Raw genomic sequence first — 57,671 nt, 5'->3', positions numbered from 1 at the left:
AACTATTGTCAGAACCTGGGAACTTTATCAACTTCAGAGCTTATCACTTCTGTAGACAAAACATTAAAGATATACCCGAATCCGGTGTATGACAACCTTTTTGTAAATGGGGAAACTGAAAAGATAAAAACAGCTCAGATCATCGATCTTTCAGGGAAAGTAATCTATACAGAGAAAGAACCGTTCAGAAATAAGAAAAATATTTCTGTACAGGGGATTCCTACAGGAATTTATATTCTAAGACTGGATGATCAGGTGCAGCAGTTTATTAAGAAATAGTAACTAATATTTTAATCATACCCAACCTAATAGGTTTTTGAAACCTGTTAGGTTTTATTTTTTTGAGATTGTAGTCTTAACCTTGCCAGGTTAATTAGCCCTGATAGCAGCGGTTACCCCACAGCAGGCAGCAGGAAAAGACAGGGGCGAGGAGTATGAACGGATAGCAGGAAACAGCTTCTTAAATAAAAAAGGAGTAGAAAATTTGAGTTAATATTCAATTCTACATGAATTTATTTCATTTTACTTTGTCTTTTTATTATTTTTTAGTTTTATCTAAAGCCTTAAAAACCTTATGTTTACTACATAATCGATATAAGCAGATTCACTAATAATCAATATCTATAAGTGTTTCGGCTTATATTTTTTATTTATAAGTAATTATGCTTATATTTGCAGTATGATAGCGGTCATTACCGGTGATATTATAAATTCACAACATGCAGACACTGAAGTTTGGATTACCAAGCTTAAAAATCTTCTCGAAACCTGGGGAAGCGCTCCTGGCACATGGGAGATCTACAGAGGGGATGAGTTTCAGTTCAAATGCAGTATTGACTCTGTTTTCTGGCATTTTCTAGCCATAAAATCACTTATTAAGAGTCAGGAAAATCTGGATGTAAGAATGGCCATAGGGATTGGAGAAGAAAGCTTTTCTTCTGAAAAGATCACCGAATCCAACGGTACTGCTTATGTGAATTCCGGACGACTTCTGAATGACTTGAAGAATGATGGGCATACGGTGGCTATAAAAACATCAAACGATTCTGTAGACAGGGATCTCAATATTTTATTGAAATGGTCATCCAAGGATTTTGACAACTGGACTATGGCCACCTCTGAAATCATTCATGAAATGATTATGAATCAGGATATTACCCAGGAAGATCTTGCTAAAAGATTTGCTATTTCACAGTCCTCTATCAGCCAGAGACTGAAACGAGCCAACTATGAGCTCATCGTGGAAACCAATCAGTATTTCAGAAAGAAAATATCAGAACTATAGGCATGATCTTTATCAAACTCATATTGGCACATCTACTCGGAGATTTTATACTTCAGCCAAATGCATGGGTTGCTGATAAGGAGAACTATAAACTAAAAAGTAAGTATTTATACTTTCATGTTCTGATTCACATTGTTTTAAGCCTCATTCTTCTTTGGGATCTGCAGCTTTGGTGGGTGGCAGTTTTAGTGGGAGTTACTCACTTCATCATTGATGCTGCTAAACTTAGTTTCCAAACTATAAAAACAAAAAAAAGATGGTTTTTCATCGATCAGATGCTTCATGTCTTAGTGATTGCGGGAGTGTCATTCTATTTCGTTGAATATAATTTCACCTTTTTACAAAATCAGGAATTTTTAAAGATACTCATGGCAGCTTTGTTTCTGACAACACCAGCGTCTATTTTTATCAAAATCCTGCTATCATCCTGGACACCTGCTCCGGATGGCCCCAACACGATCCAAACCGAATCTTTATCAAGTGCCGGAAAATATATCGGAATTTTAGAACGTCTGCTGGTATTTACCTTTATTATGGTGAATCACTGGGAAGGCGTAGGTTTCATGGTGGCTGCCAAATCTGTTTTCAGATTCAGCGACCTTGCACAGGCAAAACAGAGAAAACTTACGGAATATGTATTAATTGGTACATTGTTAAGTTTTGGACTGGCTGTCTTAACAGGAATAATAATAAAGTAAATCAATAAATCTAACTACAATTTAGAAAGTAAAATTATGAGTCAAAAGAAAGAAATGTTGTACGAGGGGAAAGCAAAACAGGTATTTGCTACCGATAATCCTGATGAAGTAGTAGTACGTTTCAAAGACGATGCTACAGCATTTAATGCTCAAAAGAAAGGCCAGGTTGACCTTAAAGGAGAGATGAATAACGCTATCACAACCCTTATTTTTGAATATTTAAATGAAAAAGGAATCAAAACTCATTTCATTAAACAATTAGACGAAAGAGAGCAGTTGGTAAGAAAAGTATCTATCATTCCTTTGGAAATGGTGGTAAGAAACTACTCTGCAGGAAGTATGGCACAAAGATTAGGAGTAGAGGAAGGAATTAAATCGCCGGTAACCATCTTCGATATCTGCTATAAAAAAGACGAATTGGGAGATCCGCTTATTAACGATCACCACGCCGTATTTTTAGGGGCTGCTACTTACGAGGAACTTGACGAAATGTATGAATTAACGTCAGACATTAATGAAATCCTTATCGACCTGTTTGACAAAATCAATATCATCCTGGTAGATTTCAAAATCGAATTAGGGAAAACTTCTGACGGTGAAATCATCTTGGCTGACGAAATTTCTCCTGATACTTGCAGACTTTGGGATAAAGATACCATGAAGAAACTGGACAAAGACAGATTCAGAAGAGATTTAGGAGAAGTAACAGAGGCATATGTTGAGATCTACAACCGTCTTAAAAATCTTTTAAAGAAATAAGATTTCAGATACCAGATTTCAGATGTTGGTACTGAAAATACTTTGTTAGTTAAAACAAAATTAAAATTTGAAGTTAGCTTTTGGTCTGAGATCTGAAATCTGACTTCTAAGATCTATAATTAGAAAAAATAGAAATGAAAAGTTTAGACATTCATAAAAGTGAATATTTAAAACAGTTTGAAAACCAGGTCTATGGGAGAAATCTCTTCAGAACTCAGGAAGAGGAAAGATTAGATGCTCCTAATGAAGAATGTGGAATCTTCGGACTTTATTCAGATGAAGATCTGGATACGTTTTCTCTTTCACAATTCGGACTTTTTGCATTACAGCACAGAGGTCAGGAAGCTTGTGGTATTTCCGTTTTAAAAGATGGAAGAATTACCAACATGAAAGATGAAGGATTGGTTTTAGACGTTTATAAAGACATTCAGGAACCTGAAACTTTTATGGGAAATTCTGCAATTGGCCATACCCGTTATACCACTGCAGGAGATAAAAAGAAATATAACTTCCAGCCATTTTTCGCCAAAAACGAATATGACCAGATTATACTTTCTATAGCACACAACGGTAACCTTACCAATGCGAAAGAATTAAAAAAGGAATTAGAAGCTGAAGGTGTCGTTTTCAGAGCAACTTCCGATTCTGAGGTGATCTTAAGATTAATTCAGAAAAACCTTGATCTTGGACTTCGTGGAGCCATTAAAGCTACTATGGAGAAAATTGAAGGTGCCTATTCCGTAGTAGGAATGACGAGAAATAAATTTTTTGCTTTCAGGGATTTTAATGGTATTCGTCCATTAGTTTTAGGAGCGATTAATGAAAATTCTTATGTAGTGGCTTCTGAATCTGTAGCATTAGATGCTGTAGGAGCTCAGTATGTACGCGATATTCTTCCTGGAGAAATCATTTACACTAACGAAAATGAACCTGGAAAACTTCATTCTTATATGATGGATGAAGCCAAAGGAAAACAGAGAATCTGTTCTTTTGAATACATTTATTTCGCCAGACCTGACTCTACCTTAGAAAACATCAATGTTTATGAGATCAGAGAAAAATCCGGTGAAAAGATCTGGGACCAGGCTCCTGTAGAAGCTGATTTGGTAATTGGAGTTCCGGATTCCGGAGTTCCTGCAGCTATTGGGTTCTCAAAAGCCTCAGGAATACCTTTCCGTCCAGTTTTGATTAAAAACAGATATATTGGAAGAAGTTTCATTGTTCCTACACAGGAAATGAGAGAAAGGGTAGTAAATCTTAAGCTAAACCCTATTATTTCAGAAATGAAAGATAAGAGGGTCGTTATTATTGATGACTCTATTGTTCGTGGAACAACATCTAAGAGGTTAGTTAAAATTTTAAAAGATGCAGGCGTAAAAGAGATTCACTTCAGAAGTGTTTCTCCACCTATTATTGCTCCATGTTATCTGGGAATTGATACTCCGTCAAAAGATGATCTGATCTCAGCAAATATGTCTACAGAAGAACTTAGAAACTATTTAGGAGTAGATTCTTTAGAGTTTTTGAGCATAGACAACCTAAAAGATATTTTAGGATCTTCTAATCACTGCTTTGGATGCTTTACAGAAGAATATCCAGTAGGAAAAGGAGAGGAGGTAGAACTATTTAATTAAAATATTTCTTACATATAATAGAGAGCCAGGTATTTACTATCTGGCTCTTTTTGTTGTATTATGTCATTCCGGGGAAATCGTGTCTCATTATATTTGCCTCCATTCGGTCTGCTTTTTTTACTCCAAAACGCCATAAAATGTAGCATAACCTTAATGTTCCGGTATTATAAAATACACCAGTAAGTTTTAATTTTATCAGATTAAAATTTCAGGAATATGAAGAACGCATTTTTATCAGGTATATTTATTATTGCCACTCAACTGTATTCAGCACAGTCTTTCGATAACCAGGCACATCGTGGCGGAAAATCTTTATATCCGGAGAATACAATCCCGGCGATGAAAAATGCCTTACAAATGAATGTTACAACCCTTGAAATGGATCTGGCAATTACAAAAGATAAAAAAGTGATCCTTTCCCATGATTCATTTCTATCACCGGAGTTAATTACCAAACCAGATGGAACCTATATTCCGAAAGACTCAGGTTTTTACTATAAGATTTACGAAATGCCCTACGCAAAGATTCAGACATTTGATGTAGGATTGAAGAAACTCGAAAATTATCCTGATCAAAAGAAAGTGAAAGTTCAGAAACCTCTTTTTTCTGAGGTAATAGATGCTGTGGAAAGTTATTCCCGTGAGTTGAAAAGGCCACTACCATATTATAATATTGAAACAAAAACACGTCCTTTCTCGGATCATATTTTTCATCCTGAGCCAAAAGAATTTGTGAATCTGATGATGAAGATTATTATAGAAAAAGGAATTCAGGATAGAGTAATTATTCAGTCATTTGATCCCAGAACCCTTGAGATCATCCATAAAGAATATCCTAAAATGATGACCGCTTTACTTGTAGAAGAAGTGAATGATAGAAAATTAGCACAACAACGGGCGAATTTCAAAAATATTCCGGTTGAAAAATTTAAATTATATCCGGATCATCTGAATGGAGTAGCAGGTGATATGAAGTTTTTAAGCTTTACCCCAACTATTTATAGTCCGGATCATAGACTGGTTACCTCTAAACTCGTACAAGAATGTCATGCATTAGGCATGAAAGTGATCCCGTGGACCGTGAATACTAAAGAAAGATTAAACGAGTTAAAAAGTATGGGAATTGATGGTGTGATCAGTGATGACCCAAGAATATTTGAATAAGGGTTCTCAAAAGGGTTGAAAGAGATTCTTCATTTCACTCAGAATGACACTACACATAAAATTATACATCAATATTGCAATAGCTATTTCATCAAAATATAAATAGCCGGAAGAAATTCTTCCGGCTATTTTATGCGATGCAGAAATCTGCATCTGAAGTTAAAAAATTGGTTTATTTTTTATTAGAACTTATAGTTCAGACCTAATTGGAAAACTCTGTTGTTGTTTTCAGCAGCTGGTCTGCTCTTATCGATCTTTGTTAAACTGTTAACATATCTTGCGCTGATCCCAATGTTATTGGTGATATCATATCCTAAACCAAGACCTAAACCGAAGTTGAATTTGTTGATATCATCTTTATTAAGATCATCAGACTGAGATTGTGTTGTAGTTGTAGTTATTCCTCCTGTGGTAGATGCTACAGTAGCTTCTCCTTTAGTTTTACCGTTGATAAAGTAACTGAATTCAGGACCTGCTTCAACATAGAATTTATCCATAGGTCTCATCTGAACCATTAAAGGAACTGAAATATAGTTCATTGTTACTTTACTTTCTCCTTTAGTTTTTACAGTAGTTGCTCCTGTAGTTACTTCTGTTGAATAGGCTACATCTCTTGCTCCCATTTGGTTGTATAATACCTCTGGCTGGAAGCTGAATTGTTTAGAGATAGGAATGTTTACAAAAGCTCCGGCGTGGAAACCTAATTTCTGGCTGTTCATTCCGAATTTTTGCTCACTGAAATACGCTGAGTTACCTCCGGCTTTAATACCAAATCTTACAGGTTGAGCATCTTTTTTAAGAGGTGATGTATTTACAGTTGTTGATTCCTGAGCAAAGGCTAAAGTTCCAGCAGTTAATGCCAGTCCTAAAAATAACTTCTTCATAATTTTTATTTTTTAATTTTTACTACTTGATGGTCTTTCAACCATTCGCGGTTTATTTTGCAAAATGCTTGCCAAACTCAAAAAACATAGATATACAGGCTGTTTCAACGGGTTTTTCCAATTAAATAAAGAATCATTATATCCTGTTTTATATAAAATATTTCAATATATAAGGAGTATTTATGATAAATTTTATGTTAAATTTATTCTATTTGGATAATATATCTTAATTGGCAATAATTTTATTTCTTTAATGCTGAGAATTTTTAATTTCCAGATCTCTACATCAAAAACAAAAAACCAGGTATTAAAAAATACCTGGCCTACATCGAAAAATAATAAATATCTATTTGAATTTATAAGCTACACCTACTTGAAAAGCATTGTTTCTTATTTTGTAATCCCCTTCAGTATCCTTTAAAATATTGGTAAGTCCTGCAGTAAATCTTGCTGTTACTCCAAAGTTTTGAGTAAAATAATATCCTGCACCAATCCCTAATCCAAATTGGAATCTGTTATAAAGATCAGTGTCTAATTTTTCAGAAATGCTCTCTTTAGTGATAACTGTTGAGCTCCCTGCCGACTTTCTGATTGTAGTTACATCATCACCTTTAAATCTTCCGCCCATCAAATATCCAAACTCAGGACCTGCCTCAACATAAAGCTGTGGAAGAATATTATATTGAACCATCACCGGAAGAACAAGGTAATTAAAGTTTGCTTTATAATCCGAATCCCTTTTATAGCTGTAATCAGCTACAAGGTACCTTTCTCTCTCTTCTATTTTTGCCCCTAATTGGCTGAAAAGAAGCTCTGGTTGAATACTGAATTTTTCTGCCACTGGAATATTAACAAAGACTCCAGCATGAAAACCAGCTTTTATTTTATTTTCATCATCATGATACTCACTATATTTATTGTTTTCAGAAACAGTAGAGAGATTTAATCCTCCTTTCACTCCAAAAGTAATAGGGGAAGGAGAGGATGATTTGGTTTTTTCCTGCGCATTAATAAAAAGGCTTCCTGCAAATGCCAATCCTATGAATATTTTTTTCATGGTTATAAAATTTAAATTTTCTCTCAGGCTGCATCAAAAGTCCCGCCAAAGAGACAGAAATGATAAAAATCATATAAAAGCGAAAAAGTCAGATTTAACAAGTAAACCTGACTTTTTCTATTGAAATCAAAATGTATTCTATTTATTGCGAAAATATAAATGTATACTTTCATTATCTGTTTTTTAGCTTTAAATCAATATGTGATAAAATATTTTAATTTATTTTTAAATTATCTTCTTATTTTAAAATCATAAAGTAAAAAAATAGAGTTTAAATAAACTTTCAAAACAGATACAATTAATACTCTATACGCAAATTCCTTGCCAAAAAAATAAATTTTAGACTGAGATATAAAAAAACCGGATTAAATACATAATCCGGTTATAAGTTTGTTATTAAAGCTAAGTGATAAAGCTTAGAATTTATAAGCTAAACCAACTTGGAATGCTCCGTTTTTAGCAGAATCACCACCGATTCTGTCTTTAACGATATCAGTTAATCCAGCAACATATCTTACGTTAACTCCGATGTTAGGAGTGAAGTAATATCCTGCACCAAGACCAAGTCCGAAATCAAAAGTCTTCAATCCGTCTTTAATATCTAAAGAACCGTTATTATCTTTTGCTTTAGCGCTTACTAGGAATCCAAATTGAGGACCAGCTTCTAAATATAGATTAGGTAGTGCGTTATATTGGAACATTACCGGTACTGCGATATAATCTAGATTAATTTTATCGCTGCTATCATATTTAGATTTAGCACCCATACCACTATATAATACTTCCGGTTGTACAGAGAAATCCTGAGCTACTGGAATAGTAGCGAATAAACCTCCATAAAATCCAGCTTTTGAATTAGCATTATAGTTAGAAACAGTTGAAACGTTAAGACCAGCTTTAATCCCGAATCTAACTGGAGAAGATGAAGCTGTATTGCTTGAAGTTTTTTGTGCGAAAGAGAAAGTACCTGCTACTAATGCAAGACCAAAAAGAATCTTTTTCATAAGTTTTTATTTAATAGTTTTTAAGTTTTGTTTAACAATTTCTTTATCTTCAAATTGCGTGCCAAAAATACAAATTCCCTTTATTTGTCTTTATAATAGAGTATTGGCCATTAAATTGTAAAGAATTACACTAATAAAAAAACTATATTTCATTAACACAATTTAAGATTGTAATAAAAAAAGACCAGATTAAAATTTAATCTGATCTTTTATTGAATATAAAATTTGTTACTGAATGTTTAAGAAGCTTATTTAAATTTATAAGCTAATCCTACCTGGAATACATTATTTCTTGTTGCATCAGATCCACTAGGTCTGTTTTTAGCAATATCTGTTAAACCTGCAACATATCTTGCAGTGATTCCCAGATTAGGAGTGAAATAATATCCTGCACCTAAGCCAATACCAAAGTTGAATGTATTAAAATTATCTTTGTAGTTGTCTGATGTAGAGGAGTTCCCGTTAGATTCGTTCTTGAATTTGTTTTTAGCGCTTACCATGAAACCAAATTCTGGTCCTGCTTCTAAATAAAGGTTAGGGAGTGCATTATACTGGAACATTACCGGTACTGTAATATAATCTAGCTTTCTTGAAGATGAATATTTTGTACCTGCTAAAGTATAGTCGATTTTATCACCATACTGCGAGTATAATACCTCTGGTTGTACGCTGAATGAGCTTGCTACCGGAATGTTGGCAAATACACCAGCATTGAATCCGATTTTAGATTTTTGGTCATCTAACCCATTGTCTTTTGAAAGTGAAGAAACGTTCATTCCTCCTTTTACCCCAAATGTTACCGGATTAGAAGAAGTTGTTTGTTGAGCGAACGCTAATGTTCCTGCAGTTACTGCTAATCCTAAAATTAACTTTTTCATAACTTTAAATTTTTAATTTTACTCTTTCTTAATTTTAAATTTTACTACTTGTTCACATTTCTGTTGAACGCTGGAGATCTTTCAAATTGCTTGCCAAAAAATATTTTCACTGGTTAAAATCAATAAAAAAACAGTTGTTTTCTATATTTTGTTTTGATTTAAATAATTGATTAATAATACTTTAGATATTTAATTAAACATTTGTTTAGAATGAGGCTAAATTAAAAACCTTACCAAAAAAAGAGTTGAAAAATTGACTTAAGGAGCAAAATTCTTTGGTGAATCATATGAATTTTTACAAGAATTAATAGATTCAAGGATGTCTTTTGGATCTTACCAGCTGTTTTTTGATTCCCTATTTTGTTAAGCATTAGCATCATTTGATAAAATGAGACTTTCTTTCAAATTACAATCTTATTGGAAGACAGTTATATAAACCCAAATTTCTGCAAAAGAGCATTACCAAACCATTTTGCTTTACTAATTTTGTATTTCTTTTACAATGATAACCTGATACTCTTACAAAACATCTCATAGAATTTTGTAAGAACTCATTAACCTTTACAACATGAAAAAATGCACATTGCTGCTGTTACTTCTTTTTTTTGAAAATAACTTACAAGCTCAGATTGGGATCAATACGGTAACACCTAATCCATCCTCTGTATTAGATGCCGTGGGTTCTAATAAAGGAATATTAATTCCAAGGATCGCATTAACTGGAAACTCAGATACTACTACAATACCATCACCTGCCAATTCTTTAATGATTTATAATACAGCTGCTGTAAACGGTGTTCTTCCAGGATATTATTATTGGAGTGCCAGTGCTGGACGATGGACGAAAGTGTTGGATGACTTAACTCCCATTGTGATGACAGGATGGAGCCTGACGGGGAACTCGGGTATGGTAAACGGAATTAATTTTATAGGGACTTCTGATAATGTAGATGTTATTTTTAAAAGAAATAATATTGTATCCGGGGTCTTAAATACCACGAATACCATCTTTGGAGTTAATAGCCTGACAGCTAATACAGCAGGACTTAACAATACTGCGGTAGGTGTGAATAATTTAATTTCAAATACCACAGGCAGCATGAATACTGCCATAGGATCAGATGTATTGAGTAGTAACAAATCGGGGATACAAAATACCGGGTATGGATACCGAGCTTTATATTCGAATCTGGATGGAAATAATAATGTTGCCAACGGCTATTTTTCACTCTTTTCTGCTAAAAGTACGATAGGCAATGTTGGTATTGGAGCTAGTTCTCTTCGTGAGCTTATTTCAGGAGACGATAATATAGGAATTGGAGGAGACTCTTTCCGAATGATGCCTGGTGGAAGAGGAAATACAGCGATTGGTGGATCAGCTGGATATAATTTAAATTCTGTAAATAATTATAATACTTTTATTGGCTTCCGGGCGGCAGCCGGACTTGTTTCCGGAAAATCAAATACCATTATCGGAGCTAATGTCAGCGGGTTACCGGCTTCACTTTCGAATAACATCATCATTGCAGATGGTGACGGCAACAGAAGAATCAATATTGACCAGAATGGGAATATCGGCATTGGAACAAATACTCCAAAATTTCCATTGGACATTAGGTTAAAAACTACTGTATGGCCTTTGGCGGCATCAAGCCTTACTTATTATGGAATAAGTCCGGATTCAGGCTCTTTCGACGGAACGTTAACTACTTATTCTAATTACACCAATGATATAGGTACTTTCAATTCCAACACTTCTATTTATGCGGATGGAAACATTATATCGGTAGGAAAATTGAGTGTAGCACAAACCTCTCTTTTTTCAGATAAAAGAATTAAAAATATCATCGGAAAGTCAGAGGGTGCAGAGGATTTGGAACTCTTAAAAAAGCTTAGTATTACCAATTATTTCATGAAAGATGAATTGGTCTATGGTAAACAGAAGTTTAAAAAGGTGATTGCTCAGGAGGTAGAGAATGTATATCCGCAAGCAGTCAGCAGAAGTGGCTTAAAAACTTTTATTCCTAATATTTATCAGTTGGCAAAACAAAATGGCGGAGTTTTTATTTTTGAAAGGCCTATTGTTATTGATAAAGAGGACAAATTTCTTAAAATATATGATGAAACCGGAGAAATTATTTTAGAAATACAGGACAGTACTCCTAATAGTATCACAGTGAAGTTAGCAGATAAAAACCTTAAAGGAAAACTATTTGTTTACGGAACTGAAGTATCTGATGTGAGAACTGTAGACTATGATGCTTTGTCTATGTTGAATATCTCTGCAACTCAGGAACTCGCAAAAAAGATTGAAACATTAGAAAATGAAAATGAAGCATTGAGAAATTCGAATATAGAAATGCAGCATAAACAGTCTGTTTTTGAAGAGCGTTTAAAACATCTGGAATCTTCCTTGTTGAAATAAATCATCCTGACCATCATTAATAAAAAAAGCCTGACCATTTACAATCAGGCTCTTTGTGTTTTAAGGTCTATTATCCATCATTATTCGTTAAACCAAAGAAAGGATGATTTAAAGATCATTCAATTTTCTGTAAAAATGAATAGCTTTCAGGATATTTTTTTGACTGCACTGGTGATCATAATTACATGATCCGATTCCTGTAAGCAGAGAAAAATTAATTTTACTGTCCACGTTCTTTTTATCATTTAATAATAAAGCTGTAATATCTTCATCTTTAAAATCACTGATATCTAAATAAGGATAGTAACGCTGGATGTTTTCAATGATCATTGTTGAATCTTCTTCTGAAATAAGGTTTTCAAGAAATGCCAGGTGAGCTTCACTAATCATTCCCATGGCAACAGCCTCTCCATGAAGAATAGGATTTCCTTGTTGTAAACAAAGGCTTTCTACAGCATGCCCTATTGTATGTCCGAAATTCAACGTTTTTCTGATATTACTTTCATGGAAATCTTTTTCTACAACATCCTGTTTGATATCCATAGAATTCTGTATATAAGGAGAAACGGCCTCTACATCAAGTTTGTTAATCTGGATCAGCTGATTCCAATGAGCTTTGTCTGCAATCAGACCGTGTTTAAGCATTTCTGCAAATCCACTTCTTAATTCTTTAAAAGGTAATGTTTCCAAAAATTTAGGATAAATAAAAATTTGCTCCGGGAAAGCAAATGTTCCCACCATATTTTTATAATGCATCAGATCAATTCCTGTTTTCCCACCAATAGAGGCATCACACATAGATAAAAGGGTAGTGGGGATATTAATGAACTGGATTCCTCTTTTATAGGTAGATGCTACAAAACCTCCCATATCTGTTATAACACCGCCACCCAAATTAATAACTAATGCTTTTCGGTCTGCCTGCATTTCTGTAAGAATTTCCCAAAGCTGATTGGCCGTCTGGATATTCTTCATTTCTTCTCCAGCTTCAATCTCCAGAATTTCAAACCCAAGATCTGTTTCCATATTACCTAACAGAACGGGAAGGCAGTATTCATGAGTATTTTCATCCACCAAAATAAAAATTTTACTGAATGTTTTCTCATGAAGAAAATCGTTGAGTTGAGAAAAATTATCGTTTAATATTGTTATCATCTTCGAAAATATGTATGGTTAAAATGTAAACTATTCTGCAAAGTTATGATTCTTAATTTTTAACTCGTAACTAAATTACTATCTTTGCAGAAATTTTTAGAATGAGCAGAGATAATAATAATTCAGACAGACCAAAGAGACCAAGAATTTCAACCAAGAAAAGTTCTGATGATTCTCGTGCTTCCAGATCTGGAAATTCTTCAGGATCAAAACCTTTTAAAAAACCTTTCTCTAAAGACGGAGGAAGAAAAGGTCCCGAACATTCAGGATCCAACTCAAGATTTGAAAAGAAACCGTTTAAGAAAAATACTGAGAGATTTAATAGCTCAAGTGATGATTCTGAATCAAAATCTGAAAGTAGAGCTTATATCACGAATAAAAGTGAAAGCTACGAAAAGAAATCTTTTGGAAGACCTAAAAGAGGGGGTAAAAGCTTTGACACAAGAGATAAGTATGAAAGAGGAAGCCTGAAATATGGTAGAAGACCTTCTGCTAATGGAGAGGATAGAAATGATGATAAAACAAGATCTTTTGTACAGAAAAGAAGGCTGAACAAGATTGATAAAGACATTCATAAAGACAGCATCCGTCTTAATAAGTATATTGCTAATTCCGGAATATGCAGCAGAAGAGAAGCTGATGAGCTTATCACTCAAGGGCTTGTAGAGGTAAACGGAAAAGTAGTAACTGAAATGGGATATCAGGTACAGAAAACTGACAGAGTAGTTTTTGACGGACAAAGTATTACACCGGAAAAACCAGTATATGTACTTCTGAACAAACCAAAAGGGTATATTTCTACCACTAAGGACGATAAAGCAAGAAAAACAGTAATGGATCTTGTAGCGAATGCTTCTCCTTACAGACTTTTCCCAGTGGGAAGATTAGACCGTTCTACTACAGGAGTTATCTTATTGACTAATGACGGACACATGACTAAGAAACTGACGCATCCATCTTTTGATGCTAAGAAAATCTATCATGTAACGTTGGATAAGAAACTGACTGGTGAAGATTTACGTCTTATCGCAGAAGGAATTCGTCTTGATGAAGGAGTAGCAGTAGTAGATCAGATTTCGTACATTGATGGTAAGCCTAAAAATGAAATCGGTATTGAGATCCACATTGGATGGAACCGTGTTATCAGAAGAATTTTCCAAAGATTAGGATACGAGGTAGAATCTTTAGACAGAGTAATGTTTGCCGGATTAACGAAGAAAAACATTAAGAGAGGACACTGGAGAATTCTTTCAGATCTGGAAGTAAACAATCTTAAAATGCTTTAAAATAATTTTAAGGTATTGTAAATAAAAAGCGTAGAGATTTATCTCTGCGCTTTTTTGTCTTATTAATCGAATAAAATGCTCCACTTGTTTGAACTTTTTTCTTATTTAAAATAAAATGTCTCATTTTTGAGACATTTGTCGTAATTTTGGGTCAATAAAGAATTTATGAATACTCAGCAGAAAATTATTGAAGCAGCGATATCAGTTTTAAACGATGATTTTTCGGCAACATTGGAGGATATAGCAATACATTGCGGTTTTAATAGAAGAACACTTCACCGATATTTTAAAAGCCGAAATGAATTACTGGAAGCATGCAATAAAAATATGATGGAGGCATGGGAGTTGGCAGCTATTAAAGCTTGTAACAGCTCTGAAGATCCCTTAGTACAACTTGAACATCTATTATATGCCGGAATTGACAGCGGAACAAAGTATGCTTTTCTCATTAAACTGAATGATAATGATACATCCTCTTCAACACGATACGAAAGTGAGCAAAGTGCAGCTTATTTTAAAAGAAGAGATCAGTTGTTTGATGCTATTCAGAAATTACAAAAACAGAAGGTGATAGATGACCGGTTTCCTTTACCCTGGATAAGAATTCTTTTTACCAGTGTGATCACGGCAACGATTATGGCGTTCAGATCTGGAGATATTGCTCAAAATGAAGTAAAAAAACTGGCCTGGTATTCATTCAGCAGAAGTATTGGTATACAAATAAATAAAAAATGATACATTCCTTTTTAATGATAGGTCAGTCGAATATGGCTGGTCGTGGGTATTTTAAAGAAGTCCCGTCTATTTATGATGAGCATATTAAAATGCAAAGAAACGGATTATGGCAAATCATGTCCGAACCTATTAATTTTGACCGTCCCAGTTCCGGTGTGGGACTTGCCGCTTCATTTGCTGCATCCTGGAGGCTCGATAACCCGGAAGATGAGATAGGATTGATTCCATGCGCTGATGGTGGAACCAGCCTTGATGACTGGGTTGTAGGGAGTGCTTTATTTGAAAATGCGATATCACAGGCTAAACTTGCACAACGAACAAGTCGGCTTTCCGGAATCTTATGGCATCAGGGTGAAAATGATTGCTCTCCGGAAAAAGCTGAGATATATAGTGAAAAATTTGCTGTAATAATTAAAACATTACGTCAGGAATTAAATGTTCCAGAAATTCCTCTTATGATAGGTGGTTTAGGAGACTTTCTACCTAATGGGATCTTTGGGAAATATTTTGCTTCATACGCTTTAATTAATCACGAATTGGAAGACTTTGCAAAAGCACATGCCAACAGTTATTTTGTTACGGCAAAAGGACTTACGGCCAATGCTGACAATATTCATTTTAATGCTTTGTCACAAAGAATATTGGGGGTCAGATATTACAGCGCTTTTCGTGATTTAAAACATGTTCTTGAGCTTCATAATGATGAAGAAAACAGATTAACAACAATCTATAACCGTCCTTATACCCAAACCGAAAAAATCAAACTATTGGAGCATGAATTTGCAGTTGGAAATATTGAATCTAAAGATTTTCTGTCAGAATTAGCTATCCTGAATGGGAAGTAATATATTTATATCAAAAAAAAACAGCACCATCATTAGTGCTGTTTTTTTGATCCTTTTCAGGATATCATTATTATTTTATCCAAGTACGGTTACTCCTTTTTCAATCATTTCATAGATTGCATCTCTGCCATTATCAGGCTTTACATTGACAGCTTTGGTTCCATTAAAATGAAGACAAGTGATATATCCATTGGCTACAGCATCCTGAGCTGTGAATTTTACACAATAATCCATCGCCAGTCCTGCAATTTCCACTAACTGAATATCATGGTATTTCAAGAAATCATCCAATCCGGTTTTCATGAAATGATTGTTGTCCTGAAAGCCACTATAGCTATCAATTTCAAGGTTTTTTCCTTTTTGTATGATATGGGTAACCTTGCTTTGGTTTAAGTCTTTATGGAATTCAGCACCGAAAGTTCCCTGTACACAATGATCCGGCCACATAAATTGGGGTACACCATTTAGAATAATACTTTCTCCTACTTTACGTCCGTTACTGCTTGCAAAGCTTTTATGTCCTACGGGATGCCAGTCTTGAGTTAAAATAATCTGGTCATATTCATTTTCATCCATCAGAAGGTTGATATAAGGAATAATCTCATTGGCTCCCGGTACTGCTAATGCTCCGCCTTCACAAAAATCATTCTGTACATCGACTATTATTAATGCTTTTTTCATATTTTGATTTCTCGAATTTTTGATAAATTTACAAAACTAATTGGCAAAAATTTGTCCAAAACCAAATTATCGGACAAATCGGCAATAAAAAAGTTAAAAGGAGAGAAGCTGGAAGTTACTTTTTGTTTTGCAATTACTAACTGTTCCTTTAATAAGGAGTATTATTGTTTTTTATATCATCATTACTTCCTTTTTCCATCACCCAGCTTCCAGCCTTTTAGCGTATCTTTGCAGCAAATAAATAGTTTTTATGTCATTTGAATCGTTAGGATTATCACACAATATTATTCGTTCCGTTAAAAAACTTGGGTATTTAAAACCTTTCCCAATCCAGGAACAAGCCGTACCTGTTATTTTACAAGGGAAAGATCTGATGGGAATTGCACAGACAGGTTCCGGAAAAACAGCTTGTTTTGTGATGCCGATTTTAGAAAAATTACAAAATACAGAAGCTAAAAAAGGACGAAATATTCAGGTGTTAATATTGGTGCCTACCCGTGAATTAGCCATTCAGATTGATGAGGTTTTCAGGGCATTTACGGAAAATCTGAAACGTGAAATCCGTACTATGGCTGTTTATGGAGGAGTTTCTATCAATCCTCAGATGAAAGGAATGTTTGGGGTTGAAGTTCTTATCGCAACTCCCGGACGTTTACTGGATTTGATTGACCATAATGCATTGAGTATTTCAGAAATTCAGCATTTAGTCATTGATGAAGCGGATAAGATGTTTCAGTTAGGCTTTGGCGAAGAAATGAATAAGCTTTTTGCTTTAATGCCTGTAGTGAAACAAACTACTTTATTCTCAGCGACTTTAAATGATAAAGTTTCTGAAATGAAAGAACGTTTATCTATTCACCCTACGATTATTGAAATTAAAAAAGAAGAAGTTGAAATTGACAATATCGAGCAATTTGCTTATCATGTTTCTCCGGAAAACAAGGGTCCTTTTTTAAGGTATTTAATTAAAGAAAAGAAAGTTGAAAAAGCCTTGATATTTGTTTCGTCCACGAGATCTGCGGATAATTTAGTGGAAAAACTTAAAAAGAATAAAATTAAAGCGGTTGCTATTCACAGCCAGAAATCTCAGGGTGCCCGAAAAAATAATTTAGAAGAATTTAAATCCAATGGAGCACAAATATTGGTGGCTACAGATTTAATAGGTCGTGGAATCCATATCGATTATTTACCTTGTGTTATCAATTATGAACTGCCACGCTCACCTTTGGATTACATTCACCGTATTGGTAGAACAGGTCGTGCCAATGAAAAGGGTGTTGCTATTAATATTTTGACGGATGATGAATTGCAGCATTTCAGGGTCATTCAAAAGAAAATGGGTAAAAAAGTAACCTTAGAGAGAACAGAGGGAATTGATTTACATGGTTACTAAAATATAAATTAAAATAAAAGCTCCAATTGTATATAATTGGAGCTTTTTTGTATTTCATATATAATCATTACAATTAACATTTTTTTCATATTCAAATTTCTTGAATTTTAATAAATTTACAGAATCAGATAAAGGTTTGCCTTAAATTGAAGGAATAGACCAATCGATACTAATTAAAAATTAAAACCTGAGCAATGAGTGATCTCTCAAACAAAAAATTTCCTATAGGACAGTTTGAAGCCCCTGAAAATATCTGTGATACCACTTTAGATATTTATATTAAAGCAATTAAAGACTTTCCCGGAAAACTTAAGAATCTCATTGAACATTTTACAGATGAACAACTTGATACGCCTTACAGAGAAGGGGGATGGACCGTAAGACAGCTTGTTAATCATATTGCTGACAGCCATACGAACAGCTTTATCCGCTTTAAGCTAGCTCTTACTGAAGATAACCCAACGATTAAACCTTATGATGAAGCCAAGTGGGCTGAACTTCAGGATAGTATTGAGATGCCCATAAAACCGGCTATGAGAATGATAAAGGGAACGCACCAACGATGGACTGTGCTTCTTAAAAGTCTTACCAATAAACAGTTTGAAAGAACTTTTCATCATCCTGAACACAACAGAAATTACAATTTAAGGGATAATCTTGCATTATATGTCTGGCATTGTGACCATCATTTCGCCCATATTGAAAATCTGAAGAAAGAAAAAGGTTGGTAAAAAAATATTTAGCTCATCCCATATACTTTAAGGAAATTACAGACAGAATTTCCAGATTATCTACAGACAGCCAAAGAAAATGGGGGAAAATGGATGTTTGTCAAATGCTAATGCACTGTGATCTAGTTCTTCAGGTGGCTCTGAAGAAAATTGAACTTCCACGCATTAATCTTCTGTTTGAGACAATAGGAATCGTTACAAAAATAGAAATGTATGTTTTCAATAACGGAATTCCCAGAAACATGCCTACTTTTCAAAAACTAATCGTTAATTTTGAGTGTGATTTTGATGAATCAAAAACCAATCTGCTGAAGACGCTGGAAGAATTCCGGGAAGCCTGTGAAAACAAAAAACTTCCGGACAGCCACAGATTATTCGGTAACATGACTGAAAAAGACTGGGAATTTTTAGAATATAAACATCTTGATCATCACTTAAAACAATTTAATGTATGAGTTTTTTTGATAAAATATTCGGTGGAAATAATCAACCCTCTGATCAAAAATCTTTCTGGAAGAATATAACGTCTGAAGAAGACCTGACAAAAGCCATTGAGAGTTCTTATCAGCATAAAATAGCTATATTTAAACATTCAACTAGCTGTTTTATCAGCAAGACTGTATTGAGAAACTTTGAAAAGGAGATTGAAAATTCAGAAGATAAGATAGAAGTATATTACCTTGATCTATTGGCTTACCGCCCTCTTTCAAATAAAATTGCTGAGGATTTTGGGATAAGACATGAAAGTCCGCAGCTGATTGTTATCGAAAACGGAAAGCCCGTTAACAGCGCTTCGCACCAGGACATTTCTTTAAGCCAAATCATATAATGAAGAATATTAATAATTATTTAGCCAAAGTTTTAAACGTTCCCCTTCAAAGTGTGAATACCTGCAGCCTGCATTATGAAGTAAAAAAGATTCCTAAAAATCAATTTCTTCTTCAGTACGGCGAAATATGCAGGCATATATTCTTTGTAGAAAAAGGTCTTTTGAAAATGTACTCCATTGATAAGAATGGAAAGGAGCATATTATACAGTTTGCTCCTGAAAGCTGGCTGATTTCTGACCGAAGCAGTCTTTATTTTAATGAAAAATCCAATTACTATATAGAAGCGGTAGAAGATTCGGAAGTTTTGTTTTTACATCCTGATTTCTTCAATAAACTGGTAGAACAATTCCCTAACAGCATTGAACGTAGTGATTTTCTGCTTCAGAAACATATCAGAAGTCTTCAGAATAGGATTAATTCCTTGCTGGGAGAGACTGCAGAGGAAAGGTATATGAAGTTTATTAAAATGTACCCGGATCTGCTTCTTAGAGTTCCTCAATGGATGATTGCTTCTTATCTTGGTATTACTCCTGAAAGCTTAAGCCGTGTAAGGAAAGAACTGGCAAGAAAGAATTTCGTACCTGACAATAAATAAAAAAAGGCTGGAGGCAGGAAGTTCTATTGAGAACAAAATAACTTTAACTGCATTGTTAAATTATTCTTCATCATTGCAATGTCAATAAGACTGACTTAAGATATTCTTAAAACTTCAATTTCTGTGTTTCTTATCTTAAATAAATCCTTTTGGCCAGTTGTCCGACCTGTTTTAGTTTTGCCTGCGTATCTTCTGACCATGGAAGCCCGATACAAAGTCTTAAACAATTTTCAAATTGCTCCTGGAAAGTAAACATTCTTCCGGGTGCAATACTGATATTCTGTTTGATGGCAAGATCATAAAGTTCTGTGGTTCGGATTTTCTTATCAAATTCTACCCATAAAGATAATCCTCCCTGTGGACGGCTGGTTTTGGTGCCTTCGGGAAAATATTCAGCGATGGTTTGTACATAATTCTGATAATTACTCTGTAACGTTTTTCTAAGCTGCTGAAGATGCTTTTCGTACCTTCCGGATTTCATGAAATTGGCTACCGCTTCATTCACAATCGAAATGGAGGAGGTAGAATGTAAAAGCTTAAGTTTTAATATTTTATCTTTATATTTTCCAGGAGCAATCCAACCTACACGGTATCCTGGAGCCAATGTTTTTGAAATGGAGCTGCAATACAGTACATTTCCATCCTTATCAAAAGATTTACAGCATTTCGGACGGCTGGAGCCAAAATATAGATCTCCATACACATCATCCTCAATTAATGGAATATTATTTTCTGACAGAATTTTTACAATCTCTTTCTTATTTCCGTCAGGCATACAACTTCCCAAGGGAGAATTAAAATTGGGAATTAAAAGACACAAATCAATTTTTGGAATTAATTTCTTTAGAGCATCAATTTCTATCCCTGTAGTAGGATGAGTAGGAAGTTCAAGTACTTTTAATCCTAATCCATTTGCCAATTGTAAAATTCCCGGATAACACGGACTTTCAATAGCAATGGTATCACCTGGCTTTCCCAGAGCCATTAAACAGAAGGATAAAGCATTCATCCCGCCATTTGTAGTTACCAAGTCATTTTCATTAAGATTTCCGCTCCATTGTAATGAGCGTACAGCAATCATTCTTCTGAGTTTCAGATTTCCCTGCAGTTCTTCATATTCTGTTCCACCTTCTTTTAATTCTCTTATGGCATGTACAATCTCTTTTTTCAGTTTGGCCTGGGGAAGAAGATCTCCGGAAGGAATTCCAATAGAAAAGAAGGTAATGTCTTTTTTGCCCATATTTTCATAAACCTTACTGATCAATTCATCAGGTTCGTCATTATTGGCAATCAAAGAAGGACGGCTTACTGCTGGCAATGGAAGCTTTACAGATAATAATTGGCTTACAAAATATCCGGATTGTGGTTTCGATTCTACGAGGGATTGAGATTCAAGTTCAAGGAAAACACGTTTTGCGGTGTTCATACTTACCTTATGTTCATTGCATAGCATTCGTACAGAAGGAAGTTTATCTCCTGCTTTTAGTACTCCATTTCGAATCTGATAGGCAATACCGTCTGCAATTTCTGTGTATAAGAATTCTTTACTCATATTTTTTAACTGTGCTCATGCAAATATACAAAACTGATACTGTGTTTGTCGAATTATCCTTTTTAATTTTGACCTAAATAATTAAAGCTTATCAAAATGATGACAGATACAATTTCAAAAGACCAAGCTGTAAGCGGTTGGATCAATGGTTTTATAGGGGTATTGCTTTTTAGTGGTTCTATGCCAGCTACTAAGCTTGCAGTCATGGAAATGAATCCTATATTCGCAACAATTGCACGTGCAGTAATTGCCGGAGTACTGGCCCTTTCAGTATTGTTGATCTATAAAGAAAAACGACCTGCAAAAAATCAGTTATTTCCTCTAGCCCTTGTGGCTATAGGCTGTGTGATAGGATTTCCATTGCTTTCCTCATTGGCATTGCAATATCTTACCTCTGCGCATTCTATTGTGTTTTTGGGAATGCTCCCATTAGCTACTGCTATTTTTGGGGTTTTTCGTGGTGGAGAAAAGCCACATCCTGTATTCTGGATTTTTTCTGTAATCGGAAGTCTTTTAGTAATTGGCTATGCGTTTTCGCAGGGAATTTCAGCTTCTCCGATCGGCGATATTCTGATGCTTCTTGCCATTATTCTATGTGGAATGGGGTATGCAGAAGGTGCTAAGCTTTCTAAAACATTAGGAGGATGGCAGGTTATTTCATGGGCACTTGTTTTATCTCTGCCTGTTATGCTTCCTTTATTTTTTATTTATTTTCCATCCAATGTAGCATCCATAAGCTTTAGAGGGTGGTTTGGCTTAGGTTATATTTCTCTTTTCAGTATGTTTATTGGGTTTATATTCTGGTATAAAGGACTGGCACAGGGTGGAATTACCACAGTAGGGCAGCTTCAGCTATTACAGCCGTTTTTTGGACTTGCTTTAGCGGCATATTTGCTTCATGAGCAGGTAAGTATAGGAATGCTGGGCATTACTGTTGGAGTTATTCTCTGCGTTGCCGGAACCAAGAAATTTGCGAAATAATCAAAAATAAAGCATTATGACTTAAGTCATAAACAAACGGTTTCATAATAGTCTACTTTTGGTAAACCATACTACAAAATATATTATTATGAAATTCACCTTATTATTCATCATTACAGGCCTTGTCGTAGTGAGCTGCAAAAAAAAGCCCCATACTGAGAGCCCTCTTATCGCAGACACCATAAAAGCAGATACCAATGCTTCTGCTCAACCTATGCCCGTACCGGTTCCATCAGACTCAATGCATACTGCAGACAGCGTCTCCCATCAAACATTAAAAGATACTGTGAAGGCGACAAAGAAAAAAACTGTAAAAAAATAAAACTCACTACATAGATTTAAAAACCCGTTTTCTATTTTATGAAAACGGGTTTTATTGTCTTTATAATTTTTATAGAAAACATTCTTTTTCGCTTTTAAAAAATAAATTAATAATAAATATGAATAAGTGAAAATCGTTAAACAATAAAGTATTTTGATGATAAATTAAATAATGTTTTTAACTTAAATTAACGTATTTTTTAATAATCAAGGCTCAATATTTGCATATACTTAAGGATTCCCAATGATATTTTACTAAGACGAGAAGAAGAAAACAACATTAAAAAAGCTATTATGGTTATTAACGAAAATATTTTACAATCAGCGGGAGCCGAAGTAAGAGACTATAAACCCACGGAAAATATCTTCTGTGAAGGAGATACCCCTAACTATTATTATCAGATCATTACAGGCGAAGTAAAGCTGAATAATTACAATGAAGAAGGGAAGGAATTTATACAAAATTTTTTATCAGATGGGCAGAGTTGCGGAGAATCTATTCTATTTATCAATAAGCCTTATCCTATGAATGCAGAAGCCATAACTGAATGTAGTGTTTTACGGCTTGATAAATCTGCATTTTTCAATTTATTAAGTACTTCTCCCAAGTTATGTATGGAAGTTACCCGTTTTTTATCACAACGTATTTATTATAAATTCGTTATGATGCTCAATATTTCCTCACAAAATCCAACTATCAGATTGAAAGGACTGATGGATTACCTTAAGAGTTTTCAGGATGATGAAAGTCCTTATTCTTTTATGATCCCATTAACGAGGCAACAGATGGCAAGCCTTACAGGCCTTTGTGTAGAGACGGCTATAAGAACGATCAAACACATGGAAAGAGATAAGATCCTGAAAATTGAAAATCGTAAAATCTTATATTAAGAAACACTTTCCAATACTAAATTTTACTGTTTTTTTCTATTAAAATCTATATAGATATAAAGGGAATAAGCTGTATGAATATTAATGAAGAGCTTCTGTACTCATTTGATACAGAAGCCAAAACCTGAAAAACAGGAAATCATGCACAATATTATTTTCAAATTTTTAAAGGAAAGATAAAACTCAACAATTACCATGAAGAGGGAGAAGTATTCGTTCACAAAATCTTAGGAAAGAACTAAAGTTTTGGAGATCTGCTTCTTTTTTGGATCAGGTAAAATATATCGTCTCAAAATCCAATGTTGCGCTTAAAAGGGCTTATGGATTATCTAAAATGTTACGGGATTGTGTGTAGAAACAATAATCCATACCTAAAAAAATGGAACAGAAAGGAGATATTATCTTTAAATATAGAAAAGTTTTATATTAATATCTTCAAACATGACTAAGGTCATAAAAATGGGAATTATTCAGTTGTATATTTGATCTACCAATTTACAGTACAATTCCTTAAGTCCTTTACAAAATAAAAAAGCAATTTGGCTTTTTATATTCAAATTGAAATTACCGACTCCAATTCGTTGCCGTCTCATACTAGTCACGGGCTGTAACGCATCACTAAATATTAATATAAAAAATTCAGTTATGAACACTAGAAATTCAAGAAATCGTAGCTCAAGAGGACAATCACATTCTCCAGAAAACCTTGAAGAAGTCTATCAATTAGGATATGATCATGGTTTTAACGATGCATCGAGAGATGAAGATTATGACGATGATTTCTCAGAGTATGAAAATTACTTTGATGAAGACAATGACGATTATGATGAAGACTATGATGAAGATTACGACGATGACTATGATGAAGATTATGACGACGAGGATAATAATTATAACCAAAGAAGCCATAGGGGAAGAAGTTCTGGAGGCGGAAACGGAAATCAACAAAGAGACAGTATGGGAAGATTTACTTCCGGAAGAGGTAACTCTTCCCGTAGCAATGGTTCGAACGGAGGTTCTCGTGGACGATCAGGATCAAATTCCAGATCTGGCGACAACAAAGGCAGATCATCAGGAGACGGTACTTCAAGAAGAGGTTTTGCATCTATGAGTAAAGCCGAGCGAACCAGAATTGCGAGAATGGGTGGACAAGCATCTCATGGTGGCGGACGATCTGGCTCAGGTAATTCAAGAAATGGAAACTCTAGCAGTAATTCACGTAGTAGTTCAAATTCTGATTCTGGCAGCTCTAGAAGAAGCTCCTCATCAATGAATAGAAGTTCCAGAATGAGCGGGGAAGCATCACACGGAGGCGGAAGATCTTCCGGAAGATCCGGATTCGGAGGCAGACGTAATTCATAATTCTTTTTCCAGATTGCCTCTTTATTTATAATAAGGAGGTAATCTTTTCAACCTTTAAACACCACTTCACATTATGCCAAATAAAATTTTAGAAACCGATACGGCAGTTTCTGTCACCAAAAAAGGGACGGCAGATAAGGCTACCATCAAGAAAGGTGAAATGAAAAACTCACCGCTTCACAAATTTTTTGTAAGCGCTCTTAAAGATATTTATTACGCTGAAAATGCAATTCTGGAAGCATTGGAAAAAATGCAGGAAGCTGCTACCAGTGAGGATTTAAAAGATGCTTTTGAAGATCATCATCTCCAAACCCAGAAACACGTAAAACGCTTGGAAAAAGTATTTCAACTTATTGATGAAACTCCAGAAAAAAAAGAGTGCAAAGCTATAAAAGGAATCATTGAAGAAGGCGAAGAAATCATCAAATCTACAGAGGACGGTTCTTCAACAAGAGATGTGGGACTTATCATTGCCGCTCAAAAAGTTGAACACTATGAAATTGCTACCTATGGAGGGCTTGCCCAGCTTGCTATTACCATGGGGCATGATAAAGCCGCAGATCTTTTGGAAAGAACTCTTCAGGAAGAAGAGGATACCGATGCTGATCTCACAGAAATAGCGGAAACGTCCATCAATTTTGATGCTGAACAGGAAGATTAAACCCAACTATACAGTAAGCCATATAGCTTGTTTACTCTATATGGCTTATTTTAAATCATGAATTCAAAATGTATATGGACTGTCAGAAAATAATAAAGACTCTAAAGCATAAAAACTTCATAAAAGTCAGCAATAATGGACTGTGCTTTGAAAATGGAGCAGCTGTTTATGCCAAAGAAATAAAGGACAATATTTTTCTACTATTTATTATTCTGAAAGATATTGATATTGAAAACATTCAGGCATTAATTGCTCACTTCGACTGTTTCAACAGCATAGGATTAAAAGAACCGAAACAGATTATGTTCTACCTTTCTATTAAAGATAAAGACGATCTCCATTATTTTGAACAATATTTAAAGGCATCCAATAACTAATAACTCATAAGCTAATAACTTTTAATATATGGTATTCGAAAACGACACTTTACGGCATTCCGGGTTGAATGGCAAAAATAATGCGATTGAAAACGAATCCTTATTTCCCGGTATTATCAATTCATACGGAGTAACTGCCTTCTTGATTAAATCTCTGGAAAAGATCAAAAGCAATGCAAAATGTGAAATCTTTAAAAAGGTAATCGACAGTTATATTCAAGAATATATTCTCCACATCCGTGAATTTCATACCAAAAATGTAATGGATTCGTGTGAAATGGATTCTGAAATAAGAATTGATACTCCTTCTTTTTCTTTATACGCTAAAACAGCTTATTATAAAGTATTAAAAGAGGAAGAATGTATCAGTAAACTGCTTAATATGCTGGAAAATGATAAAGATTGAATTCCAGAAGCCCTAGTCTGACTGCTTTTAAAAATATACACCCATCCCAAAATTAATATAATATGAAACCAGAAAAAAATAATGAAAAGGCAGAACAACTGAAGCAACACAGTACCTCTAATGAGAATGAAAAGCTTACCACCAATCAGGGTTTAAAGATCAATAACAACCAGGATTCTTTAAAAGCTGGTGATAGAGGTCCATCATTACTCGAAGACTTTATTTTGCGAGAAAAAATTACTCATTTCGATCATGAAAGAATTCCTGAAAGAGTAGTTCATGCCCGAGGATCCGGTGCTCATGGAGTTTTTAAACTTACCAGAAGTCTTGCAGAATATACAAAAGCGAAATTCTTAACGGAATTAGGAAAGGAAACCCCTGTTTTTGTAAGATTTTCAACCGTAGCCGGAAGTAAAGGAAGTACCGATCTGGCAAGAGATGTACGCGGTTTTGCCATTAAATTTTATACGGAAGAAGGTAATTATGACCTGGTAGCGAACAATATGCCTGTATTTTTTATTCAGGATGCTATCAAATTTCCGGATCTCATCCATGCCGTAAAACCTGAACCGGATAATGAAATCCCTCAGGCTGCTTCCGCTCATGATACCTTTTGGGATTTTATATCATTGATGCCGGAAAGCATGCATATGATAATGTGGCTGATGAGTGACAGAGCCATTCCGAGAAGCTTGAGAATGATGGAAGGATTTGGCGTACATTCTTTTAAATTCATTAATGAAGAAGGCAAAGTACATTTTGTAAAGTTTCATTTTAAACCCAGACTCGGTGTACACTCTGTTGCCTGGAATGAGGCCCAGACAATTTCAGGAGTAGATTCTGATTTCCATAAAAGAGATCTTTGGGAAGCTATTGAAAATGGAGATTATCCTGAATGGGATTTTGGAGTACAACTGATTCCTGAAGAAGATGAGGACCGCTTTGATTTTGATCTTCTCGATCCCACAAAGCTGATTCCTGAAGAAGAAGTTCCCGTAGAAATTGTAGGAACATTAACCTTAAATAGAAATCCTGATAATTTTTTTGCTGAAACAGAACAGGTAGCCTTCCATCCGGGACATATCATACCTGGAATAGATTTCACCAATGATCCTCTGTTACAAGGCAGGTTATTTTCGTATACCGACACTCAGCTGTCAAGATTGGGCTCTCCCAACTTCCATGAAATACCCATTAACCGCTCTATCAATGTAGTCCATAATAATCAAAGGGATGGCCATATGAGACAGCAGATTGTTAAAGGGAAAAGCAGCTATGATCCTAATTCCACAGGTGGCGGATGTCCTTTCCAGGCTATGATGTCTGAAGGAGGTTTTGCTTCCCAGCAGGAAAGGATTTCGGGGAGTAAAATTCGCGAAAGAAGTAAAAGCTTTGTAGATCATTATTCACAGGCTAAATTATTTTATAACAGCCAGTCAACGCCTGAAAAAGAACATCTTCATAATGCCTTCATTTTTGAATTGTCTAAAGTTACCCTTCCTTCTGTAAGAGAAAAACTGGTAGGACAATTAGCCTATATTGATATGTTTCTTGCATGGCGTGTTGCTGAAAAATTAGGCGTAGAAGTTAAGAAACTGGATTGGCCGAATCAAAGTTTACCGGCAGACAGTAATATTGTAGAACTGCAAAGTGAGGAAAGAGAGCCTAAAACGAAAGTTTCAGAAGCGCTGAGTATGAAAAACACGATTAAGAATACAATTAAAAGCAGAAAAGTCGGATTTATTATGGCCAGCGGGGTTTATCATAAACACGTAAATGATCTGAAAATAAAACTGGAAGCAGAAGGTGCACGTGTTGAATTCATTGCTCCGAGTCTGGCTAAAGTAAGAACTGATGACGGATCAGAGCTTACTCCCAAACATTCTTTAACCAGTACCTCCAGTGTCTGTTTTGATGCCCTTGTTATCTGTTCGGGTGGAGATTCAATAAAAGAACTCATGATCCCTGAAAATAAACATCTGGTACTGCATTTTATTAATGAAGCTTATAAACATTGCAAAGCTCTTTATTTTGGGTCAGGTACTGAGCCTCTTTACCATAATAGCAATGTCGCTGCAAAAAAATATGAAGATCCAGGGATCATTACATGGGAAGATGATGCAGCCACAGATCACTTCATCAATGCCATTTCCCAACACAGAGTCTGGGATCTCGAAATGGAGAGAAACGCTCAATCATAATATACATCCTTCACACCAATCACACTTAATATTTCATGATGAAAAGGAGCGGTTTTTACCATTAAAGATCTCAGAAATTCTGAAAAGTACAAAATATCATTCCGCATTCATTATTACAAAAAAAGACTTTATAAACAGAAATGAATGGATAAGGATAGCTGATAGTCTTGAAGCTGTCAAAGCGTAATACAAATTATTAAATAATATTTTTCAAAATAAAAATGCTATGGAATTTCAAAAGAATCTTCTAGAATATATAAGCCACTGTCTGATGACTGCCGGTGAAACTATTTCTATTGCTGAAAGTGTAACGTCAGGTTGCTTACAATTAGCTTTTTCACAGATGCCTAACGCCTCTTTAACATACAAAGGCGGAATAACGGCTTATACTTTACCGGAAAAAGTAAGACTATTAAATGTAAATAAGAATGAAGCAGAAGAATGTGACTGCGTTTCGGAAAATATTGCAAAAACCATGGCATTAAACATTGCCAGTCTTTTTGAATCCGATTGGTCTATTTCAACCACAGGGTATTGTACCCCAATACGCAACTCCTCTTATAAGATCTTTGCTTATTTCTCATTTTCTTATAAGGGAGAGATTATCCTCACTAAAAAATTGGAACTGCACCCCAAAACCCAGGCTCTTAATGCCCAGCTATATTACACAGAGTTCATTTTGGGATGTTTTAAAAGCGAACTTAACAGGCTTTTAATATTAAAATAAGAAATCATGGAACGTAAAAATAAATATGTTCTGATTACCGGAGCAACAAGTGGAATAGGCTATGAACTGGCTAAACAGTTTGCCAAAAACGGCTATGATCTTGTTCTTGTTGCCCGGGATTATGAAGAGCTTAAAAACAAAGCCAATGAGTTTAAAAAATATGGAATTAATGCCATCCCTATATCAAAGAATCTTTTCTCAGAAGATGAAGCTTATTCTCTGTATTCTGAATTGAAAATGAATGGAATAAGCCCTGAAATTCTGGTGAATGATGCCGGACAGGGGGTATATGGAAAATTTCAGGATACTGATATTCATCGTGAGGTAGATATCGTTAATCTGAATATCATTTCTGTTATCATATTAACCAAACTGTTTATTAAGGACCGTCTGCCTAAGCGATCGGGAAAGATTTTAAATCTGGCTTCCGTGGCCAGTAAAGTTCCCGGTCCATGGCACTCGGTATATCATGGAACCAAAGCATTTGTCCTGTCATGGTCTGAAGCCATCCGGGAAGAGTTAAAAGACATAGGAATTACGGTAACTGCTCTTCTGCCAGGTCCAACTGATACTGATTTCTTCAATAAAGCAGATATGAACCAAAGTAAAATTGTTGAAGATAAAGATACTTTAGCATCACCTGAAGAAGTAGCTATAGATGGCTATAATGCTTTGATGAATGATGAAGATAAGGTTATTTCAGGATTAAAGAATAAATTATCTGTAGCCATGTCTAATCTTTCCACAGACAGTATGGCTGCTCACAGAATTGCGGAAATGCAAAAGCCGGTTACTGAAAATTAAAAATCATGGGAAAGCTGGAAAACAAATCTGTTCTGATAACAGGTGCCGACAGCGGAATAGGCAGAGCAGTAGCACTCCTTTTTGCTCTGGAAGGTGCTGATATCGGAATTATTTATCACTCAAGTGATGATGATGCAGAAAAAACAAAGGCTGAAATTGAAAATCTGGGTAAACAATGTATTATTTTCCAGGGAGATATCAATGATTATGAATTCTGTGAAAAGACTACTCAAAAGATAATTGCAGCTTTCGGAAAAGTGGATATTCTAATCAATAATGCAGGTGTACAATTTCCTGCGGATACGATTGAAGAACTTGAAGAAAGAAATATCAGGCATACCTTTAATGCCAATATTGTTGGAATGATTCTGCTCACGAAAGTCATATTTCCCTACCTGAAAGAAGGAAGCTCTATCATCAATACAACTTCTGTTTCAGCATATGAAGGCCACCCGGAATTATTGGATTATTCTGCAACAAAAGGCGCTATTGTATCTTTTACCCGTTCACTGGCATTGCAGGCTAAGCCTAAGGGAATCCGGATCAATGCTGTAGCACCTGGTCCGGTAGCAACACCGCTCACCAAGGAAACTTTTGGTGAGAAAAAAGAGAATCCCAATCAACCACCTTTAGGCAGAAATGCAACTCCCGAAGAAGTAGCTTACAGCTTCCTCTTCCTGGCCAGTGAAGACGCAGCACAGATTACCGGACAGGTGATTCACCCCAACGGTGGAATCATTGTAAACGGATAACAGATAATTTAACCCTAAAACAATTGGTTATGTATAGAGATGGAGCCAGAAAAAGTATATGGCAGGATGAAATTAAGAAAAATTCAACAGAAAATGATCTCAGCCAATGGTTTGATACCGCTATTGTTGGCGGTGGAATTACCGGAGTTTCGACAGCTTTAAAATTACAAGAATCCGGACAAAAATGTATTATTCTTGAAGCTGCAAATATCGGATTCGGAACCACAGGAGGAACTACAGCACATCTGAATGATTTCTTTGATACCACTTTTGCTCAAGCCATTCAGGACTTTGGACTGGAAAATGCTAAACTGTATGCTGAATCAGGAAAAGATGCCATTCAGATTATTGAAAACAATATCACAAGATACAGCATCAACTGTGATTTTGCCAGAAAATCTGCTTACCTTTTTGCATTGGATGAAGACCAGGAAAAACGATTGAAAGATATTGTAACAGGAGCTGCCCAGATCGGCCATGAAATGACTTATGTAAATGAAATTCCATTTCCAATCCCTTTTACAGAAGCTGTCCTTATTCCCGGACAGGGACAATTTCATCCTATCAAATACATCAAGGCACTTTGTGAAGCTTTTATCCGGCTAGGCGGCGCTATCGAAGGAAAATGCGTTTGTGAAAACCATGAAGAACATGCAGACCACGTTGTTCTTACCACTTCCAAAGGAGATATAATGGCCAAAAATGTAATCTATGCCACCCATATTCCACCAGGCAGTAACCTGCTTCATTTCACTAATGCTCCCTACCGCAGTTATGCTATGGCATTTACATTGAAAGATAGTAGTTTTCCAAGAGACTTAGGCTATGATCTTTGTGAACCTTATCACTATTACCGTATTCAGGAAATGAACGATGAAAATCTATTGATTGCAGGTGGAGAAGATCATAAAACAGGACATTCTGATGATACCGGGGAATGTTTTTCCAAACTGGAAAATTACGTCCGGGAACATTTTGATGTAGAAACAACCTATTACAGCTGGTCCAGTCAATATTATGAGCCTATTGATGGTTTTCCTTATATAGGCAAGCTTCCCGGAACTAAGGAAAGAATATTTGTTGCCACAGGATTCAGGGGAAACGGAATGATCTTTGGTACGCTTTCAGCACAAATTTTTCATGATCTTATTGTGACAGGAAAAAGTAAATATGAATATCTTTTCAGTCCTGCAAGAATAAAACCTATAGCCGGATTTTCAGATTTTGTAAAAGAAAATACAGCTGTGGCTTTTGATTATGTAAAAGATAAAATTTTTGTTGAAAAAATTGATTCTCTATCAGAAATTAAACCCGGAGAAGCAAAAGTCTTTCGATATGAGTCGGATCATTATGCTTTGTATAAAGAGCTTAACGGAACTTTTCATCTCTTGAGAAGTAAATGTCCGCACGCCTCCTGTGAGGTGCGGTGGAATAGTGCAGAACTCAGTTGGGATTGCCCTTGTCATGGCTCAAGATTTAACATCAATGGGAAGCTGCTTACCGGGCCATCCACAAAGAATCTTGATAAAATCTTTCCGTTTCAAAAAAAGTAAATCATTATGCATCGTGCCAGTTTTGTTTATCGTAACGGTTTAAGTATAACCCTCATTTTACTTATGTTCTTTTCTCTTACAGGCCAATTTTTCACCGGTTGGAAAACTGAGAACAAGGAGCTGGCAGAGCAGGGATTTCCGGCTTTGGCCATCAATGAATACTTCTATAGCGGACATTTTATACAGGCTACTTTTGAAAATTGGGAAAGTGAATTTCTTCAGATGATGCTTTATGTTTTATTAACAGTATCACTTCGACAAAAAGGCTCCAGTGAATCAAAATCTTTACTAGGAGCAGAAGAGGTAGACAGAGAACCTGTAGCTCACCCCAAAGCTCCATGGCCGGTTAAAAAAGGAGGAGTTTGGCTGAAAATCTATAAACATTCACTATCAATAGCTTTTGCATTGCTTTTTCTCATCACTTTTGGATTACATTTCTACGGAAGTTTAAAAAATTATAATACTGAGCAGGGGATGAAAAAAGAACCTCTGGTCACCGCCATACAGTATCTTTCAGAATCCAGGTTTTGGTTTGAATCATTTCAGAACTGGCAGAGTGAATTCCTGGCTGTTGCCTCTATTGTTATTTTATCAATCTGGCTCCGGGAAAAAGGATCCCCGGAATCCAAACCAGTAGATATGCCTCATGATAAAACTCCATGACCTTTATACACTTTAGGTTTTGCCTTCATCACGGCAAAATAGGATGAGGTAAAGGCGGATAAACTTTGATATCCTACTTTGTAAGCCACTTCGCTTAAAGTGAATTGCTTTGTATCTATAAATTCTATACTTTTTAAAATTCTGGTCAGTTGAAGGTATTTCTGTAAGGTAATGCCTGTCTCATTTTTAAAAATCCGTTGTAAACTTCGTACAGACATTTGTGCCTTAGCAGCCAATGCATCAATATCCAGATTATATTTAAAATTGGAATTGATATCATTACAAACCGGAATTAATCTTGTGTCTTTGGGAATAGGTATTTCAAGGCCATTACTTTCTTTGCAGAAATTAGGAAGACTTTTTAAAATCGCTTTAAAGAAAATATCCTGTTCTTCGTTTTCATCCAGAGATTGATTCCATTTTGCCGCGTATAATAACATTTCCTTCAAAACAGGTGGAACTGCAAATACTTGAATATTCTGATAAAACTCTTCTTCAAATACAGATTTGAATAGGAAAACCATGAGATTAACCGTTTGAGCTTCGGAAGTAATTTTATGTGCTTTTCCGGAGGGAACCCAGATCACATGATGCTGTGGCACAAGATAGATCTTCTGGTCAATATGGAAATACTGATACCCGTCTTCCACAAAAGTTAACTGAGCACGGTTATGAACATGCTCATAGTCATCATGTTTCCAGTCTTTTTCGCACCATACGTACGCTTCTTTTTCAATGGTATCTACAAACTGGCTTTCTGTTTTTTCAATCAGTCCACATTTCATGCTGTCGTTTTGTATATATTTTTTGGCAAATTTAATAAAAACGCCATTATTAATTTTGTATTATTAATTTATACCCTGTTCAGAATGAAAAAAATATGTTCTTTTTTTATTTTAATTTTACTATTTAACACCACACAGATTATGGCACAGAATAAAGCTAAAATACTGGTTCTTATACATTCAGATAATGGTGGAACCTATGAATTGGCCAAGGAAATTGCTAAAGGTATTGAGAGTGAGAATAATGCTACTCCCTATATCAAATTGGTTAAACCATCAGAGAATCCCAATTTGAAAAATCTTCCTGTTGCAACAGTGGATGAGCTTTCCGGCTATGATGGAATTGCTTTCGGGTCACCTGTTTATTTCGGAAATATCAGTACCGGAATGAGTGAATTTTTATCTAAAACTGTTCAGCTTTGGACCAATCATGCTCTGGAAGGAGTTCCGGCAACTGTTTTTATGTCTGCAGGAAGCGGAGCAGGAAAAGAACTGGCTCTTCAGGCATTCTGGAACAGTCTTGCTGTGCACGGAATGGTTCTGGTATCTAATGGAATCCGCGGAACCGAAGGACTGAATAAAGCAATCCCACAAGGAAATACAGTACTAGGAATTACTACCATGGCCTCTCTGAAAGATGTTGAACGTCCTACGAAAGGAGAAAGATCTTTGGCAGAACTTCAAGGGAGAAATTTTGCAAAAGTATCATTGGCTCTAAAAGATACACGCCCGAAAAAAGTTGCTTCCATCGTTGAAAACCACCAAAATTTTAATGAAGTTTTAAAACAGAAAAATATTGTACTTCCACAAGTTCCGAAACCTGCAGGAAATTATCAGCCGTTTGTTCGTTCAGGGAACCTTGTTTTCATCAATCAGGTTGCCTTAAAAGACGGAAAAATCTTTAATCCGGGAAAATTAGGAGTGGATCTTAATGAGCAACAGGTAAAAGAAGCTACCAAAGTTACGATGCTGAATGTTTTGTCTGTTCTTAATGAAGCTGTAGGCGGCGACCTCGGCAGAGTCAAACAGTGTGTACAGCTTACGGGAATTTTCAACACAAAAGATGATTATACCAAGCATGCTGATCTGATGAACATCGCTTCTGATCTTACGGCTGAGGTTTTTGGGGATAAAGGGAAGCACGCAAGGGCAACGTTCGGAGCTTCTTCTATTCCTGTGAATTCTTCTGTTGAGATTCAGGCTGTTTTTGAAGTAGAATAGTTCTTTTTTCGCAGATCTTACTGATTTCACAGGCGATGTGGATCATTAGCAGATAAATTATAGCGCAAACATTCACCTGTTTGCGCTATTTGTATAATTTTAGAAGTGATATTTAATCTCTTGCCAATATTTGTAGTAGTTTTTTAATCACCAATTTTTGCAGAAGGGAAAACAGATAAAGATCTGTGTTATTTGTGAGATCTGTGAGAACTTATTTTTAATTTTTACGGTTTTTCAACCACAGATTTTTGCAGATGGACACAGGTGATTATAGATAGAACAGGATATAAATATGTATTATTTGTAATCTGCGATACCTTCTATCGAGAAAGCTGAGAAAAGATACCTGCAATAATCTGTATGCTTTGTTCCAATTGCTCTTCTGAGACTGAACCATAGCTTAATCTGAATCCATTAATGTGATTTCTACTGTATTGTTTTGGATGAATGATCTTAATGTTTTTCTCTAGGAGTAGTGACGCCACCTTGTCCCAATCTAATGTGAATTTTGGAACAATCCAGAAAGCTAATCCTCCTTCAGGCAAAACAAAATCAGCAACATCTTTCATATACTTATTCAAAAGGCTGTAGACAAAATCTCTTTTATGTTTATAATGTGCTGTGGCTTTTCTGATATGTTTTTTCACTGCTCCTTCTTTAATAAGCTGTAAAACGGCCTGTTCCATAATAACATCTCCATGTACATCAATAATCTTTCTTAAACTTCCAATCTTTTGTAATAATTCCTGGTTTTTCGTTGCCAGATATCCAATTCTTAATGCTGGAGCTACTACTTTGCTTAAAGTTCCGACATATACATAATGGTTGAGTTCAGGAAAGCTGGAAATAGGCAGAATAGGACGGTAACCAAAATGAAATTCATTATCGTAATCATCTTCAATGATGGTGATAGTATGTTGATTGGCTAGCTCTATCAATTTTAAACGCCTTGATAAACTTAAAGTAACCATTGTTGGATATTGTCTATGAGGAGTAATATAGATGGCTTTAATATTCTTATGTTGAAATAAAAGCTTTTCAATGGCCTGTACATTGATTCCTTCTTCATCTACAGAAACAGGGAAAAGCTTGGCTCCTGCATATTCAAATGCCTGCCATGCCGGTTGGTAGCCAGGATCTTCAACAATGACACAGTCTCCTGGACTTAAAAGACTTTGAGCAGTCAGAAACATCGCCATTTGGCTTCCTCTTGTAATGGATATTTCATATTCATTAATCTGCATACCGCGCTGATGATTCAACATTTGAGAGATCATTTTCCGGAATTCTATATCTCCATGCTCATTTCCATATCCCATCATCTGCCATTTTGCTTTTATTCCAAAAATCTGGCGATAGGCTCTTGCCAATTCAGTGACAGGAGCAATTTTACTGTCCGGATGACCATCATCAAAATTAATGATACCCCCATGAGCCATTGTGGGGTTTTCCAACGCAGCAAACCTTTTTTCTGTTCTATTTTCATGTAAAGCAGGAAGCTGATCTGAGACAAAAATCCCTTTTCTTTCTTTAGAAATTACCCATTCTTCATTGATTAAAACCTGATAAGCTTCTACAACTGTATTTCTATTAATTTTCAATATGTTTGCCAGATTCCGGCTTCCCGGAAGGGCATCCCCGGGCTTCAGCCTTCCTGAACGGATATCAGCAATAATGGTATCTGCTATTTGTAAATACACGGCTTTATCAAGCTTTTTATCGATTTCAAATTCTAATTTCCAAGGTCTTAACATCTGGACTATCTATTTATATAAAAACTGAATCATTTAAACAGTCCAAATATAAAATAATTTTGTCATGCAATAAAGCACAAAACTTTAAAATTTTAGAAATTATGGACAAAAAACAGTTCAGTTCAAAAGACTTTCACGAAACGTTTGCAAGACCAAAGTATGTAAAACCAAGCCATTTAATTCATAAAAATGTAGAAAATGCAGGAGAGCACAATCAGTTTTCAACAGAAAGGAAACATCCTGTTTTCTTTGTCGATCTTCCGAGTAAGAATGTCAGTATGACCATTGGAGGATTAACTCCCGGACAACAAACGAACAGACATCGTCATACTTATGAAACCGTATTATTTGTCATTGAAGGAAAAGGCTGGACAGAAGTAGAGGATGAAAGAGTACACTGGGAAGCAGGAGATGCAGTATATATTCCTTCATGGGCATGGCATAAGCATCAAAACTTAAGTGATACCGAGCCTGCAAAATACATTGCCTGTGAAAATGCTCCTCAATTACAAAACTTAGGTGTTGCTCTGAGAGAAGAAGAGGGCAGAGACCTTTAATACCTATGCTTTTAACCATTAAGAGATGATTTTGGTTGATTTTATTGATCATGGATATGATTTTCTTTTTCAAAATGAAATTTTACTTAAAATGAAATCTCTCTTAGTGGTTAAAACATTTTTGCTGAAAATTATTTTAAATTTTTAAATGAATAAAACATGAAAAATGTGCCATTTAAAGGGATTATAGCTTATCCCATAACACCTTTTGATGAAAATGAAAAAGTAGATATTCCGCTTTTCAAATACTTGGTAGAAAGGCTTATCGTTTCAGGAAATCATGGTATCGCTCCATTGGGAAGTACAGGGGTAATGCCTTATCTGTCTGATGAAGAAAAGGAAGCCGTTACAGAAGCTACATTACAACAGGTAAAAGGAAGAATTCCAACTCTTGTAGGGGTTTCCAACCTGACCACAGAGAAAACGATTCACCATGCTCAATTTGCAGAAAAAGCAGGAGCAGATGCCGTAATGATTATTCCGATGAGCTACTGGAAACTCACAGATGATGAAATTGTGACACATTATGATGCTGTAGCGCGTAAAATTTCTATTCCGATTATGGCTTACAATAATCCGGCAACAAGTGGAGTAGATATGTCACCATCCCTCTTGAAAAGGCTGCTTGAAATTCCTAATGTAACCATGATTAAAGAAAGTACAGGAGATATTCAGAGGATGCATTATCTGAGGCGAGAACTGGGAGAAGAGGTGGCTTTTTATAACGGCTCAAACCCTTTGGCTCTGGCTGCATTTTCTGCCGGAGCAAGAGGATGGTGTACAGCTGCCCCCAATCTTATCCCTGAGCTCAATATCAGTCTTTATAATGCGGTTGAAAAAGGGGATCTTGAGAAAGCAAAAACTATTTTCTATCAACAGTTTGATCTTTTAAAATTCATTGTCAACAAAGGATTACCAAGAGCTGTGAAATCAGGTCTGAATATTCTGGGTGAAGATGGTGGAAATTTGAGAAGTCCTTTAAAGCCTTTGCATGAAAAAGAAACCGAAGAATTAAGAAATATTATTCAAACCCTTATTCATTAATACCATCTTATGAAAAAATCCATTTTTTATCATGCAGGATGCCCTGTATGCATCAGTGCAGAACATGATATTGTCAGCCTTATCGGGTTAGAAAACGTTGAAATTATCCATTTGGGTAATGAAAAAAAGAAAATTGAAGAAGCTGAAAAAGCAGGGGTAAGGTCTGTACCAGCTTTAGTAACACCTGGCGGGAACGTTCTTCATATTAACTTTGGAGCATCTATAGAAGATGTGAAAAATTAGATTATTAATATTATATCAACGGCTCAATTTCTTGAGCCGTTTTTTTATCTTTTAAATGATAGCATTTCCTTCTACACCATCAGCATTATTAGTTTTATGACCTGTTATTGCTGATGCAACAAAACTAAAGAGACTGACCAGTTTCCCAGCTTTGGTATCCCAATAATAGGTTTCTTTAGGTTCCACACGGATAATTGTCACATTGGGATCATCTTTTCCGTCAAACCAGGCTTTTGCAAGAGGTGACCATTTTTCTTCTATAGTGGCTTTGTCTTTATAAACAGAAGCCTTTCCATACACCGAAAGATATTGGGAATCTTTATTATTCATGAAAAATAACTGTACTCTCCGATCATCTTTTATTTCAAAATTCTTATTACTGGTTCCGCTGCTGATAAACCATAAGTTCCCGCTGTCATCTGTTTCCTGTAAGGTCATAGGCCTTGAATTGACAGGTATCGTTTCCAATTCTGTACAGAACATACATATTCTTGCATTTTCCGACAGTTCTTTAATCTTTTTGATCGCTTCGAGGTGGGTAAGATTTTGTGTTGACATTATATTATATTTTAAGTGATTGGTTGAATATCAAAAAGAAAATTCTATTACAGAAAATAGAATCTTTTGTATTTATTAAAACATTCAAATACCTGACCAAATGAAAGAAAAGTGTGGTATCTTTACTTAAGTTTTATAAATTTTATAGTTTTTTTTACTTATTGGCCGTTGTAAAAGCACCCGTATTTTTTCGGTATGAGATTTATTAAGAATAAGAAAAATATTCCGGCACAAATTATTTTAATCACCATGAATGTCACTAATAAAAAGGGTTCATGTATTCATAGCAAGCAATAACATCAGTTAAAATCATGCGTGATGAAATTTTGCGTACATTTGAATATGCAGATTTCCCCACCAAAACATCTGGCTCCTTTTATCCGACATTATATCTTTCTGGAAAACCATGAAAAAGATATAAAAAATGTCAGATTATTTACTGATGGAAGTACCGGATTGATCTTGTCTGCTAATATGAATCTGTATTCTGATTTTTCAGAGGAGCATATACCTGCTTCATTTTTTTATGGAACATTGAACAGCTATAAAGATTTTTCCTCAAAAGGTAAATTTTCTTTTATAGCAGTGGTTTTTCAACCTTATTTTCTAAATATGATACTGAATACTTCTGCAAAAGAAGTTAAGAATCAGATTATTTCTGTTGAAGATGTATTGAAAGATAAGCTCATCCGATTCCAGGACCAACTTTTTGATAAAATAAATCCATTAACGATTATTAATGATCTGAATATTTTTTTTACCCGATTTATATCGAAAGAAACTGGAACTGATTATCAACTTATAGCAGCTATTCAGCAATATATTCTTCAACATAAAGGGTCTGTTTCATCAAAAGATCTGGAATATTTTACAGGATATTCTGAACGGCACCTGGAGCGAAAATTTGAAAACTATATGGGAGTTTCACCCAAAAAATATACGAATATCATTCGCCTTCATTACTTTTTAAGTCTTATGAGTCAAGGAGTCAGTGATGAAAATATGACTTCACTTTCTTATCATGCCGGTTATTCGGATCAGTCTCATCTGATCAGGGAATTTAAAAAAAGCATAGGACTCACTCCGCGACAGTATATAAAAACGGAAAATAAAATGGCGGTTAACTTCATTGAGTTATAATTCTCATGTCGGTTTTATACAATTTTTCTCTGGCAGATTGCAATAGATTTGCTGAAAAAACAATGAATATTAAAATTTCAACTGCCCAATTTGAAAATAAAAGCGGAGATAAAAAATATAACCTTGCTGTCATAGAAAAACTGGCTCAGCAGGCTTCCGCTGAAGGTTCTGGCATGATTGCTTTTCACGAATGCTCCATTACAGGATATACTTTTGCCCGAAACCTTTCCAAAGAGCAGCTGCTGGATATTGCCGAACTTATTCCTGAGGGAGAAAGCATTAAAAGGCTACAGCAGATTGCTGAAAAATATAATATTGTCATTCTAGCCGGGCTTTTTGAAAAAGATGTGGATAACAACCTCTTCAAAGCTTATGTATGTGTAGATCAAACAGGACTGAAAGCCAAATACAGAAAACTTCATCCGTTTATCAATCCTCATCTTACTCCAGGTAATGAATACTGTGTATTTGAAATTCTGGGATGGAAATGCGGTATTCTGATTTGCTATGATAACAATATTATTGAAAATGTAAGAGCAACCAAGCTTCTGGGTGCCGATATTATTTTTATGCCTCATGTTACTATGTGCACTCCTTCAACAAGACCCGGAGCTGGTTTTGTAGATCCTCAGCTTTGGGAAAACAGGGGAGAAGATCCTACTTCTTTACGACTTGAATTCAAGGGGATGAAAGGAAGAGATTGGCTTATGAAATGGTTGCCGGCACGGGCTTACGATAATGGAGCTTATATCATTTTTTCAAATCCAATTGGGATGGATGATGACCAGCTTAAAAATGGATGTTCTATGATTATTGATCCTTTTGGTGATATTATTGCGGAATGCCATTCATTTGAAGATAGTTTTGAATCAGCTGTCATTACTCCTGAAAAACTTACCCATGCAGGAGGATACAGGTATTTGAAAGCAAGAAGACCGGAACTTTACAAGGATATTATAGGGAAGGAACATTCTTCTGTACAAAAAGTAGTATGGCTAGATGAGAAAGACAGTTAAATAATTATTTTATGATAGAAAAATGAAGATGTAATAAAGGAATCAGGGTAGATCGAAAATCTACCCTGATTTATTGTAATCAGACGCAAAATCTTAATCTTATAATTTCATATTACGGAGGCAAAGAAGAAATTAACAAGTTGATTTGACTAAGCTAATGATATGATTCTATTATCTAGGTCTGTCTGGTTTTGTTGGATCGATGGTATCGTCTGGATTATCACCTTGGATGGGGGGTGTAATTTTAGAAGTGGATGATTCTATTTTCATCCCTTGTCGATTTAAAGCATCAGTTTTCATGATTGCTTCTTTCGGAGTAATATTCTCATCTCGTTCAGAAGTGCAGGAATTAAGTGTAAATATGATAGCAGTACTTGCCGCTAAAATAACTAGTTTTTTCATGGTAATTGTTTTATATTAAGGGGTAAAAATACTAATTAGTAAGTGATATTTTGCTATTTATTTTACGTTTTTATGAACGGATAATTCTTTGACTGTAAGAAAAATCAAACTTCATAGATCTCAGCATCTGTAAACACAAAAAACTTACTTTTCTTAGGCAGATTTTTAGTATCCAGGCCTGTAAATTCACTAAATGCAGGAAGTAATAACTGGTTTTCACTCAGTGCAAAGCAGGGAAGCCTGATCCTTTTTACCGCCGAGTTTAAAACAATTCCAGGATGAATATGACCTGTAATCTGAAAGCCGGTTCTTTCTTTATCAAAATCATGAATCAATGTAAATACGCTCAATTCTAATAAAGATGCTTTAAAATCCAGACAGAGTTTTTTCTCTAAAGATTTTGAAAGACGGTCATGATTTCCCTCAATAAGAAAAAATTGCAAGCTGGGATATTGATTTCTCCATCGGCAAAACTCATCCACATCAGAATTGTCACCAGCATGAAGCAAGTCTCCTACCACGATAAACTTTTCCGGATTGAAATATTCAATCAATGCAGATAATCTTTCCAGATCACTTTTCATAATATGATTGGCCACCGCAATACCATTTTTACGAAAATGGGCTGTCTTACCAATATGAAGATCAGAAAGAATTAAGGCTTTTTCTTTTTTCCAAAATACAGCACGCTGATTAGTAAGGATAAAGATATCATTTTGAATGATAATTTCTTTAATGGCTATAAACACGGTGAATCAAGTAAAGGTTGGGGTTAAAGTTTAAGTTTTCTTACAAAAGATTGCTCTAATAATAATTATTCTCTCTTCTGCTTACATGAAATTTTTCATCAAAAATATAAGTGATTGGAACTCCCGTTGCAATTTCTCTTTCCAGAATTTCGTCAGGAGATAAGTGTTCCAGGTACATGATGAGTGCGCGGAGGCTATTGCCGTGGGCAACAATCAATACATTTTCACCTTGTTTCAACAAAGGGGTAATTTCTTTTTCAAAATAAGGAATCACCCTGTTATAAGTATCTTTAAGGCTTTCGCCACCTGGTGGAACTACATCAAAAGACCGACGCCAGGTATGAACCTGCTCTTCTCCGTATTTCAATGCGGTTTCTGCTTTATTAAGCCCTTCAAGATTTCCATAAGAACGTTCATTCAAAGCTTTATCCATGACAATAGGGATATTGGGTTTTCCTATTTCATCTAGGATAATAGAAAGAGTATGTTTGGCTCTGAGTAAGACTGAGGTGAAGGCAATGTCTATTTTTTCTTTTTTTAAGGCAATTCCTGCATTTTTTGCTTCTTCAATTCCCGTTTCTGTAATATCGATATCCTGCCAACCTGTGAATCTGTTTTCAAGATTCCAAAGTGACTGTCCGTGACGGACCAAAAACAATTTTGCCATTATTTTAATATTTTACTCTTATAAGAGATACTCTAAGTTACGAACTTATTAAAAGCTTTTAATTATAAAAAGGACATTTTTTTACCGTTGAGACCTGATAATCATCATGTATCAATTCGTTTCAAAGCTTCAGCATTCTTTTAATTCTTGCATCCAAACCTTCACTGGAAAGGGTCTGTCTAAGACTGTCAACCTTGATTGGGAAACTTAAAGGGGTAAAGGAACGGGAATGTTTTAAAATAATTCTGGATTTTTCAATTCTTTTAAAAGCTTCCACGAGCCTCTGTTCCTGAAGTTGCATATTAAAAACTTCTGTATAGGCCTGTTTGATTAAAAAATGACTGGAATCGTAATCTTCCAGCACTTTAAAAATCAACCCTGCCGAACTCTGTAATGATTTATTGGATCGTTGCTTACCTGCATAATTTTGAATCACCATTCCTGAAATCACGGCGATATCTCTGAATTTTCTCCTTGCCATTTCTGCAGAATTGATACTGGCAATCACATCATTCATGAGATTATCTCTGGTTACTATTTGCTGAATATTTTCTTCATTCAACGGAATTTCCTTATCACTGAATAATTCAAATCCGTAATCATTCATCGCCATTGAAAAGGAAATAGGAACCAGTTTTGAGATTCGAAAGGCAATCAAAGCTGCCATTACCTCATGGACCAGACGACCTTCAAAAGGATACATAAACAGATGATAGCCTTCGCGGTTTTTAATCATTTCGACCAAAAATTCATCATCCTTTGGAATATGAGAATTCTCCTCCTGATTCACCAGCAGCGGATGCAGGAACTTTAATTCTTTTTCTGAAGCTTTTGGATTTAAAGCATGCGAAAGTTTCTCTCTCAAAAAATGCCCAAGATCGGAACTTAAAGGCAGCCTTCCACCAAGATAACTCGGAACCAAAGCTTTTCCTTTAGCTGATCTCACATAAACAGTCATGTCTTTAATCATCGCCACTTCAAGAGTTCTTCCTGCCAGAATGAATTTCTCTTCTTTTTTCAGTTTGGATATAAAATATTCTTCAACCATTCCAATATAGCCACCGGAAATAAACTTAACTTTGAGCATGGCATCACTTACAATCACTCCCATATTCATCCGGTGAAGCATGGCTATTTTTCGGGAGGTCACTTTATATAATCCATCTTCCATAATCTCAATTTTATGGAATTCTTCATAGTTTTTTAAAACACTGCCACCGGTGGTGAGAAATTCAAGAATACTTTTCCATTCTTCATCCATTATTTCCTGAAAGGCATATACTTTTTTAATCCTTTCATATAGCTCATCAGGATAAAAACCATTTCCTACGGCCAAAGTCATGAGAAACTGAACCAGCACATCAAAACACAGCACCTGTGGATCTCTGGGTTCTACTACTTTTTGTTTGACGGCTTCTTTTAAAGCAGAAACTTCGATTAATTCTAAAGAGTGGGTGGGTACACAATAGATTTTGGAGGTTTCAAAAGGGGAGTGACCACTACGGCCTGCCCGCTGAAGAAACCTGGCGACTCCTTTTGCTGAGCCCACTTGAATGACGGTGTCAACGGGTTTAAAATCTATTCCTAAATCTAATGAAGAAGTGGAAACAACCGCTTTTAATTTTCCGGAACTTAGATTTTCTTCAATCCAGATTCTTAAATGAGCATCGATGGAACTGTGATGAATGGCAATTTGACCCGCAAAATCCGGATAAGCATCTAAAAGTAACTGATACCACATCTCACTCTGGCTTCTGGTATTGGTAAAAACAATGGTGGATTTTGAATCAAGAATAATAGGCACTACTTTATCTGCAAGCTTGTGTCCAAGATGCCCGGCCCACGGTAGTATTTCAATTTCATCCGGAAAAACAGGAATAATATCAATCTTTTTTTGTTCTTTGGCCGTTATTTTTGTTTTTTTAATATCATAAGGAATCAGCACGTCCATTGCTTCCTCCAGGTTTCCAATGGTAGCCGTAATTCCCCAAATCTGCATTTTCGGTACGTACTTTCTGAGTTGTGATATTCCCAATTCTACCATAACCCCGCGTTTTGAACCTAACAATTCATGCCATTCATCTACAACAATGCATTTCATCTCCCTGAAAAAAGTTTCATGATTTTTCTGAGCCAACAGAAGGTGCAGGCTTTCAGGCGTTACAACAAGAATTTCAGGCATTTTTCTGACCTGTTGCTGTCTTACTTTAGGATCTGTATCTCCATTTCTTACTCCAACTACCCAATCAATGCCGATCTCATCCATCGCTTCCTGCATTGCTTTAGCAATATCTTTGGATAAAGATCGAAGGGGAGTGATCCAGATCATTTTCAATCCTTTTTTATAGTTGTCAGGATGGTTTAAAAAGTCCGAGATTAATGCTAAAAAAACAGAAAAAGTTTTTCCGAATCCTGTAGGAGCTACCACCATACCGCTATACCCACTCCCAAATTTCCGTCATGTATCAGTCTGAAATTTAAAAGGGGAGATGCCCTTATCCTTCATCCATTGCTGAATGATGGTAAATCCGTTGGTATGTTCAAAAGCTGTCACGTTATTGTATTAATTTTTTAATTTCTTCCAGGTTATCAATTTCATCTACCGTCTTATCTTTCCGCCATCTTACAATTCTTGGAAACCGAAGTGCTACACCACTTTTGTGCCGGTTACTGAAACCGATGCCTTCAAAGGCAATTTCAAAAACCAGCTCTGCTTTTACAGTTCGTACTGGACCAAATTTCTCAATCGCATTCTTTGTTACAAATTTGCTGACCTCCATAATTTCCTTGTCTGTTAATCCTGAATAAGCTTTGGCAATAGTTACCAATTTGTCTTCATTTTTTACAGCAAAAGTATAATCTGTATAATAAGCACTTCGCCTTCCACTGCCTTTTTGAGCATAGATCAGAACGGCATCAATGGTAAAAGGGTTGATTTTCCATTTCCACCAATCGCCTTTTTTCCGGCCTGCATGGTAAGGTGAGTTTTTTTGTTTTAACATGAGCCCTTCACTGTTCACACTTCTTGAATTTTCCCTGATCTCATTCAATTCATCCCATTTTTCAAAATCTATGGTCTGGGAAAGTAGGATGTTTTCAGGTTTTTCATTCAACAGTAATTCTTCCAGCATAGCTCTTCTGGCTGACACTGGCTTATCTCTTACATCGTGATTTTCAAGTTCCAATAAGTCATAAGCAAATACTTCAATTGGAATTTCCGAGAGCATTTTTTTAGTTAAAGTTTTTCTGTTTAATCTTTTTTGTAATTCATTAAAATTTAAAACTTTACCTTCCTTCACCGCAAGTATTTCTCCATCTAAAACAAAATTACCTTTCATTGCTTTTACAACTTCCGCAATTTCAGGAAACTGTTCAGTGACTAATTCTTCACCTCTGGACCATATAAACACTTCATCATTTCTCCGGATGATCTGTCCACGGATGCCGTCCCATTTATATTCTACCAGCCATTCATCAGGTTTTCCTAATTCTTCCAATTGCTTTTCAAGTGGATAAGCCAGACAAAAAGGATAAGGTTTGGAATTATCAGGATTTATATTTTCAGCGGAAATTAATTCTTTAAATGAAACTTCATCAGGCTGCCATTTCCCCATTAAACTGTGGGTCAATGTACTGGATTCCTGACCTGAAAATTTACTCAATGCATTAATCAGCGTCTTATCTGATACACCGATTCTAAAACTTCCGCCTATTAATTTATTGAAAATCAAACGTTCTGTATAATCCAGACCATTCCATGAATGGAGCACAAATTCTTTCTTTTCTGTCTCATTTTTCTCCTTTAACGCCATAATATCCTTCATCCATTGGGAAAGGCTTCGTTCAATCTTTTCTTCCGGTGGTGGAAGAATCAAAGAAATTGTTTCTCCAAGATCTCCGACTGAGGAATAACTTTCCTGAAAGAGCCAGAAAGGAAGTTCTGTAATTTCCAATGCCCATTCCTTCATCAAGTTAGTATTGACATTCCTTTTGGGTCTTTTTCCTGTAAATAGAGCAATAAACCATACCTTATCTTCATCCGGAGCACGCTCCAGATAATCAATGATGGCAACAATTTTAGCATTGGTTTTATTGGTGGTTTCCAAAGCGTTGATAAGATCTGCGAAATGTCTCATAGCTCTGGATTTTCAATAGTTTCTTTTTCAGATACTTCTTCATCTTCACCAAACAGCGTTTCTATCACATCTGCGTTAATTCCAATTTCGTTCAGATATTTTGAAAATATTTCTGTCTGTCCATGGGTAACGTGTACGAGTTCAGCCTCTGTAGCTTTTACAGTTTGCAGAAGTCCTTTCCAATCGGCATGATCGCTCATGGCAAAACCTGCATCGGCACTTCGCCATCGTCTGGCTCCTCGAACCTGCATCCATCCTGAGCATATTGCAGTGGCAGAATCGGGGATTTTTTTGATTATATTACTATCCAGCAAAGGGGGAGGAACAATGACAATTTCATGTTCCATTTCTTTTGGACGTTCTTTAAAATCGGCAATGGTATATTCGGGAAGATCTATTCCTACATTTTCAAAGGCTTCATTTAACTTCCCGATAGAATAATGAACATATATTTTGCCTAATCCTTCTACAGCTTTCATAATTCGTTGGGACTTTCCAAGTGAATATCCAACGAATACTGAAGTTTTGCTGTTTTCCTGATTTTTCAATACCCAATTCTGCAGTTTTTTATTTAAATCGTCAATCTCTAACCAATTATAAACGGGCAGCCCAAAAGTACTTTCTGTAACAAACTCATTACATCTAACCAGCTCAAAAGGAGTGCTGAGACCATCATCCTGAACTTTATAATCTCCGGAAATTACCGTTACAAATCCTTTATACTCTAATCGTATCTGAGCAGAGCCAATAATATGTCCGGCAGGATGTAATGAAACCTGAACGCCGTTGATATTGGTCTTCTCTCCATATTCTACCCCCTGACATTCTATATCACTTCCAATTCTTTGATACAGAATAGGTTTGGTAAAATGATGGCAAAGGTATTTCTTCATTCCCCAACGGGCATGATCGGCATGTCCATGGGAGATAACTGCCAAATCCACAGGCCTCCAGGGATCTATGTAGAATTTCCCTTGAGGACAATAAATTCCTTTTTTGGTAAATGTGATTAACTTCAATGGTGTGATTGGTTTGTATACACTTCTTCAAAAACTTAACCAATTTACGATAAACTGTTAATTTTATTATTATTTATTGCTATATCAAAATAAAATTGGGTGAAATGCTTTGTGCTGGAAAATAGAAAAATGTAAAGAAGCTTACATTGTTAGAAATATTTTTAAGCTGTGAATATTTTATTGGTCATAAAGGTTGAATACTGGTTTTATAATTGCAACAAATGCACGAATAAAAATAATTCGTGCAGTCGTAGCGATTGTATTTCCCCGTAATTATGGAATTATATTTTCAGCGCGCAGTCTTTCAAATACTTCGATAAAAGAATCTTCTGTCCTTTTATAGGCAGTGAAGCCCAATTTCCTGCTTTTTGACAGATCACACATCACTTCAAGAGGTCTGCCAAGGTCTAAATCGGTATGCCAAGCCGAAGATAATCTGTCTAAATTTTTCTCTTTCAGACTATACTTCTCAGCAATGACTTTCCAAGTTTTCTGATCGTTTTCCAGCTCTTTTTCCAGCGGTCTTATTGTACCGTTGAAACCTTCTGCTTCTATACCAAACCAATCTGCCAGTCTTTTCCAAAGCCATTTCCATCGGAAAACCTCTCCATTTGTAATATTGAAAGCTTGATTTTTTGCAGTTTCTGTGTTGGAAGCCCAAACTAATTGTTCAGCCAGAATTTTAGCATCTGTGATGTCTGAAATCCCGTTCCATTGTGCTTCAGATCCAGGCCAAATAAATTTCCTTCCTGTTTCTTTACAGATACTGGCATAGACTGCCACGGTTGCAGCAATATTCATTAAGTTGCCAACAGCATATCCTACAACGGTGTGAGGGCGATGAATACTCCATGTAAAACCATCTCTTTCAGACGCTTTATAAATTTCATCTTCCTGAGCATAATAAAAATTGGGAAGCGGAAGTCTTGGATGTTCTTCACGAACAGGTGTTTCCGGTAATCTCCCTTCTTTAACATAAGATTCGAAAGGCCCCAGGTAATGTTTTAATCCGGTAACTAATGCCACATGCTGAACTGATTTCTTAGGAGATACTATATTCAGCAGATTTCGTACAAGCATACTGTTGATCCGAATATTTTCTTCTTCCGTATCATTTCGCATCCAGGTTGTGAAATAAACATGAGTAGGAGAGATGCCCTCCAATGCTTCGATAAGACTATGCTCATCCAACAAATCTGCTTTTACAGGAAGAAGACCTGCAATGCAATTATTGGGATTTCTTGATAGCCCATACGTTTTCCAGCCCTGTGCAATGAGTTCTTCAGCCAGATTACTCCCTGTAATTCCGGTAGCTCCTACTACCAATGCAATATTTTCTGTATTTTCCATGAGTATTGTAAAAATTCTATGGCAAAATTATGATCATATACAGGCGTATACCCTTGATCTGGATCATGCATTTGAGTTGATCTGAATCAAGTATTATTCAGGGAATTCTTTTTACGGATCCTGCTTATGGTTTCAGGAGCCAGTCCAAGATAAGATGCGATGAGATTATGAGGAACCCGTTTAATCATTTCCGGATTTTTATGGGCCAGTTGCAGGTATTTTTCTTCAGCAGTATAACCATTGTACACTATAAGTCTATAATCCTTGGTAACGAGACTGTTTTGGTACAGAATTCTGAAATAACGGTCCATTGCGGGGATCTCCAGCATCATTTCCTCATAGTTTTCCAAGGTAATCATTAATATTTCAGTATCTTCTACCGCATCAATATTTAAAACTGCTTTTTCCTGATGAATAAAACTATTGAAATCGGAGATCCACCAGCCTTCAAAAGCAAACATATTGATATGCTCATTTCCTTTTTCATCAGGAAAATAAGACTTTAACAATCCTTTGCTTACAAATGAAAGACATTTACAAATATCTCCTTCCTGTAGTAGGTATTGTTTTTTCTTCAATTTTTTGACTGTAAAAAAGGACTGAATCAGCTCTTTCTGTTCATCATTAATCTCAACTTTATTCTGAATATGGGACAGTAGCACATCGAACATCCGAAAAATATTTCATCAAAAATACTGCTTTCATAGGTAATTGAAGTTTTATTTTTCAAAATCATAGAAGTTAATTCCGGTTTCCAAATCTTTCGTTTTTACCGTCCGGGTATTTAAAGGATAAAAAATAAACTCTCCGGCTCCATGTACTTTTGCTTCTAAAAGATGCCCCGCTAAAGCTGTATAATCTTCTCTTCCCAAGGTAACATGCAAATGAAGTATGGGTTTTTCCTCTATTACAGAAACATTTCCTGAGATATTGGCAACTTCCATTTGTTCATTGAATGTTTTATCCACATATTTTTTGGTCTTAAAGCTAAAAAACCTAAGTGTTGCTTCACTCACAGCTCCAATTCCGGTAACTTCTCCTGACTGGATATTCTGATGTTGAACAAAGTCTACTAAAGCTTCTACGATATTGGAATGATTCTTAAGGCTGACAATATAAACCTGATCTACCTTTCTTGCTGACCATTGGTTTCCTTTGAAGTTTTGTATTTTCATAATGATGTATATTTAATCTATTGAAAAACGCAAAGGCACAAATCAACAAGCAAGCAAGGTCGTACATCACATTTAATTTCATCACAGATAAAATCCTTGCCGGTTAAAGTACTTACCTGAAAGACTTGCATCTTAGTATTTTCAACAGCTACAATTAATACAACAATCATGCTTTTTACTCATTATTCAATACTACTTACGCTAAGAAATACTCTATTCATTAAAAATTAATATTGTTTTCTCTCATAAAACCGGGAAAAATTCCAGAAATTTGCAGCAAATTAAAAATCAATGAAGATTGTAGACCTCGAGCAATGGAACAGAAAGGAGCATTTTGAATTTTTCTCTCAAATGGCGAGCCCATACTTTGGCTTTACTACGGAAGTAGATTGTACAAAAGCCTATGAAAAAGCTAAAGAAAACGGATATTCTTTCTTTGCTTATTACTATCACAAATCGATGATGGCCGTTAATACGGTTGATGAATTAAAGCTTAGAATTATTGATGGACAGGTTGTTCAGTTTGATACGGTTCATGCCGGAAGTACAATTGGCAGACCGGATGGAACGTTCGGTTTTTCGTTTACTCCTTTTTCAGAGGACTTTGAAACTTTCAATGCCGCTTTACAGGAAGAAATCAAAGGGGTACACCATTCTACAGGGCTTAGATTAAGCAATGAGCGATTGGGTAAAGACCATGTCAGACATACTACCATTCCATGGAATTCATTCAGCGCAATTCTTCATCCAACAAATTTTAACAATGACGAATCAGTACCCAAGATTTCTTTTGGTAAATTCAATATCCGCGATGGCAGAAAATACATGCCAGTTTCTATTGAAGCTCACCACGGGCTGGCAGATGGAATACACATTGCAAAATATCTGGAAGAATTTCAGAGGCAGCTTGATTTATAGAGGAGTCAAAATGTTTTAGAATAAAAAGCAAAAGCTCTTTAATAGTATATTTTCCTTTTTTCAATCTTTAGAACCTTATCTTTTTCCATCTGTTTGATGGTTCTGATTACGGTTTCTACACGAAGCCCCACCAAGGAAGCCAGTTGTTGTCTTGTAAGTGGAATTTGGAAAGAATATTGAGCTTTATCATCATGGTAACTTTTCAGATAATCCAGCAACAACTTTAATTTGGATACGGGATTCTGAAAGGAAAGATTGTAGAACATTATATACTTATAATACATTCTTTCTGCCAGACATTGGTAAATATTCAAAGAGATTTCCGGATTGCTTTGTATAAGATTAAGAAAGCTGGGTTTGGATAACCTGAAAACAGATGAATCTTCTATAGCTACGGCATTCATAGGATAAGGACGTTCTACAAACAAAAGAGATTCTCCAAAACTATGTCCATCAGAGAATATATTCTGAATAAATTCTTTCCCATCCTCAGTATAATTATTAAGCTTTATTTTTCCCTTTTCTATCTGATAATAGTGTAGAGGCAGGTCTTCTTCACGGAAAATGATATCTCCTGCTTTATAATTTTTTATTTCTGCCCCAAATGAAGTTAATAGATTTTCAATGATCATATCTGTGACTTTGTTAATATTTTAAAACCTGTATACCCTCTTTTTTATCAATCAGACGGTAAATTCTGTTCAAAAATTTTCAAATAATAAAGAAACATGTATTTCCATTACTAACCATGGAATAAGATACCATTCACATACCACAAATAATAAGATTTTTCTTTATTTACTTTAAAACTATTGATTCTAATCATAAAAAGTGAAAGTAATAACCTCTTACATTTATAGGCCATTTTAAAAAGTACATAAATAATTAGAAACTGGCTGATAAAAGCAGTTATCATATTTTATTGAAAAACAAACGTGGTATGTATGTGGTACTCTGTTTTAATAGAGTTTTAATCATTTTTTATTTCTTTGCCTACGCAAAATGAATGAAAATGAAGCGGGATGAATTTTTTACCCCAATCATTTCACCAATGTAGGATACAGATTAAAAATATTAAATAAAATTAAAAAGATTTTGAATACATAAAAATAATTCTATTCCAATAACAGCGATCAATAACAAGATTGTAAGAGAAAGATTTTGTACTGGTATGCAAAGGATGCATATCAGAAATGAGTAGAGATGAGAACGTATTATGAAAAATAAAAAACCTGAATCCAACCTGGAAGATTTAAATCAAAAGATTCTTGTACAAGATGAAATTATTGCATTAGCCAAAGCAAATTCTCCCCGTCTGCTGAACAAATTCAGATTGTTCTATCCGGATTTTTTTGAAAAATTATCTGCGATACAGCCTGGCCTTAAAAATTCTGAACTGATCTTTTGTATTTACCTTAAGCTTAATATGACAACAAAGGAAATAGCAACCTATATCTTTGTTACTCCAAAAGCAATACAAAACCGGAAAAACAGACTCCGAAAGAAGCTTTCTATTCCATCTGATTTTGATATCTATAAATGGTTTAATGAAATTTAAACCATTTTTTTAAATTTTAATAACGGCTGTATCCAAATCGTGATAAAGGAGTATTTTCCAATCATTCTCTCTGGCTTCCTTATCCCATAAAAGCCTTAATTCCATTGCTTTTCTGCCATCAAAATCACTTTTGTAAGCCAAATGGTATTTCAAATAGGAAGCTTGTGGAAGATCATCTGCTCCATAAAAAACAGTTTCCTCATGTTCTCTGATCCAGAACACCTGCATAAACGGAGTATGTCCACCAACCACCTCATAGGAAATTTCTTTACTAATCTGACCTTTATCATCATTCATCCAAACAATATTTGGTAACTGAATAAGCTTTTCCAAAATAGTAAAATCAAAAGAAGGATTTCCTTTATTTTCCATCGCAAAATTCAGCTCGCGTTTTTGGATATAGATCTCTGCATTGGGGAATGTAGCTTGATAACCATTTTCTGTTAGCGTTATGGCGCCATCAATATGATCTTTATGAAGGTGGGAGAGAAGGAGTTTTGTAATCTGCTTAGGGTTTACATTTTCTCTTTCTAGAATTTCAGAAATGACTTTTTTACCCGCATCATTCTTCCAGCCAATTCCAGCATCTAAAAGGATATAATCGTTTTCAGTAATGATAAGAAAAGGCTGAACAGACATTTTTATTCCAGAAATGGTATCAAAGTTTTCTTCTGTTAAAAGTGTAAAGTCTTTGGTTTTACTGGCTGAAAAATTGCCTTCTTTGAGTGGAATGATTTTCATGCTGCAAATTTCCTGAATATTTCCAATATTCAAAAGGTTTTTCATCAATAAACATCATCGGCAAAAACAATGGAAGACTTCTACCAGCTGTTCAGCCCGTTTTCCAAAGCCCTTTCATAATTCTCCATATCGAAGGAATAAAGATCAGGAGATCTGTGCGCTCCTACACGTCTTTGTTCATCAAGTTTTTTTAAAACATTCAGATTTTTAATCTTTCTGTAGAAATTTCCTCGGTTGAGTGTTTTACCCAATATCGCTTCATATAGTTTCTGCAGCTCCGGAAGGGTGAATTTTTCCGGCATTAGATTGTAGCCGATTGGTTTGGAAGAGATTTTCTCCCGTAAAGTAAGCAACGCCTTTTCAATAATTTCACGGTGATCCATAGCAAAATCAATTTCAGGTAACTGATGCAAATAGACCCACTCACAGGCTTCACTCACATCATCGGCTACAGGATTAATTTCAGAAGAATTGTAAAGTGCATAATATCCTACCGAAATAAATCTTTGCTTTTGGAAAAGGGTTTCATCAAACTCTTCAAAATAGAGCTGACTTCTGTTTTTTCTCCCAAAAACGCCAAATTCTTCCAGAAATACATCAGTAACCCCAGCTCTGTCTTCCAACACTCTTACGACTGCTTCATCCAAATCTTCATCTCTTCTTACATAGCCTCCCGGCAACAACCATTGTTTTCTGTACTTCATTTTTACCAGCAATACCTTAAGTTCATTTTGGTCAAAGCCAAAAACTACGGGGTCTACTGAAATATGAGGAAGAAAAAGTTCTTTTGCTTCTGCAGATTTCTGTAAGATCTGTTCCCTGGAATCCATATAATCCATAAAAATAAATGTGTGTTCTTACAAATGTAAAGATAAAATCGGAGAATACTTGAAAAAAACTCTTTATTGAAGCAGGTTATAAGGAGAAAATCTATAACACTGACAGGTGAAATCAATTAAAAATATCTGTCTATTTTATGAAAACACTTACCTTTGAGGTCGTTAAAAATATATCGAAAACATAAAGTCATCAGTATATATTTTGTTCAATAAAAATTTTAAGATGCAGGAGAACTCTACCAACAACATTTCCAGAACAGTAGTCTGGCTAATGGCAATCATTTCAGGGCTTGTAGTGGCTAACAATTATTATAACCAACCCTTATTGGCATTGATCTCTGAAGATCTTAACGTTTCTGAAGCTGCTGCCAGCAAAATTTCTGTACTCACCCAGATTGGTTATGCACTCGGATTGTTACTGATTGTACCACTTGGAGATAAGTTTTTTCGTAAAAAATTAATTCTGATCGATTTATTTCTTGTTTTTGGTTCCTTGTTATGGATGACCTTTGCCAATCAGCTGTGGATGCTATATGCTGCCAGTTTATTGATTGGAGCTACTTCGGTTATTCCTCAGCTGTTTGTACCTATTGCAGCAGAACTTTCCTCAGATAAAGAGAAATCGGCTAATATCGGATTGGTAATGTCCGGACTTTTATTAGGAATTCTCCTTTCCCGTTTCATTGGTGGAATTGTAGGGGAAGTATGGGGCTGGAGAGCCATGTTTGGAATTGCTGCAGGATTAATGATTGTAGTTTGGCTGGCCGTTTACAAAATGCTTCCTGAAGTATCTCCCAATTTCAAAGGTACTTACAGAGAATTAATGCGTTCCGTAGCCCATCTTGCTAAAACCCAACCTATTCTTCAACTGGCATCTTTCCGGGGTGCTATGGCTTTCGGATCGATGTGCGCTTTATTTACCACACTGGTTTTCCATATGGAGAAACCTCCTTTTAATGCTGGTTCATCCGTAGTAGGAAGTTTTGGGCTGGCTGGAGCTGTGGGTGCTTTAGCAGCAGCAAAGGTTGGTAAGTTACAAAAATACCTGGACATTAACCGTATCATATTATATTCGCTACTGATTCTGATAGGAAGCTGGGGATTCACTTATTTTGGAGGGGAAACCTACTGGGGCTTAATTGTGGGAGTAATACTCGTAGACCTTGGAGTACAATCCAGTCATATTATGAACCAGACCAATTATTTTTTAATTAAATCCAATGCGGTGAACAGGCTGAATACTGTTTATATGGTTTCTTATTTCATTGGTGGTTCGCTGGGAACATGGCTGGCTTCCGTTGCCTGGCAGAAAGCGCAATGGACGGGCGTTTGTATCGTAGGAACGGCATTTGGAGTTCTTGCACTGATTGCCCATGTCTTGTTTTGTAATAAAGTCAATAAATCTTAATCCTTATTTGTTGGAATACATCACAAAATCTTATTCTGATTACAAACATTTTTAATGATTCAATTGTAAGCTTGGAAAATACTTCAAAGTGATTTTCTGTTTTTTTATTATATGTGCCCTTTGTAGTGAACAATAAACTTCTTATTTTTAAACCGCAAAGGGCATAGATTTTTATACATACTCAAAAATCATTCGTGCATTCGTGGCTATAAAATATTTTCAAGTTTTCAGTTTTGTTATCTACTTTTACAACTGATTATTCTTTACAGTCTTCCTGCTCTTCAATAAGTTTTCGGTGTTTTCCGCCCCAATTATTCAGGGTATCCCATATAGGAATCAACTCTCTGGCAATATCAGTAAGCTCATAATCAACTCTTGGCGGAACTTCCGCATATACTGTTCTCTTGAGCAGTCCATCTTTTTCAAGTTCTTTCAGCTGAAGGGTAAGCATCCTTTCCGTAATTCCGGGAATAGCTCTTTTAAGCTCACTGAAACGCAATTTTTCATCTTTTAATTTACTCAGAATAAACAGTTTCCATCTTCCGCCAATCTTACAAACGGCATAACTTAAATCACACTCCTGAATGTATTGCCTGTTGATATTATTCGTTGAACTTTCTTTTATCTTTCCCATTACTTACAAATTTGTTAGTACCATACAATGATATCCGTATAGTGCAAATGTAAGGTATCAGGCCTAAATTTGTTCCATAAAAGCAGATAAATAACAATAGCGCTACTGTTCACTGCAAAACAATATTAACTTAAATTAAAACAAAATGCAGTTAACACCTAAAATCAATCAGATTTTAACCCATTTAGAAAAAATACAGTCTTTTAATCCCCAAAATCCATTGGATGATACCCGAAAATACCTTGAAGCTATGTCTTTACAGCTTAGCGCTAAAAAAGAAGCCATTGCAATGATTGAAGAGCTGAATATTCCAGGAGAAAATCATCAGATTCCGGTCAGAATTTACCGTCCAAAAGGAAAAACCGTTGAAAAATCATCAGCTATAATTTATATCCATGGCGGATGGTTTATCGCCGGTGGTTTTGAAACCCATGATGCCGTTGTTCGTAAACTAGCCAATAGAACAG

At 35.5% G+C, this 57,671-nt stretch carries 61 protein-coding genes (2 of these 61 only partly in view); 38 read left to right on the top strand and 23 right to left on the bottom strand.

Annotation, left to right across the window (positions count from 1 at the left end; translation table 11 throughout):
- From EG344_RS22560 to EG344_RS22535, 6 genes are all read left to right on the top strand, one after another.
- Positions 1–279, top strand: partial view of an endonuclease gene (locus EG344_RS22560; RefSeq protein ID WP_123911533.1) — the 3' end only. It extends 1,632 nt beyond the left edge of the window; the window shows 279 of its 1,911 coding nt (coding positions 1,633–1,911); the start codon falls outside the window, past its left edge; its stop codon occupies positions 277–279.
- Between the two features lie 400 nt (positions 280–679).
- Positions 680–1,285 (top strand): SatD family protein, encoded by a 606-nt coding sequence (locus EG344_RS22555; protein ID WP_066692550.1) that lies wholly within the window; start codon positions 680–682, stop codon positions 1,283–1,285.
- Positions 1,286–1,287: 2 nt separating this feature from the next.
- On the top strand, positions 1,288–1,983 hold the full coding sequence (locus EG344_RS22550; RefSeq protein ID WP_123911532.1) for a DUF3307 domain-containing protein: 696 nt from the start codon (positions 1,288–1,290) through the stop codon (positions 1,981–1,983).
- A gap of 36 nt (positions 1,984–2,019) precedes the next feature.
- A complete protein-coding gene (gene purC, locus EG344_RS22545) occupies positions 2,020–2,742 on the top strand; it encodes a phosphoribosylaminoimidazolesuccinocarboxamide synthase (RefSeq protein ID WP_068943250.1) in 723 nt (240 codons plus the stop codon).
- A gap of 134 nt (positions 2,743–2,876) precedes the next feature.
- Positions 2,877–4,376, top strand: coding sequence for an amidophosphoribosyltransferase (gene purF, locus EG344_RS22540; protein WP_123911531.1), 1,500 nt, complete (start codon positions 2,877–2,879; stop codon positions 4,374–4,376).
- 216 nt (positions 4,377–4,592) lie between these two features.
- On the top strand, positions 4,593–5,540 hold the full coding sequence (locus EG344_RS22535; protein WP_123911530.1) for a glycerophosphodiester phosphodiesterase family protein: 948 nt from the start codon (positions 4,593–4,595) through the stop codon (positions 5,538–5,540).
- A 182-nt stretch (positions 5,541–5,722) separates the two neighbouring features.
- Here EG344_RS22535 and EG344_RS22530 read toward each other — a convergent pair whose 3' ends face one another.
- The 4 genes from EG344_RS22530 to EG344_RS22515 all read right to left on the bottom strand — a co-directional run bounded on the left by EG344_RS22530 (position 5,723) and on the right by EG344_RS22515 (position 9,363).
- On the bottom strand, positions 5,723–6,424 hold the full coding sequence (locus EG344_RS22530; RefSeq protein WP_123911529.1) for a porin family protein: 702 nt from the start codon (positions 6,422–6,424) through the stop codon (positions 5,723–5,725).
- A 346-nt stretch (positions 6,425–6,770) separates the two neighbouring features.
- Entirely contained in the window at positions 6,771–7,481 is a 711-nt protein-coding gene (locus EG344_RS22525; protein WP_123911528.1) for a porin family protein, read from the bottom strand.
- Positions 7,482–7,897: 416 nt separating this feature from the next.
- Positions 7,898–8,485 (bottom strand): porin family protein, encoded by a 588-nt coding sequence (locus EG344_RS22520; RefSeq protein WP_123855821.1) that lies wholly within the window; start codon positions 8,483–8,485, stop codon positions 7,898–7,900.
- Positions 8,486–8,733: 248 nt separating this feature from the next.
- Complete coding sequence (locus EG344_RS22515) at positions 8,734–9,363, bottom strand: porin family protein (protein ID WP_123855822.1); 630 nt, start codon at positions 9,361–9,363, stop codon at positions 8,734–8,736.
- A 568-nt stretch (positions 9,364–9,931) separates the two neighbouring features.
- Here EG344_RS22515 and EG344_RS22510 point away from each other — a divergent pair.
- Positions 9,932–11,788: a tail fiber domain-containing protein gene (locus tag EG344_RS22510; RefSeq protein WP_123911527.1), complete on the top strand. Its 1,857-nt coding sequence runs from the start codon at positions 9,932–9,934 to the stop codon at positions 11,786–11,788.
- A 108-nt stretch (positions 11,789–11,896) separates the two neighbouring features.
- Here the strand turns inward: EG344_RS22510 and aroB are convergent, their stop codons facing one another.
- On the bottom strand, positions 11,897–12,943 hold the full coding sequence (gene aroB / locus EG344_RS22505; RefSeq protein ID WP_123911526.1) for a 3-dehydroquinate synthase: 1,047 nt from the start codon (positions 12,941–12,943) through the stop codon (positions 11,897–11,899).
- A gap of 101 nt (positions 12,944–13,044) precedes the next feature.
- Here aroB and EG344_RS22500 point away from each other — a divergent pair, with 101 nt between their 5' ends.
- From EG344_RS22500 to EG344_RS22490, 3 genes are all read left to right on the top strand, one after another.
- A complete protein-coding gene (locus tag EG344_RS22500) occupies positions 13,045–14,229 on the top strand; it encodes a pseudouridine synthase (protein ID WP_123911525.1) in 1,185 nt (394 codons plus the stop codon).
- 165 nt (positions 14,230–14,394) lie between these two features.
- On the top strand, positions 14,395–14,964 hold the full coding sequence (locus EG344_RS22495) for a TetR/AcrR family transcriptional regulator (RefSeq protein ID WP_123911524.1): 570 nt from the start codon (positions 14,395–14,397) through the stop codon (positions 14,962–14,964).
- On the top strand, positions 14,961–15,809 hold the full coding sequence (locus tag EG344_RS22490; RefSeq protein WP_123911523.1) for a sialate O-acetylesterase: 849 nt from the start codon (positions 14,961–14,963) through the stop codon (positions 15,807–15,809). The genes EG344_RS22495 and EG344_RS22490 overlap by 4 nt, the downstream gene beginning before the upstream one ends.
- Before the next feature lie 75 nt (positions 15,810–15,884).
- Here EG344_RS22490 and pncA read toward each other — a convergent pair whose 3' ends face one another.
- A complete protein-coding gene (gene pncA / locus EG344_RS22485; RefSeq protein WP_123911522.1) occupies positions 15,885–16,490 on the bottom strand; it encodes a bifunctional nicotinamidase/pyrazinamidase in 606 nt (201 codons plus the stop codon).
- A gap of 250 nt (positions 16,491–16,740) precedes the next feature.
- On the opposite strand from pncA, the gene EG344_RS22480 reads away from it, so the two are divergent.
- From EG344_RS22480 to EG344_RS22460, 5 genes are all read left to right on the top strand, one after another.
- Positions 16,741–17,883, top strand: a complete 1,143-nt coding sequence (locus EG344_RS22480; protein WP_123911521.1) for a DEAD/DEAH box helicase — start codon at positions 16,741–16,743, stop codon at positions 17,881–17,883.
- Positions 17,884–18,077: 194 nt separating this feature from the next.
- Positions 18,078–18,614, top strand: a complete 537-nt coding sequence (locus EG344_RS22475; protein ID WP_123911520.1) for a YfiT family bacillithiol transferase — start codon at positions 18,078–18,080, stop codon at positions 18,612–18,614.
- Entirely contained in the window at positions 18,608–19,069 is a 462-nt protein-coding gene (locus EG344_RS22470) for a DUF1569 domain-containing protein (RefSeq protein ID WP_228412802.1), read from the top strand. Before EG344_RS22475 ends, EG344_RS22470 begins: the two co-directional genes overlap by 7 nt.
- The gene (ytxJ, locus tag EG344_RS22465) at positions 19,066–19,443 is read left to right on the top strand and encodes a bacillithiol system redox-active protein YtxJ (protein ID WP_123911519.1); all 378 of its coding nucleotides are present in this window, start codon (positions 19,066–19,068) and stop codon (positions 19,441–19,443) included. Before EG344_RS22470 ends, ytxJ begins: the two co-directional genes overlap by 4 nt.
- Positions 19,443–20,039, top strand: coding sequence for a Crp/Fnr family transcriptional regulator (locus EG344_RS22460; protein ID WP_066693650.1), 597 nt, complete (start codon positions 19,443–19,445; stop codon positions 20,037–20,039). Before ytxJ ends, EG344_RS22460 begins: the two co-directional genes overlap by 1 nt.
- Positions 20,040–20,169: 130 nt before the next feature.
- On the opposite strand, the gene EG344_RS22455 is transcribed toward EG344_RS22460, so the two are convergent.
- A complete protein-coding gene (locus EG344_RS22455) occupies positions 20,170–21,591 on the bottom strand; it encodes a PLP-dependent aminotransferase family protein (RefSeq protein WP_123911518.1) in 1,422 nt (473 codons plus the stop codon).
- Between the two features lie 96 nt (positions 21,592–21,687).
- Here EG344_RS22455 and EG344_RS22450 point away from each other — a divergent pair, with 96 nt between their 5' ends.
- The 13 genes from EG344_RS22450 to EG344_RS22390 all read left to right on the top strand — a co-directional run bounded on the left by EG344_RS22450 (position 21,688) and on the right by EG344_RS22390 (position 33,290).
- Positions 21,688–22,572 (top strand): DMT family transporter, encoded by an 885-nt coding sequence (locus tag EG344_RS22450; RefSeq protein WP_123911517.1) that lies wholly within the window; start codon positions 21,688–21,690, stop codon positions 22,570–22,572.
- A gap of 88 nt (positions 22,573–22,660) precedes the next feature.
- Entirely contained in the window at positions 22,661–22,894 is a 234-nt protein-coding gene (locus EG344_RS22445) for a hypothetical protein (RefSeq protein WP_123911516.1), read from the top strand.
- A gap of 293 nt (positions 22,895–23,187) precedes the next feature.
- Positions 23,188–23,784, top strand: a complete 597-nt coding sequence (locus tag EG344_RS22440) for a Crp/Fnr family transcriptional regulator (protein ID WP_123911515.1) — start codon at positions 23,188–23,190, stop codon at positions 23,782–23,784.
- Positions 23,785–24,429: 645 nt separating this feature from the next.
- Complete coding sequence (locus EG344_RS22435; protein WP_123911514.1) at positions 24,430–25,146, top strand: KGG domain-containing protein; 717 nt, start codon at positions 24,430–24,432, stop codon at positions 25,144–25,146.
- A gap of 73 nt (positions 25,147–25,219) precedes the next feature.
- Positions 25,220–25,807: a ferritin-like domain-containing protein gene (locus tag EG344_RS22430; protein ID WP_123911513.1), complete on the top strand. Its 588-nt coding sequence runs from the start codon at positions 25,220–25,222 to the stop codon at positions 25,805–25,807.
- Between the two features lie 74 nt (positions 25,808–25,881).
- Positions 25,882–26,184: a hypothetical protein gene (locus EG344_RS22425; RefSeq protein WP_123911512.1), complete on the top strand. Its 303-nt coding sequence runs from the start codon at positions 25,882–25,884 to the stop codon at positions 26,182–26,184.
- 28 nt (positions 26,185–26,212) lie between these two features.
- Positions 26,213–26,590, top strand: a complete 378-nt coding sequence (locus EG344_RS22420) for a hypothetical protein (protein WP_123911511.1) — start codon at positions 26,213–26,215, stop codon at positions 26,588–26,590.
- 62 nt (positions 26,591–26,652) lie between these two features.
- Positions 26,653–28,791, top strand: coding sequence for a catalase (locus EG344_RS22415; protein WP_123911510.1), 2,139 nt, complete (start codon positions 26,653–26,655; stop codon positions 28,789–28,791).
- 226 nt (positions 28,792–29,017) lie between these two features.
- Entirely contained in the window at positions 29,018–29,518 is a 501-nt protein-coding gene (locus EG344_RS22410; protein WP_123911509.1) for a CinA family protein, read from the top strand.
- 6 nt (positions 29,519–29,524) lie between these two features.
- Entirely contained in the window at positions 29,525–30,322 is a 798-nt protein-coding gene (locus EG344_RS22405; protein ID WP_123911508.1) for an SDR family NAD(P)-dependent oxidoreductase, read from the top strand.
- 5 nt (positions 30,323–30,327) lie between these two features.
- Positions 30,328–31,074: an SDR family oxidoreductase gene (locus tag EG344_RS22400; RefSeq protein WP_164464490.1), complete on the top strand. Its 747-nt coding sequence runs from the start codon at positions 30,328–30,330 to the stop codon at positions 31,072–31,074.
- A 29-nt stretch (positions 31,075–31,103) separates the two neighbouring features.
- Complete coding sequence (locus EG344_RS22395; RefSeq protein ID WP_123911506.1) at positions 31,104–32,627, top strand: FAD-dependent oxidoreductase; 1,524 nt, start codon at positions 31,104–31,106, stop codon at positions 32,625–32,627.
- Between the two features lie 6 nt (positions 32,628–32,633).
- Positions 32,634–33,290: a DUF6766 family protein gene (locus EG344_RS22390; RefSeq protein WP_123911505.1), complete on the top strand. Its 657-nt coding sequence runs from the start codon at positions 32,634–32,636 to the stop codon at positions 33,288–33,290.
- Here the strand turns inward: EG344_RS22390 and EG344_RS22385 are convergent.
- Entirely contained in the window at positions 33,272–34,075 is an 804-nt protein-coding gene (locus EG344_RS22385) for an AraC family transcriptional regulator (RefSeq protein ID WP_185145576.1), read from the bottom strand. The genes EG344_RS22390 and EG344_RS22385 overlap by 19 nt on opposite strands.
- 141 nt (positions 34,076–34,216) lie before the next feature.
- Here EG344_RS22385 and EG344_RS22380 point away from each other — a divergent pair, with 141 nt between their 5' ends.
- Positions 34,217–35,296, top strand: a complete 1,080-nt coding sequence (locus EG344_RS22380; protein ID WP_410493986.1) for an Atu1372/SO_1960 family protein — start codon at positions 34,217–34,219, stop codon at positions 35,294–35,296.
- Between the two features lie 320 nt (positions 35,297–35,616).
- Here EG344_RS22380 and EG344_RS22375 read toward each other — a convergent pair whose 3' ends face one another.
- Entirely contained in the window at positions 35,617–37,050 is a 1,434-nt protein-coding gene (locus EG344_RS22375) for a PLP-dependent aminotransferase family protein (protein WP_123911502.1), read from the bottom strand.
- A 101-nt stretch (positions 37,051–37,151) separates the two neighbouring features.
- Between EG344_RS22375 and EG344_RS22370 the strand changes: the two genes are divergently transcribed.
- The 3 genes from EG344_RS22370 (at position 37,152) to EG344_RS22360 (ending at position 38,894) form a co-directional block, all read left to right on the top strand.
- Positions 37,152–37,607: a cupin domain-containing protein gene (locus tag EG344_RS22370; protein ID WP_034698222.1), complete on the top strand. Its 456-nt coding sequence runs from the start codon at positions 37,152–37,154 to the stop codon at positions 37,605–37,607.
- 159 nt (positions 37,608–37,766) lie between these two features.
- On the top strand, positions 37,767–38,651 hold the full coding sequence (locus EG344_RS22365) for a dihydrodipicolinate synthase family protein (RefSeq protein WP_123911501.1): 885 nt from the start codon (positions 37,767–37,769) through the stop codon (positions 38,649–38,651).
- A 9-nt stretch (positions 38,652–38,660) separates the two neighbouring features.
- Entirely contained in the window at positions 38,661–38,894 is a 234-nt protein-coding gene (locus EG344_RS22360; protein ID WP_123911500.1) for a thioredoxin family protein, read from the top strand.
- 51 nt (positions 38,895–38,945) lie between these two features.
- Here EG344_RS22360 and EG344_RS22355 read toward each other — a convergent pair whose 3' ends face one another.
- Positions 38,946–39,452, bottom strand: coding sequence for a pyridoxamine 5'-phosphate oxidase family protein (locus tag EG344_RS22355; protein WP_123911499.1), 507 nt, complete (start codon positions 39,450–39,452; stop codon positions 38,946–38,948).
- Positions 39,453–39,770: 318 nt separating this feature from the next.
- Here EG344_RS22355 and EG344_RS22350 point away from each other — a divergent pair, with 318 nt between their 5' ends.
- A complete protein-coding gene (locus EG344_RS22350; protein WP_123911498.1) occupies positions 39,771–40,592 on the top strand; it encodes a helix-turn-helix domain-containing protein in 822 nt (273 codons plus the stop codon).
- A gap of 62 nt (positions 40,593–40,654) precedes the next feature.
- Complete coding sequence (locus EG344_RS22345) at positions 40,655–41,608, top strand: nitrilase family protein (RefSeq protein ID WP_123911497.1); 954 nt, start codon at positions 40,655–40,657, stop codon at positions 41,606–41,608.
- A gap of 171 nt (positions 41,609–41,779) precedes the next feature.
- On the opposite strand, the gene EG344_RS22340 is transcribed toward EG344_RS22345, so the two are convergent.
- The 9 genes from EG344_RS22340 to EG344_RS22300 form a co-directional block, all read right to left on the bottom strand.
- Entirely contained in the window at positions 41,780–42,010 is a 231-nt protein-coding gene (locus tag EG344_RS22340) for a hypothetical protein (protein ID WP_123911496.1), read from the bottom strand.
- Between the two features lie 104 nt (positions 42,011–42,114).
- Complete coding sequence (pdeM, locus tag EG344_RS22335; RefSeq protein WP_123911495.1) at positions 42,115–42,759, bottom strand: ligase-associated DNA damage response endonuclease PdeM; 645 nt, start codon at positions 42,757–42,759, stop codon at positions 42,115–42,117.
- A gap of 55 nt (positions 42,760–42,814) precedes the next feature.
- The gene (locus tag EG344_RS22330; protein ID WP_123911494.1) at positions 42,815–43,426 is read right to left on the bottom strand and encodes a 2,3-bisphosphoglycerate-dependent phosphoglycerate mutase; all 612 of its coding nucleotides are present in this window, start codon (positions 43,424–43,426) and stop codon (positions 42,815–42,817) included.
- A gap of 121 nt (positions 43,427–43,547) precedes the next feature.
- Positions 43,548–45,857, bottom strand: a complete 2,310-nt coding sequence (locus EG344_RS22325; protein WP_317126484.1) for a ligase-associated DNA damage response DEXH box helicase — start codon at positions 45,855–45,857, stop codon at positions 43,548–43,550.
- Positions 45,858–45,981: 124 nt separating this feature from the next.
- A complete protein-coding gene (locus tag EG344_RS22320; RefSeq protein WP_123911493.1) occupies positions 45,982–47,562 on the bottom strand; it encodes an ATP-dependent DNA ligase in 1,581 nt (526 codons plus the stop codon).
- Positions 47,559–48,581 carry a ligase-associated DNA damage response exonuclease gene (locus EG344_RS22315; RefSeq protein ID WP_123911492.1) on the bottom strand — a complete coding sequence of 341 codons (1,023 nt, stop codon included), beginning with the start codon at positions 48,579–48,581 and terminating at the stop codon, positions 47,559–47,561. The genes EG344_RS22320 and EG344_RS22315 overlap by 4 nt, the downstream gene beginning before the upstream one ends.
- A gap of 273 nt (positions 48,582–48,854) precedes the next feature.
- Positions 48,855–49,931, bottom strand: a complete 1,077-nt coding sequence (locus tag EG344_RS22310; protein ID WP_123911491.1) for an SDR family oxidoreductase — start codon at positions 49,929–49,931, stop codon at positions 48,855–48,857.
- Positions 49,932–50,017: 86 nt separating this feature from the next.
- Positions 50,018–50,602, bottom strand: coding sequence for a Crp/Fnr family transcriptional regulator (locus EG344_RS22305; protein WP_123911490.1), 585 nt, complete (start codon positions 50,600–50,602; stop codon positions 50,018–50,020).
- A 48-nt stretch (positions 50,603–50,650) separates the two neighbouring features.
- Complete coding sequence (locus EG344_RS22300; RefSeq protein WP_123911489.1) at positions 50,651–51,106, bottom strand: PPC domain-containing DNA-binding protein; 456 nt, start codon at positions 51,104–51,106, stop codon at positions 50,651–50,653.
- A gap of 291 nt (positions 51,107–51,397) precedes the next feature.
- Between EG344_RS22300 and EG344_RS22295 the strand changes: the two genes are divergently transcribed.
- On the top strand, positions 51,398–52,024 hold the full coding sequence (locus EG344_RS22295) for a chloramphenicol acetyltransferase (protein WP_123911488.1): 627 nt from the start codon (positions 51,398–51,400) through the stop codon (positions 52,022–52,024).
- 38 nt (positions 52,025–52,062) lie between these two features.
- Here EG344_RS22295 and EG344_RS22290 read toward each other — a convergent pair whose 3' ends face one another.
- On the bottom strand, positions 52,063–52,656 hold the full coding sequence (locus EG344_RS22290; RefSeq protein ID WP_123911487.1) for a Crp/Fnr family transcriptional regulator: 594 nt from the start codon (positions 52,654–52,656) through the stop codon (positions 52,063–52,065).
- A 584-nt stretch (positions 52,657–53,240) separates the two neighbouring features.
- Between EG344_RS22290 and EG344_RS22285 the strand changes: the two genes are divergently transcribed.
- On the top strand, positions 53,241–53,582 hold the full coding sequence (locus EG344_RS22285) for a helix-turn-helix transcriptional regulator (RefSeq protein WP_123911486.1): 342 nt from the start codon (positions 53,241–53,243) through the stop codon (positions 53,580–53,582).
- Positions 53,583–53,591: 9 nt separating this feature from the next.
- Here the strand turns inward: EG344_RS22285 and EG344_RS22280 are convergent, their stop codons facing one another.
- Both EG344_RS22280 and EG344_RS22275 read right to left on the bottom strand, forming a co-directional pair.
- Complete coding sequence (locus EG344_RS22280; RefSeq protein ID WP_123911876.1) at positions 53,592–54,323, bottom strand: MBL fold metallo-hydrolase; 732 nt, start codon at positions 54,321–54,323, stop codon at positions 53,592–53,594.
- 80 nt (positions 54,324–54,403) lie between these two features.
- Positions 54,404–55,162 (bottom strand): NUDIX hydrolase, encoded by a 759-nt coding sequence (locus tag EG344_RS22275; protein ID WP_317126483.1) that lies wholly within the window; start codon positions 55,160–55,162, stop codon positions 54,404–54,406.
- A gap of 223 nt (positions 55,163–55,385) precedes the next feature.
- Here EG344_RS22275 and EG344_RS22270 point away from each other — a divergent pair, with 223 nt between their 5' ends.
- Positions 55,386–56,570, top strand: coding sequence for an MFS transporter (locus EG344_RS22270; RefSeq protein ID WP_123911485.1), 1,185 nt, complete (start codon positions 55,386–55,388; stop codon positions 56,568–56,570).
- 256 nt (positions 56,571–56,826) lie between these two features.
- Here the strand turns inward: EG344_RS22270 and EG344_RS22265 are convergent, their stop codons facing one another.
- Positions 56,827–57,204 carry a winged helix-turn-helix transcriptional regulator gene (locus EG344_RS22265; RefSeq protein ID WP_123911484.1) on the bottom strand — a complete coding sequence of 126 codons (378 nt, stop codon included), beginning with the start codon at positions 57,202–57,204 and terminating at the stop codon, positions 56,827–56,829.
- A 145-nt stretch (positions 57,205–57,349) separates the two neighbouring features.
- Between EG344_RS22265 and EG344_RS22260 the strand changes: the two genes are divergently transcribed.
- On the top strand, positions 57,350–57,671 hold the 5' portion of the coding sequence (locus EG344_RS22260; protein ID WP_123911483.1) for an alpha/beta hydrolase. The gene runs 599 nt beyond the window's last position; the window shows 322 of its 921 coding nt (coding positions 1–322); the start codon lies at positions 57,350–57,352; its stop codon lies off the right edge, out of view.

This window comes from Chryseobacterium sp. G0162 (assembly GCF_003815715.1).
Lineage (GTDB): Bacteria > Bacteroidota > Bacteroidia > Flavobacteriales > Weeksellaceae > Chryseobacterium.
Note: the sequence above shows the minus strand (reverse complement) of the source record. Positions and strands in the feature narration are given on the sequence as shown.

Excerpts from the sequence above, each read along its gene's own strand:
- EG344_RS22300 (WP_123911489.1), bottom strand. The coding sequence starts at position 51,106 with ATGAAAATACAAAACTTCAAAGGAAACCAATGGTCAGCAAGAAAGGTA.
- ytxJ (WP_123911519.1), top strand. The coding sequence starts at position 19,066 with ATGAGTTTTTTTGATAAAATATTCGGTGGAAATAATCAACCCTCTGAT.
- EG344_RS22515 (WP_123855822.1), bottom strand. The coding sequence starts at position 9,363 with ATGAAAAAGTTAATTTTAGGATTAGCAGTAACTGCAGGAACATTAGCG.
- EG344_RS22350 (WP_123911498.1), top strand. The coding sequence starts at position 39,771 with ATGAAATTTTGCGTACATTTGAATATGCAGATTTCCCCACCAAAACAT.
- EG344_RS22490 (WP_123911523.1), top strand. The coding sequence starts at position 14,961 with ATGATACATTCCTTTTTAATGATAGGTCAGTCGAATATGGCTGGTCGT.
- EG344_RS22265 (WP_123911484.1), bottom strand. The coding sequence starts at position 57,204 with ATGGGAAAGATAAAAGAAAGTTCAACGAATAATATCAACAGGCAATAC.
- EG344_RS22420 (WP_123911511.1), top strand. The coding sequence starts at position 26,213 with ATGGTATTCGAAAACGACACTTTACGGCATTCCGGGTTGAATGGCAAA.
- EG344_RS22415 (WP_123911510.1), top strand. The coding sequence starts at position 26,653 with ATGAAACCAGAAAAAAATAATGAAAAGGCAGAACAACTGAAGCAACAC.
- EG344_RS22535 (WP_123911530.1), top strand. The coding sequence starts at position 4,593 with ATGAAGAACGCATTTTTATCAGGTATATTTATTATTGCCACTCAACTG.
- EG344_RS22445 (WP_123911516.1), top strand. The coding sequence starts at position 22,661 with ATGAAATTCACCTTATTATTCATCATTACAGGCCTTGTCGTAGTGAGC.
- EG344_RS22390 (WP_123911505.1), top strand. The coding sequence starts at position 32,634 with ATGCATCGTGCCAGTTTTGTTTATCGTAACGGTTTAAGTATAACCCTC.
- EG344_RS22395 (WP_123911506.1), top strand. The coding sequence starts at position 31,104 with ATGTATAGAGATGGAGCCAGAAAAAGTATATGGCAGGATGAAATTAAG.
- aroB (WP_123911526.1), bottom strand. The coding sequence starts at position 12,943 with ATGATAACAATATTAAACGATAATTTTTCTCAACTCAACGATTTTCTT.
- EG344_RS22405 (WP_123911508.1), top strand. The coding sequence starts at position 29,525 with ATGGAACGTAAAAATAAATATGTTCTGATTACCGGAGCAACAAGTGGA.
- EG344_RS22480 (WP_123911521.1), top strand. The coding sequence starts at position 16,741 with ATGTCATTTGAATCGTTAGGATTATCACACAATATTATTCGTTCCGTT.
- EG344_RS22285 (WP_123911486.1), top strand. The coding sequence starts at position 53,241 with ATGAAAAATAAAAAACCTGAATCCAACCTGGAAGATTTAAATCAAAAG.
- EG344_RS22365 (WP_123911501.1), top strand. The coding sequence starts at position 37,767 with ATGAAAAATGTGCCATTTAAAGGGATTATAGCTTATCCCATAACACCT.
- EG344_RS22550 (WP_123911532.1), top strand. The coding sequence starts at position 1,288 with ATGATCTTTATCAAACTCATATTGGCACATCTACTCGGAGATTTTATA.
- EG344_RS22270 (WP_123911485.1), top strand. The coding sequence starts at position 55,386 with ATGCAGGAGAACTCTACCAACAACATTTCCAGAACAGTAGTCTGGCTA.
- EG344_RS22355 (WP_123911499.1), bottom strand. The coding sequence starts at position 39,452 with ATGTCAACACAAAATCTTACCCACCTCGAAGCGATCAAAAAGATTAAA.
- EG344_RS22305 (WP_123911490.1), bottom strand. The coding sequence starts at position 50,602 with ATGTTCGATGTGCTACTGTCCCATATTCAGAATAAAGTTGAGATTAAT.
- EG344_RS22520 (WP_123855821.1), bottom strand. The coding sequence starts at position 8,485 with ATGAAAAAGATTCTTTTTGGTCTTGCATTAGTAGCAGGTACTTTCTCT.
- EG344_RS22385 (WP_185145576.1), bottom strand. The coding sequence starts at position 34,075 with ATGAAATGTGGACTGATTGAAAAAACAGAAAGCCAGTTTGTAGATACC.
- EG344_RS22290 (WP_123911487.1), bottom strand. The coding sequence starts at position 52,656 with ATGATCATTGAAAATCTATTAACTTCATTTGGGGCAGAAATAAAAAAT.
- EG344_RS22495 (WP_123911524.1), top strand. The coding sequence starts at position 14,395 with ATGAATACTCAGCAGAAAATTATTGAAGCAGCGATATCAGTTTTAAAC.
- EG344_RS22310 (WP_123911491.1), bottom strand. The coding sequence starts at position 49,931 with ATGGAAAATACAGAAAATATTGCATTGGTAGTAGGAGCTACCGGAATT.
- EG344_RS22530 (WP_123911529.1), bottom strand. The coding sequence starts at position 6,424 with ATGAAGAAGTTATTTTTAGGACTGGCATTAACTGCTGGAACTTTAGCC.
- EG344_RS22525 (WP_123911528.1), bottom strand. The coding sequence starts at position 7,481 with ATGAAAAAAATATTCATAGGATTGGCATTTGCAGGAAGCCTTTTTATT.
- EG344_RS22325 (WP_317126484.1), bottom strand. The coding sequence starts at position 45,857 with ATGGTGGTAGCTCCTACAGGATTCGGAAAAACTTTTTCTGTTTTTTTA.
- EG344_RS22330 (WP_123911494.1), bottom strand. The coding sequence starts at position 43,426 with ATGGCAAAATTGTTTTTGGTCCGTCACGGACAGTCACTTTGGAATCTT.
- pncA (WP_123911522.1), bottom strand. The coding sequence starts at position 16,490 with ATGAAAAAAGCATTAATAATAGTCGATGTACAGAATGATTTTTGTGAA.
- purC (WP_068943250.1), top strand. The coding sequence starts at position 2,020 with ATGAGTCAAAAGAAAGAAATGTTGTACGAGGGGAAAGCAAAACAGGTA.
- EG344_RS22435 (WP_123911514.1), top strand. The coding sequence starts at position 24,430 with ATGAACACTAGAAATTCAAGAAATCGTAGCTCAAGAGGACAATCACAT.
- EG344_RS22500 (WP_123911525.1), top strand. The coding sequence starts at position 13,045 with ATGAGCAGAGATAATAATAATTCAGACAGACCAAAGAGACCAAGAATT.
- EG344_RS22280 (WP_123911876.1), bottom strand. The coding sequence starts at position 54,323 with ATGAAAATCATTCCACTCAAAGAAGGCAATTTTTCAGCCAGTAAAACC.
- EG344_RS22320 (WP_123911493.1), bottom strand. The coding sequence starts at position 47,562 with ATGAGACATTTCGCAGATCTTATCAACGCTTTGGAAACCACCAATAAA.
- EG344_RS22295 (WP_123911488.1), top strand. The coding sequence starts at position 51,398 with ATGAAGATTGTAGACCTCGAGCAATGGAACAGAAAGGAGCATTTTGAA.
- EG344_RS22360 (WP_123911500.1), top strand. The coding sequence starts at position 38,661 with ATGAAAAAATCCATTTTTTATCATGCAGGATGCCCTGTATGCATCAGT.
- EG344_RS22380 (WP_410493986.1), top strand. The coding sequence starts at position 34,217 with ATGGCACAGAATAAAGCTAAAATACTGGTTCTTATACATTCAGATAAT.
- EG344_RS22450 (WP_123911517.1), top strand. The coding sequence starts at position 21,688 with ATGATGACAGATACAATTTCAAAAGACCAAGCTGTAAGCGGTTGGATC.
- EG344_RS22410 (WP_123911509.1), top strand. The coding sequence starts at position 29,018 with ATGGAATTTCAAAAGAATCTTCTAGAATATATAAGCCACTGTCTGATG.
- EG344_RS22455 (WP_123911518.1), bottom strand. The coding sequence starts at position 21,591 with ATGAGTAAAGAATTCTTATACACAGAAATTGCAGACGGTATTGCCTAT.
- EG344_RS22555 (WP_066692550.1), top strand. The coding sequence starts at position 680 with ATGATAGCGGTCATTACCGGTGATATTATAAATTCACAACATGCAGAC.
- EG344_RS22430 (WP_123911513.1), top strand. The coding sequence starts at position 25,220 with ATGCCAAATAAAATTTTAGAAACCGATACGGCAGTTTCTGTCACCAAA.
- EG344_RS22340 (WP_123911496.1), bottom strand. The coding sequence starts at position 42,010 with ATGAAAAAACTAGTTATTTTAGCGGCAAGTACTGCTATCATATTTACA.
- EG344_RS22375 (WP_123911502.1), bottom strand. The coding sequence starts at position 37,050 with ATGTTAAGACCTTGGAAATTAGAATTTGAAATCGATAAAAAGCTTGAT.
- EG344_RS22440 (WP_123911515.1), top strand. The coding sequence starts at position 23,188 with ATGGTTATTAACGAAAATATTTTACAATCAGCGGGAGCCGAAGTAAGA.
- EG344_RS22460 (WP_066693650.1), top strand. The coding sequence starts at position 19,443 with ATGAAGAATATTAATAATTATTTAGCCAAAGTTTTAAACGTTCCCCTT.
- EG344_RS22345 (WP_123911497.1), top strand. The coding sequence starts at position 40,655 with ATGAATATTAAAATTTCAACTGCCCAATTTGAAAATAAAAGCGGAGAT.
- EG344_RS22370 (WP_034698222.1), top strand. The coding sequence starts at position 37,152 with ATGGACAAAAAACAGTTCAGTTCAAAAGACTTTCACGAAACGTTTGCA.
- EG344_RS22275 (WP_317126483.1), bottom strand. The coding sequence starts at position 55,162 with ATGGATTATATGGATTCCAGGGAACAGATCTTACAGAAATCTGCAGAA.
- purF (WP_123911531.1), top strand. The coding sequence starts at position 2,877 with ATGAAAAGTTTAGACATTCATAAAAGTGAATATTTAAAACAGTTTGAA.
- EG344_RS22510 (WP_123911527.1), top strand. The coding sequence starts at position 9,932 with ATGAAAAAATGCACATTGCTGCTGTTACTTCTTTTTTTTGAAAATAAC.
- EG344_RS22425 (WP_123911512.1), top strand. The coding sequence starts at position 25,882 with ATGGACTGTCAGAAAATAATAAAGACTCTAAAGCATAAAAACTTCATA.
- EG344_RS22475 (WP_123911520.1), top strand. The coding sequence starts at position 18,078 with ATGAGTGATCTCTCAAACAAAAAATTTCCTATAGGACAGTTTGAAGCC.
- EG344_RS22400 (WP_164464490.1), top strand. The coding sequence starts at position 30,328 with ATGGGAAAGCTGGAAAACAAATCTGTTCTGATAACAGGTGCCGACAGC.